Origin of the sequence: Phytohabitans flavus, assembly GCF_011764545.1 — a bacterium.
GTDB classification, from domain to species: domain Bacteria; phylum Actinomycetota; class Actinomycetes; order Mycobacteriales; family Micromonosporaceae; genus Phytohabitans; species Phytohabitans flavus.
Map to the genome: position 1 here is coordinate 2625330 of NZ_AP022870.1, position 55087 is coordinate 2680416.

Consider the following 55087-nt stretch of genomic DNA (forward strand, 5'->3'; position numbering starts at 1 on the left):
GTCCGTGCCTGGTTCGTCACCCGGGTTTGCGTGCTCGGTGCGGAGTCCACCGGTACCACCACGCTCGCCCGGGACCTGGCCGACCACTACCGCTGCGAGTGGGTGCCGGAGTACGGCCGGGCGTACAGCGAGCGCCGTCCCGCCGTCGGCTGGCGGCGCGAGGAGTTCGTCCACATCGCACGGTGCCAGCAGTCCGATGAGGACGCCGCCGCACGGCGGAGCGGACCGTTGCTGATCTGCGACACCGACGCGCTGGCCACGTCCGTATGGCACGAGCGGTACGTCGGCACGGTCTCGCCCGAGGTGGAGCGGTTGGCCGCCGCCCGCACGTACGCGCTGTACATCCTCACCGCCGACGACATCCCGTTCGTACAGGACGGCACCCGCGACGGTGAGCACGTGCGGGGCTGGATGACCCACCGCTTCCGCCGGCTGCTCGAAGCCCGGCCGGAGCCCTGGATCGAGGTGCGTGGCGACCGCCCCGCCCGGCTCGCCGCCGCGACCGCCCGCATCGACGCCCTCCGGAAAGGAACCTCATGACACCGAAAGAACGCCTCACCGCCCTGCGTGACGCCGAGCTGGACGGCAAGCCCATCACGTTGACCCCGTTCTGGGGCCACCGGCCGACCGCGAGCGGCGCGGTCGGTCTCAGCTGCATGAGCCAGTGGTGGCCGGTCGAGTTCACTGTGGACGGCGTGACGTACCCGACCGCCGAGCACTGGATGATGGCCGGCAAGGCACGCCTGTTCGGCGACGACGAGGGTCTCGCCGCGGTGCTCGCCGCGAAGAGCCCCGCCGCGGCGAAGGCGGCCGGCCGCAAGGTACGCGACTTCCACGAACCGAAATGGGTCGACGCCCGGTACGACATCGTTGTGGAGGGCAATCTTGCGAAGTTCGGACAGCACGACGACCTGCGCGAGTTCCTGCTCGCCACCGGTGACGGGGTGCTCGTGGAGGCCAGCCCGTACGACCGGATCTGGGGGATCGGAATGGGGCCTAACAACCCTGACGTCGCGAGCCCGCTGAAGTGGCGCGGGCTCAACCTGCTCGGCTTCGCGCTGATGGACGTGCGGGAGCGGCTGTGACAAACCAGCGACTGCGAGCCGTCGCGGCGGACACCGTCGCGATCTCGCAGGCCGGCGGCTACCGCGCGCGGACCGGAAAGTGGGTGGACATCCGGGACGCGGTGCGGGCGGCGGTCGCCGGCACCCGGCTGTACGCGCCAGGGGATCCGCTACCGGCCGGCGCCGGCCGTACCGACGGCGGGGTGGTCGTGGAGGTCACCAACGAGTCCACACTGGCGGCCGCGCGGCGGCTCGGCGACGGCACGGCCGCGCTCGTGTTCGCGTCCGCCCGCAACCCCGGCGGCGGCTTCCTCTCCGGTGCCCGCGCGCAGGAGGAGGACGTCGCCCGAGCCTCCGCGCTGCACGCCTGCCTCAGCGCGGTGCCCGCGTTCTACCTGCACCACCGGACGAACGCCGACCTGCGTTACAGCGACAGGGTCATCTACTCGCCGAGTGTGCCGGTCTTCCGCGACGACTCCCTCCGTCTGCTGGACCGTCCATACCGGACGGCGATGCTCACCTCGGCCGCGCCGAACCTGCGGGCCATACTCGCCAACCAGCCGGACCTCGCCGACTCCGTCCCCGCGGTGCTACTCGAGCGCGCGCTCCGGGTGGTCGAGGTGGCGGCCGCGCACGGGCACCGGCGCCTCGTGCTGGGTGCGTGGGGCTGCGGCGTCTTCGGCAACGACCCGGCGACGGTCGCGGCCGCGTTCGCGGTGGTGCTGGACCGCGTCCACGCGTTCGACCACGTGGTTTTCGCGGTGCTCGACCGGGCGCCCGGGACCCCGACGTACAACGCGTTCGTCGCCGCAGCATCGTCCACTGTGTAGACCCGCGGACTAGGCATCCAATGTTCTTGAGACGGATATTTGCCCCGGTCCGCGTCAGCTGCTGACCGTATGCTCCCGCGGGCACCGCGCAGGTCGGCGGCTCGCTGGCGCTCGCTTGGTCAAGGTTCGGTCGGAGCGCGGAGCCGGCAGTGAAGGTCGTGGTCGGCCGACCGCGACCCCGGGGGTGAGCTTGCCAACCGCGGAGGGTGAGGCTGCGGGAGCGACGGTCTGGACCACGACGAACGTCGCGGTAGCTCGATTCCTTTGGTTTTGGATCTTTATCCGCCGCGTGTCGCCGAGGCCTCCCTGACTCCAATGGCCTTCTAGGCTAGGCGGGGTGGCGGCGGGCGAGCGCGTCGACCCGGCGCAGCGCGTCGGGAGTCCGGTGCGGGCCGGCCATCGCGGTGACGAGCGCCGCGGCCCGCTCGACCGGGAGGCCGGCCGCGGTGATGTACAGCGGGCGTGCCGCACCACCCCGGCGGACCGCGACCGCGTGGGTGGCGCTCTGGAAGGCGGTCTTGGCCACGCCGACCACCGGGATCCGGATCTCGGCGTACAGGTGCGCGCCGAGCCCGGGCCGGCCGGCCGCGTCCAGGTCCACGTACCCGTCGACGACCACCAGGTCCAGGTCGTCGAGGCCGGCCAGGACCGCGCGTAACGCGGGCAGCTCGCGGGCGAAGAACCGGCCCGGTTCGTAGGGCGCGACCTCCGGCAGCCACCGCGTGCGTTCGTCCACGATGGACGCGAACCGCTCGTCGGCCGCGACCACCGCCGCCGCGTGGGCGCCGCCGGACACTGGATAGTGCACGTCGACGGCGGCGTAGCGCCCGGTCATCCGATTTGTTACCCCGGCGGCCCTGGCGAGGGCCGCTGCTCCGATGGGCGGCGGCCCCGCGGGATTCAGTCGTTGATGGAGCCGGTCACCTTGCCGGTGCTGGACATCGCGACGCAGGTGACGCCCTGGTCGCCGAGGCGCCACGAGCTCCGGGTCGGGTGCAGGAAGTAGATCTCCACGGTGGGGTCCTCGGCGGCCTTGGGCGCGTTCGACTGGAGGCGGTCGACGCAGCCGTCCTCCGCCTGCTTGGCCACCTCCTCGTCACCCGGGAAGCCGCCACCGGGCAGCTCGAAGACCGCGAACACCTCGCCCTCGTGCGGCTGGGTACACGGCACGACCGGCAGGTCGCGGATCGCGCTGCCCTCCCGCAGGCCGTTGAGGCACTGGCCGGGCGCGAGCTGCTGCACGTTGACATCATTGCCGTCCGCGAGCGACGTCGACGGGTCGTCGGTGTCGTTGGCGGTGTTGATGGTCGCGATGACGGCGAAGGAGACGATGGCCAGCAGCCACACCCCGGACAGGGCGAGGCCGCCGATCGCCAGTCCCTTGCCGCCCTGGTTTTTGCGCTTGACCTGGGACAGCGCCACGATGCCGAAGATGACGCTCAGCAGGATGCCGCCGAGCACGCCGAAGATGAGCGACGCGATCGCGAACCCGTTGGTGCCCTGGCGCGGCGGCGGGTACGCCGCCGGCTGCTGGCCCCACTGGCCAGGCGCCTGCTGCCCCCACGGGTCGGGCTGCTGCCCCCACTGTCCAGGCGGCGGCTGCTGTCCATACGGATCCGCCTGCGGCGGCTGCTGCCCATACGGGTCCGTCGCCGGCTGCCCCCACTGGCCCGGCTGCTGCTGCTGGCCGTACGGGTCCGCCTGCGGCTGCCCCCACTGCCCGGGTGGCGGCTGCTGCCCCACGAGGAGGGCTGCTGCTCGCCCCACGCGGGAGGCTGCTGCTGACCCCAGGCGTCGGGCTGCTGCGGCGCGCCGGAGGTGGGGGGCGGTGTGGGCGGCTGGTATCCGTACGGAGGGGGCTCTGTCACGCGGGGGACCATAGCAGGGCCGGGAGGCCCTCACCTGCCCGTTCACCTGTCGTCCTTCGTACAACGAAGATCACGATTCCGACATTTGCCGACGCATGGTCGCCCGGGTCCGGCACCTGACAGGCCCGCCACGAAGCGAGGACCGGCCGGTGTCAGCGAAGGTAAGGTAGCCTGACTATCATGGTAACCGAGATCACCGAGGACGCGGACGGGGCCTTACCGCGCACCGGGCGCCGGCTCGGGCTGCTCCGCGTCGCCCTCGACCAGGCGCTCGACGCGGTGCTCGCCGACGTCGGCCCGGCCCACCCCGCGTTGCGGCGGGCGCATCTGCTGATCTTCCGGTTCGACGGGATCGAGGGCTCGACCTCGGCGGAGCTGGCCGCTCACGCGGGCATGACCAAGCAGTCCATGCACGAGCTGGTCACCCACCTGGAGCGGCACGGGTACCTGCGCCGCGGCCCCGACCCGGGCGACACCCGCAGCCGCCCGCTGCACCTCACGCCGGCCGGCCGCGCGCTCGAGCGGGAGGTCCACGCCGCGATCGCAGGCGTGCTGGAGTCGTGGCGGGACCAGGTCGGCGAGGCACGGTTCGACGCCCTGTGGGAGACGCTTCAGGAGATCACCGGCGAGTGCGCACCCCTTGTCGACCTGGCGGAGCTGCGCTCGCGCCGGCGCCGCTGACGCGAAGGCCGGCTGCCCTGACGCGAGGACTGGCGCCGCTGACGCGAAGGCCGGGGACCGGCGGCCGGGGCGGCCGCCGGTCCCGATGCGAACTCAGGTCTCGTCGGAGGCGTCGTAGTCCGCCGGTACCTTGTACGGCGCGGTGAAGGAACGGGCCCTCGCCGCCGAGACCGTCGGGTCCGGCGGGCGGCGCAGGTGGTGGTCGGTCACGGCCTGGTAGGCGGCGATGACCGCGAGCAGCCGCTCCTCGCCGAACGGCGGCGCCCCCAGCGTCGTGCCGCGCGGCACCGGCAGGCCGGTGGTGGTGTCCACGCCCATGCCGTACGGGAAGGCGATCAGCGGCAGCCCGATCCCGTCGAAGACCGTGCCGGTGAGGAACACGTCGCACTTGTCGAAGACCTGGTCCAGCACCAGCCGCAGGAACTGGTACCGGGCCTGGAGCATCTTCATGTAGTTGTCCGAGCTGCGGAACATCCCGTTGAGGAAGCCGGGCAGCCGGTCGGCGAAGAGGCTCACGTCCTTGCGCAGGAACGGCAGGAACATGTTCGTCGCCTCGCCGGCGGTGCTGGACAGGCCGGAGAGCAGGTCCCAGTCGGCCGGGTACGGGACCTCCTCGACCCGGCAGCCCACCTTCACGAGAGTGTCCAGAAGGGACTGCCGCATCGGCAGGGTCTCCGCGTTGGCACCGCTCAGGAAGTCCGGCGGGTAGCCGACCGTGGTGGCCCACCGCACCTTCGGCTTGCCGCGCTGGGTGTACACAGTGGCCGCCTTGACCAGGTTGGGCACCGGCGGCATGCCCAGCGTGCGCGGGTCGTTCTTGTCCGGCCCGGCGAACGACTGGAGCATGATGGCGGCGTCCATCGCGTCCCGGGCGAGCGGGCCTGGGTGGTCGCGGGTGAACGTGAGCGGCACGATGCCGAAGAGCGAGGCCCGGCCGAAGGTCGGCTTGAGGCCGGTGAGGTTCTGCGCCTGGGACGGGCTGGTGATCGAGCCGCCCGTCTGTGTACCGGTGCCCGATGTGGACAGTCGCCCCGCGACCGCGGTTGCCGTGCCGCCGCTGGAACCGCTGGGACTGTAGCGGATGTCGTCCGGCGTCCACGCGTTCACCGTCGTGGCCGTGCCGTCGGCGAGCCGGGCCCGGCCAGACGCGAGCGGGCCCATGGCCGCCTTGCCCATCATGATGGCCCCGGCCGCCTTGAGTCGCGCGTGGACGGTCGAGTCGTACTCGGGCACGAAGTCCGCGTACACAGGGGACATCGCGGTGGTCGGGATGCCCTTGGTGTAGTAGTTGTCCTTCTCCGCGGTCAGGATGCCGGCCAGCGGCGTGGAACGGGAGTCGAGGCGCACCTTCCGCGCGGCGGCGAGCAGCTCCGCGTCGGTGGGGCGCCACAGGAACGCCTTGTAGATCTCCTCGAACTTTCCGAGCCGCTCCAGGTACGCCTCCATCAGGTCGACGGGGCGCAGGAGCCGGCGGCGGAAGGCGGCGGCCGCCTCGCTGATGGTCAGCTCGGTGGGGTCGTCGAGGGCGGCGCGGCGGATCGTCTTGGCGTACGCGCCCTCCCACACGCTTCCGCCGCCGGAGCCGCCGCCGTGCGCGAGCGCCGGTGCGGCCAGCGCGCCGCCGCCGAGGAGCGTGCCGGCACCGGCCGCGGCCCACACGGCCGCCATCCGGGACAGGAACCAGCGGCGGTCGATGGCCATGTCCTGGGGTGCGTCCACCGCCATGTCCTGGCGTGCTTCCACGGTCATGGCTTGTACTCTCCCGTCCACACGGCGAACGGGGCCGGGTAGAGCACCGCCGCGTGCGCCTGCTGGTCGGGCACGTAGTTGGAGTAGTCCACTTCCTGGCGGATGGTGCTGCGCGCGTTCGCCATGACGCGCGCCTGGTCCATCGGGGCGGCGGGGTCGTTCTCCGGCAAAGTGGACAGGTCAATGCCGATCAGGGCATAACGGGTCTTGATGTAGGTGTCAAGCTCAGCGTCGGTGGGTGGCGGGGGAGCAGCCATGGCCATTCCTTCCTCGCGATGCGCGCGATCGTCCGGATCACGCGACCGAGTGGAGTGAATGGCCGTCCTGTTACCGCCGATGATCATCGAATGTTACGGCGGTGTGGCTGATTGTTACGAGGTTGCTGCCCGTTATGAGAGGTCGGCCTTGCCGCCCTGGGTCGGCACCATCATGGTCGCCTCTTCGAGCGCGGGGTGCGGCTCGTTCTCGCACTCCTCGACGCCGTCGATCGCCTCGTTTTCGACCCGGGGCTCGTCGACCCAGAGCGACCGGAGCTGGTGCTGCATGAACGAGGTGAGCCGGGCCCGGTAGTCGTGGTCGAACCGCTCGAGCGCCTCGATCTGCCGCTGGAGCCCCTCGCGCCGGGCGGCAAGGCTGCCGACCACGTCCTCGAACCGCTGCTGCGCCTGGTGCTTGAGCTCGTCGGCGTTGGCCGACGCGGCCTTGACCAGCTCGTCCGCGCGGTTGCGGGCGTCGTTCAGGATGTCTTCCGCGTTGCGCTGCGCGGCGTCCGAGTGGGCCTGCGCCGACTCGGTGATCTGGGCGGCCGAGGCGTGCGCGTCGGCGAGCGCCTTCTCCGCGTCCTTCTGGAGGACCTGGGCGTGCGACTGGGCGTCGCGCATCACCTGCTCGGCCTGTGCGCGGGCCTCGGCGATGATCCGGTCCGACTCGCGCCGGGCGCTGGCGATGTGCTCCTCGCCCGTGCGCTGGGCGAGAGTGAGCACCTGAAGGGCGTGGTGCTGAGCGTTGGCGTCGTTGGGAGACACGTCCATTGGCTCCAGGGTGTCGTTGACGAAGGGCGTGGGCCCGCCGAGTAGTCCTTTCACACGACCTCTCATCCCGCTGTCAGTCACTGGTAAGACCTCCTGGATCCCAGCCGTGAGAGCGGCAGACTACCAAGGTCTGGCGTCGCCCGGGAGGGGGACGCGGATTGTAGCCAGGACACCACGGCGCGTCCAGATCTACCGTCCACTATGGTCGGTATTCCTGCTACGCCCGAGTCGTAGCCGCCGGTGCCGCGGCGTGGTCAGCGCGGCGTGCGCCGCCAGCCCTTCGGCCGTGTCCGTACGCCAGGACGGCTCGAGCACCGCCGTGCCGCCCAGGATCGCGTCGGCCACCCGCTGCACGTCGACCGCCCGGTACTCGTACCAGCTGAACTCCCGGCCGCCCGCGCCGGTGGAGCGGCGCCGCTTGGCGCGCACCCCGTTCGCCTCGACGGCCCGCGCCACGTCCCACACCGCCGGCCAGGCCACGCGGACCTCTTCCCACGAGAGGTATCCGGGCATCGGCGCCGACCGGTCGGGCAGCCGCCGCGCGATCACGGCGAGCACGATGCCCTCGCGGGGGAGGATGTCGTCGGCGACCTCCGGGTCGTAGACGGTCGTCTGCGTGGTCTCCACCGCCACCGGTACGCCCGAGGGCCGGACGAGCGCGCGCAGCCGGTCGGCCAGCGCGGGCACGTCGAAGCCGCCGGCCAGCGACTCCCGGACCGTCCGGCCGTCGAACTCCAGGCGCAGCTCCACCCGACCCGTCGGGCGCAGCGTGAACGGGTAGCGGCTGGACTGCCGGACCTTGTGCCGCAGCAGCACGCGGCGCAGATGGGCGACCGGGTACTCCGCGGCCCACACGCCGCCCACGACGCGGACCAGGCCGGGCTCGTCGACCGGCCGGAACTCGATCCGCCGGGTGCCGGACAGCACCTGCCAGGCCATGACGGCGGCCGCGACCGTGAAGACGCCGACGGTCGTGCCGAGCACGGGCGTCCACGAGAACAGCTCGAGCACCAGCGTCATCGCCACGACAAGCGCGCCGCCGACCAGGGCCGCGACGGCGGCGATGGCCGCGCTGATGGCGAGCTCCCCGCGCAGGCCCAGGCTGCCTATCTCGGCGATCACGAGGTCGACGGAGCTCGGTCCGGTACGCAGCGGGAGGCCGGCGCGGTCCATGAAGCGACGGTACCCACTCCGCTCAAGGTCCGTCCTCCTCCCGACCGGCCCGGATCGCCAGCCGGTCCAGGTATCCAACCTGGAGCGCGACGCACGCCGCCGCGAAGAACAGCAGCAGCGGCAACGGCAGCACCAGCGCCATCGCGCCCCCGCCGCCGCCCAGCGTGGCCAACGACGTGGCCAGCACGACCAGCGCGAGCGGCCCGGTGCGCAGGTCGGGGGACTGCGCGACGAGGTACGGCCACAGGGTGTCCTGCGCGCTCAACAGCCACACCAGCAGCAGCGCCAGCGCGGCCAGGGGAAGCGCGGTGACCACAGTGGAGCGCCGGGCCCGGAAGAAGAGCGTGAAGAGCACCAGCGCCGGTATCGACAGCCAGGTCGGCGGGATCAGGCCGAGGAACGAGTCGAACTGGCCGAGTTCGCGGGCGCGCAGGAACCCGGCGATCGCCAGCGGGCCGGTGCCGACGAAGAGCCACGGCGCGAACGGCAGCAGGATCACCTCGCTGTACCGGCCCAGTGGCCGGAGCGCGCCGATCCCGTACCCGCCGAGCGCCGCGAAGCCCACACCGACGACCGCGGAGATGAGCGGCGGCAGCCAGGTGTTCACGACGATCCGCCCGACGGAGAAGCCGCGGGGCAGGTCGCCGCCGAGATCGCCCACGTCGCGCAGCCAGGGAAACAGGGCGTACCCGACGATCGCGAGCAGCGCCACGCCACCCACCGCGACGGCCGCGACCGCCGCCGGGTTGGCCGTGGGCGCGGGGTTTTCGGGCTCGACCTCGATCCGGGTGCGGGTGAACACCAGCAGCGCCACCGCGCCCAGCCCCATCGCGCCGAGCACGAGCAGCAGGATGACGGAGGCGGCCGCGCCGGCCCCGAAGTCGCCGATGCTGAGGCTGTGCACCACCGCGTACACGACGGGCGGCTGCGCCCTCGTCCCCAGCAGCAGCGGTACGGTCGCCGCCTGCAACGCGGTGGCGAGGACGCCGAGCGCGAGGACCCCACCCACCGCGAGCAGGGCGGTGCCCGACCCGCCACCAGGGCGGCGGCCGCGCAGCGCGGCGAGGAACGCGGTCGCGGCGATCGCGACGACAAGCCCGAACGAGATCCACGCGTACACCGACACGGTCGGCCAGCGGGTGCTGAAGTCCGCGTCTCCGTCACCGAGCCGGCCGGTGAACCAACCGACCGTGACGGCGGCCGGCGCGTACAGGGCGAGCGGCAGCGCCAGCAGCACGCGGGTGGCGATCCGCATCGCCCGGCCGGCCCGGTCCGCGGCCAGCGCGAGCAGCGGCGCGGCCACCAGCGCGGCGAGCAGCGGCACCAGGGCCAGCAGCAGCGCGGTGCCGAGGCCGCCGGCGAAACCGTCGGTGAGGGCCTGGTCGTAGTTGTCGAAGCCGGCACTCTCCGCGCCCGGCCCGCCGGCCTCCAGAAAGGAGCCGTGCCGGAAGCTCTCCACCACTGTGGACAGTGTCGGTAGGACATACGACCACAGCAGCGCCAGGAACGCCGGCACCAGCAGGAACGCGCCGACTAGCCGGTGTACTGGTGATTGCTCGGTCACCCGGTGCACATTAACGACAGGCGTCAACCTGTGGGATGCCGCGCGGCGCCCTCGGCCGGGCCGATAGGGTGTGCGGTGTGGACGCGAGAGAGGTGCTCGCCGAGGCGTTCGACCGCCTTCCCGAGCTGGTCCGATCCGCCGTCGACGGCCTGACCCCGGAGGAGCTGCACTGGGTGCCGGCACCCGGCGCCAACTCGGTGGGCTGGCTGGTCTGGCATCTCTCCCGGATCCAGGACGACCATCTCGCCGACATCATGGGCGTGGAGCAGGTGTGGGTCCGCGACGGTTGGGCGAGCCGCTTCGGGCTCACCGACGCGACCGGTGACACCGGGTATGGGCACAGCGCCGCCCAGGTCGACCAGGTCCGCCCGGACAGCGGCGAGGCCCTGATCGGGTACTTCGACGCGGTCGCCGCCCGCACCAGCGAGTTCGTGCGCGGGCTGAGCGCCAAGGACCTCGACCGGGTGGTCGACGAGCGGTTGGACCCGCCGGTGACGCTCGGCGTGCGGCTGATCAGCGTGCTCAACGACGACGACCAGCACGTCGGGCAGGCGGCCTACGTGCGCGGGCTGGTCAAAGCCCGCTAGCCCCGCAGGCCGCGCGCACCACCGCGCGGTGGTCGCGGTCGCACCCGATTGATCTTGGGTATGTTCTTCGCGTAGCCCCAAGATCTTGGAGGAGTGGATGGCAGCGCGTGACCCGATCGCCCGCTTGGCTGACCTCGACGTGGCGACCGTGCACGAGGCGGCCGGGCGCACCGGCGACCTCGACCCGGGGATCCGGCCGATCCAGACCGGCGGCACCCTCGCCGGCCGGGCGGTCACCGCGGCCTGTCATCCCGGCGACAACCTGGCGGTACACCGCGCGGTGCTGGCCGCCGGCCCGGGCGACGTGCTCGTGGTCGCCGCCGGCGGCCACCTGGCCGGCTACTGGGGCGAGATCCTCGCGGTCGCCGCGCGGTACCGGGGCGTGGCCGGCCTGGTGATCGACGGTGGCTGCCGGGACACCGCGGCCCTGCGCGGCATGGGTTTCCCGGTCTGGTCCGCGGGCGTCTCGGTGCACGGCACGGTGAAGCAGACCGCCCAGTCGGTCAACGAGCCGGTCGTCGCCGGCGGGGTGCTCGTCTCGCCCGGCGACTACGTGCTCGCCGACGACGACGGCGTGGTGGTCGTACCGGCCAGCCGGATCGACGCGGTGCTCGACGCCGCCGAGGCCCGGCGGGACAAGGAGGAGGCCGGCTTCGCGCGGCTGCGGGAGGGCGCGACGACGTTCGAGGTGCTCGGCATGGAGGGCGCGGGCGCGGGTGACTGAGGGTGCCGGCCGGCCCGGCGAGGCGGAGCGGCTGGCGGCCATCCACGCGGCCCGCAGCCAGGCGGTGATCGACGGTATCGAGAGCATCGCCCCCGACTTCGTCGCGCACCTGGCCAGCAGCACGCTCGGCGTCGTCCTCGACCACTTCATCAGCGGGCCGGGCGCGCGGGTCGGGCGGACGGTCTTCGCGATGCCGCGCGAGGAGGAGGGCGTCGCGATCACGTCCGGGCTGGAGCTCGCCGGCCGCCGGCCCGTCATGGTCTTCCAGGACAACGGGGTGGGCAACCTGCTGACCGTGCTGCTCACCTTCCCCAGCCGTACCACGTGCCGCTCTACGGCGTGGTGGCCCGGCGGGGCGGGCTGGGGGAGTACAACTCGATGATCCACACGGTCAGCGAGCGGGTCGAGGCGATCCTCGACGCGGCCGGCGTGCGGTGGTTCCAGCTCGACGCGCGTACCCCGGTGGAGGCGTGGGCACCCGAGATCAAGCGGGCCTGGACATACTCGCGGACCACCCACCGGCCGGTGTTCACCCTCGTCAACCTCATGGGCGGCTGACCGTGACCCTCACCCGCGCGGACGTGTTGCGGCGGATCGACGCGGCGTTCCCGGCCGACCCGGTGGTCCTCACGCTCGGCGGCACCGCGCGCGAGATGATCGCCGTCGCCGGCCGCCGCCCCAACCACCTCGTCAACCTCGACGCGATGGGCCAGACCGTCGGCGTCGCGCTCGGGCTGGCCCTGGGCCTGGCGGCGTCCGATCCGAGGAGCGAAGCGACGAGGCCGGACGGCGCCGGGAGCCAGGGCCAAGCCCGCGCGGAGCGCGGGCCAGAAGACGCAGCCCTCGGCCTGGGCGGTAGCCGGGGCGGCAAGGTCGTCGCGGTCGAGGGCGACGGGTCGCTGCTGATGGGGCTGAGCGTGCTCAGCACCGCGGGCCACCTCAAGCCGGACAACCTCGCCGTCCTGCTGCTGGACAACGGGGTGTACCTCGCCACCGGCGGCCAGCCCACCGCGTCCGCCGGCGTCGACCTCGTCGCCGTGGCGCTGGCCTGCGGCTGGGCGGGCGGTCGTGAGGTACGCACCGACGAGGAGCTGTCGAGCGCGCTCGACTGGGTCCGCGAGACGCCCGGCCCGCTGCTCGTGCGGGTGTACGTGAGCACCGCTCAGATCAAGACCGAGTACTTCCTCGAGGACCCGGCGATCCTGGCGGAGGACTTCCGCAGGTGGCTGCGCGCGTAGCATGATCACGGAGCGGGCCGCGGTCCCAGGTGTCGCGGGCTTCCTGCCGGGAAAGAACGCTGAGCACCGCTCGACTTCGAGTGGACACCGTCCACAATGGAAGGAGGTGTGCGATGAGCGTCGACGAGAGCGAGCTCCTCGCCTCCGTACCCGATGGGCTTTTTATCGGGGGTGAATGGCGGCCCGCCGCCGGCGGTGAGTGGGTCGACGTGGTCGACCCCGCGACCACGCGGTCCCTCGCCCGGGTGGCCGACGCCACCGCGGACGACGCGGTGGCCGCGCTCGACGCCGCCGCCGGCGCCCAGGCCGCGTGGGCCGGCACACCGCCCCGCCAGCGCGGCGAGGTCCTGCACCGCTGCTTCGAGCTGATGAACGAGCGGGTGGACGAGCTCGCGCTGCTCGTCACGATGGAGATGGGCAAGCCGCTGGCCGAGGCCGCGGCCGAGGTGAAGTACGCGGCCGAGTTCTTCCGGTGGTTCGCCGAGGAGGCGGTGCGGATCAGCGGCCGCTGGTCCGACGAGCCGAACGGCGCCGGCCGCCTGCTCACCATGAAGCAGCCGGTCGGGCCGTGCCTGCTGATCACCCCGTGGAACTTCCCGCTCGCGATGGGCGCCCGCAAGATCGGCCCCGCCGTCGCGGCCGGCTGCACGATGGTGGTCAAGCCCGCTCAGCTCACCCCGCTCTCCAACAACATGATGGTCAAGCTGCTGGCCGAGGCGGGCCTCCCGGCCGGCGTGGTCAACGTGATCACCGCCTCCTCGGCCAGCCGCGTGATCAAGCCGATCATCGGCGACCGCCGGCTGCGCAAGCTCTCCTTCACCGGCTCCACCGAGGTGGGCCAGATGCTCGTCGCGCAGTCCGCCGGCAACCTGCTGCGGCTCTCGATGGAGCTGGGCGGCAACGCGCCGTTCCTGGTCTTCGAGGACGCCGACCTGGAGCTCGCCGTCGAGCAGGCGGTCGTCGCCAAGATGCGGAACATGGGCGAGTCGTGCGTGGCGGCCAACCGCTTCTACGCGCACGAGTCGGTGGCCGAGGAGTTCGCCCAGCGGCTCGCGGCCGCGCTCGCCGGGCTGTCGGTCGGCCGAGGCACCGAGCCGGGCGTCAAGGTCGGCCCGCTCATCGACGACAAGCAGCGCGGCAAGGTGGTCGAGCTTGTCGACGACGCGGTACGGCGCGGCGCCGACGTGCTCACCGGCGGCGGCGCGCCCGACCGCGAGGGGTACTTCTTCACCCCGACCGTGCTCACCGGCGTGCCGACCGACGCCGACATGCACCGCGAGGAGATCTTCGGCCCGGTCGCGCCGATCTACACGTTTCGCACCGACGAGGAGGCACTGCGCCTGGCCAACGACACGGAGTACGGCCTGGTGGCGTACGCCTTCTCCCGCGACCTCAACCGCTCCCTCCGCATCGTCGAGGGGCTGGAGAGCGGCATGGTGGGCCTCAACAAGGGCCTGGTCTCCAACCCGGCCGCGCCGTTCGGCGGCGTCAAGTGGTCCGGGATGGGCCGCGAGGGCGGGCCGGAGGGCATCGAGGAGTACCTGAACACCAAGTACGCCGGCATCGCGGTGTAACCGGCGGGCCGTACCGGTTCGGATGCGGACTGCGCGTGCGACGCGAAGGCGGGCTGGGCACGGACCGTTGGTTCATGAACAACTACCCGGTACGTGGGCACACGGGGGACCACCGGCTCACGCTCGACCTCGTGACCGACGTGCGCGCGGTGCTGGTCGAGCACGGCTATCCCGAGCTGACCTACGACGACCTCAACCTGCTGCGGGCGATGCTGGCCCGGTTCATCTACGCGCCGTACACCGCCGCCGGCGCCCGGTCCGGCGGCGGTGTCCAGGAGGGGGAGGCGACGTCAGGCGACGGTGCAGGCGACCCCGTTGAGGGTGAACGAGGCGGGCCGTCCGGTGTTGCCCGTGTGGGTGGCCTGGAAGCCGATACCCGTCGACGCGTTCGGCGCCAGCGTGCCGTTGTACGAGGCGTTGCGGGCGGTCACCGCCCCACTGTTCGGTGAGTACGACGCGTTCCAGCCGGACGTGATGGTCTGTCCACCCGGGAGGGTGAAGGCCAGCGCCCAGCCGTTGACCGTGGTGCTGCTCGTGTTCGTGATGGTGATGGACGAGGTCAGGCCGGTGTTCCACGCGTTGACCGTGTAGCCGACCCGGCATGCCCCACCGGTGGGCGGCGGCGTCGTCGTGGGCGGCACGCTGGTCGGCGGGGTCGAGGTCGGCGGCCCTGAGGTCGGCGGCGTCGAGGTGGGCGGCGTGCTGGTGTTGAGGCCGAAGAAGCGGATCGCCTCAGCCGCGTTCACCGGGAGGTTGTGCGGTACGCCCTGCATGCTGATCGCCTCGACCGGCGCCTGGCCGCCGCTGCTCCCGTACCGCGTCCGGGTCTGCCCCGAAGCCGGCGTGTCGGTGGAGGTCGGCGTCTGGCTCAAGCCGTGCAGGTTGGTCCACTGCTTGATCTCTTCGTTGAAGTTGGGGTAGCGCAGCGTCTCGTCGTTCGTGCCGTGCCACAGCTGCATCCTCGGCCGCGCGCCGGTGTACCCGGGGTACGCGTTGCGGACCAGGTCGCCCCACTGCTGCGCGGTACGGGTGATCTGGCCGTTGGCGCACTGGCTGTTCCAGGTGGAGCCGTCGGTGGTGGCGAAGCAGCCGAACGGCACGCCGGCAAACGCGGCCCCGGCCTTGAACACGTCCGGGTAGAGGCCGAGCAGCACGTTCGTCATCATCGCGCCGGACGAGACGCCGGTGGCGAAGATGCGGTTGGGGTCGGCGTTGTACCGCTGCTGCACGTAGCTGACCATCGACCGGATCGAGACCGGGTCGCTGCCGCCGTCGCGGCGCAGGGCCTGCGGCGAGTACACGTCGAAGCACTGGCCGCTGCGGGTGGCCGACGGGTAGATGACGATGAAGCCGTACTGGTCGGCCTGCTGCGCGAACTGGGTGCCGGAGTAGAACGCCGGCCCGGTGCCGGTGCAGTAGTGCACGGCTACCAGGATGCCGGGACGGGCCTGCACCCGGTCCGGCACGTACAGGTGCATGCGCAGGTTGCTCGGGTTGGTGCCGAAGCCGGTCACCTCGGTGAGCGTCGCGGCGGACGCGGGCTGCGCGAGCGTGAGGGTGGCGGCGATGAGCGCGGTCGCGAGGCCCGCGGCGCCGATCGCGATGCTTCTGAGTCTCATTGCGGGGTGGTCCTCCCGAACCGTTGGGTGCCCTGGGCGCTGAAACATTCCGTAGTATGTACCGGAACACATCAAGACGCAAACGTTCGTCTATATACTCTGCTCAGGGTGCGGCTTCCGGCCGCCGACGGGACTCGGGACGGAGCGGAGGAGAGCGACGATTTCGGAGAGTTCCGGAAAGACGGTCGCAAGGCCCGCAACGTAGAATGCCGGGCGTGACCGGGATGGGAGCCCCCGCATCCCTCGGCGACGGCCGTCGCCGAGGCAAGGTCACCGTGGCCACCATCGCCCGGCTCGCCGGCGTCTCCGCGCCCACCGTGTCCCGCGTGCTCAACGGCCAGGCCGGCGTCGCGCTCAGCACCCGGCGCCGGGTCGAGGCGGTGCTGCACGAGCACGGCTACCAGCGCGGCGACGCGGCCACCCCGGCGCCGCTGGTCGAGCTTGTCTTCCACGCGCTGGACAGCCTGTGGGCCCTCGAGATCATCCAGGGCGTGGAGGAGGTCGCCCGCGACCAGAAGCTCGGCGTCGTGCTCACCACCATGCAGGGCCGGCTCACCCCCGGCGCCGGCTGGACCGAGCAGGTGCTCTCCCGCCGGCCGATGGGCGTGATCGCGGTGCTCTCCGACCTCACCGCACACCAGCAGGCGCAGCTCGCCACGGGTTCGATCCCGCTCGTCACGCTCGACCCGACCGGCGAGCCGCTGCACGGCACGCCCTCGGTCGGCGCGGCCAACTACAGCGGCGCGCTCGTCGCCACCCGCCACCTGCTGGAGCTGGGCCACCGCCGGATCGGCATGCTCTGCGGCAACCTCAAGTGGCCCTTCTGCCGGGCCCGGCTCGACGGCTTCCGCGCCGCGATGGACCAGGCCGGCGTGCCGGTCGACCCCGACCTGGTCCGGGTCGGCCCGCTCTACGTCGAGAGCGCGGCCCGGGAGACCACCGCGCTACTGCGCCTGCCCGAGCCGCCGACCGCGCTCTTCGCCACCAACGACCTACAGGCGCACGGCGTCTACGAGGCGGCCCGCCTGGCCGGCCTGCGGATCCCGGACGACATCAGCGTGGTCGGCTTCGACGACCTGCCCTTCACCCGGTGGGCCGGCCCGCCGATGACCACGGTGCGGCAGCCGCTGCGGCGCATGGGCAGCACCGCCGCCGCCATGCTCGTGGCGCTCGCCTCAGGGCAGACGCCGCGTGAGCACCGGGTCGAGCTGACGACCGACCTCGTGGTCCGCGAGAGCACGGCGCCACCGCGCACAATCAGAGAGATTTGAGCTGCCGCGATGTCCGCGGTGGTCCGGACCGCTGCTCCCGCGGCCTCACCCTCCGTCGCTTCCGCGGCTTCACCCTTCGCTGCTTCCGCAGCTTGACCCCTTCGTTGCTTCCGCGGCTTCACCCTCTGCTGCTCCCGCAGCTTGACCCTTCGCGTAAGTTCAGCGTCCATGCCCCTGCTCTTCTCGTACGGCACTCTCCGGGACCCCGAGGTCCAGCGGGCCAGCTTCGGCCGTGAGCTCTCCGGGCGGGAGGACCACCTCGTCGGGTACCGGCTGGAGCTGCTCGAGATCACCGACGAGCACGTGCTCGACCTCAGCGGCCTCGCCCAGCACCCGATCGTGGTGGCGACCGGCGACGCGCGGGACACCGTGCCGGGCGTGGTGTTCGAGGTGACCGACGAGGAGCTGGCCGCCGCCGACGAGTACGAAGTGGACGACTACGAGCGGGTGCTCGCCACGCTCGGCTCGGGTGCGCGGGCGTGGGTGTACGTGAGCGGTCAGGTGGCGGCGAGCCCCTCGTAGTACGGCTTCTGCGCGGGGTAGTAGTCCTCGAACCGCACCGGCGCCGCGCCCTCGCGCGAGCCGACGAGCAGGTCCAGGTAGTACTCCCAGCCGGGCCCGACGTCGCCCACGCCCTCGGTGCTTTCCAGGTGGTGGACGAAGCGCAGCTCCGTGCCGCCGTCCACGTCGGACAGCCGCAGCTCGGTACGCCAGGTGCCGGACTCGTCCACAGAGGACAGGTCCAGCAGCCGGGGCGGCTCGCAGGACTCGATGCGGATGTCCATCCAGGGCGCCCCGTCCTCGAAGGCCAGCTGCACCTTGACCGAGCGCCCGGGCGCGGCCTGGCCCTCCCACGGCCCGAACCACCGGGCCGTGCGCTCCGGCTCGGTGAGGCTCGCCCAGACGTCCTCGGCGGGCGCCCGGAACATGCGGGTCAGGACCAGGTCGACTCCGGTGTCGGTACGGAACAACCGCCCGGTGGGTACGGGACTCATGCGCTTCGTTCCTCTCTCTCATTGGTAGCGGGCCTGCGGCCTTCGGCAGCGGCGGGCTCGATGGGCTTGGTCTGCTGGCGGTGCTCGCGGCGTGTCGCGGTGGCGGGTTCGCCGGGCTTGGCTTGCTGGCGGTGCTCGCGGCGGGTGCGGTACACCTCGGTCTCCAGCGCGTCGAAGCGGCCCTCCCAGGTGGCGGCCGGGTCTTCGTGGTGGACGAAGGGGCTCAGCCACTGCGCCAGCCGGGCGAGCGGCGCCGGGTCGAGGCGGTAGAAGCGCTGCCGGCCGGTGAGGTCGTCGTGGACCAGCCCGCTCTCCCGGAGCACGCGCAGGTGGCGGCTCACCGCCGGCCGGCTGATCGCGAACCGGTCGGCGATCTGCCCGGCCGACATCCGGCGCTCGCGGAGCATCGCCAGGATCTCCCGCCGCACCGGGTCGGCGATCGCGCCAGCCACCTCGTCCACACCGGAAGCGTAACCCATCGGTTACGCGTTCGGCTACCGGCGGATACTGGCCGGTTTGGCGATCGCGGCTGTCATGCCGCGCTCGGCGCGCAACGTAGGAGACGCCGTAGACGTCTGATAAGACAGACCGGCACGCTGGCAACGGGGAAGGAGTGCCAGGATGATGGCCCAGGTACGCGCGTTCGTGATCGTCGGTGTCCTGGTCGTCGGGGCGGCGGCGGGGATCGCCGTCGTGCTCGGCAAGGACAGCCAGCGCGACGCCGTGGTCGCCGGCTGCCCGTCGGAGTGGCCGCGCGCGGACATGACGTTGCCCGCGGTCCGCGACATCACCCTCGCGGTCTTCAACGGCACCCGGGCCGCGGGCACGGCCGCCACGGTCGCCGCGGAGTTCAGCAACCGCGGCTTCCAGGTGCGGCCGACGCGCAAGGCGCCGAAGCCGGAGCGGGTGGCCGAAGTCGCCGTGCTCCGCCACGGGCCGGACGCGGTCGGCGCGGCCCACGTGGTGGACGCCTACTTCCTCGGCAAGGCCACAAGGGAGTACCAGCCCGACCGGCGCGGCACCCAGATCGACGTGGTCATCGGCGAGAAGTTCCAGGCGCTGGCCCAGCCCACCGACGTGAACATCGCCCTCGCCGACATGGGCCACCCGAAGGTGCCGCCCCAGACCTGCGTGCGCGAGGTGTGACGACGGTGCCCGCCCGGGATGGGCGGGCACCGTCTCGGGTCACCGCCAGGTGATCGTCACGGTGGCGTTCCCGGCCGGCGTCAGCGTCCGGTTGGCGCCCGCCTCCCAGGTCACCGTGCCGTCGGGGTTCTTCTTGATCAGCTTGTACTCGACGGCCTGTCCGGCCGGCAGCGAAGCCGTGCCCGTCCACACCGGATACTGGCTGGGCGAGAGGGCGATCGCGTTGGCCGGGTTCCACGCGCCGAGCGGTGGGGTGGAGCCGACCACGAAGACGTTCTGCCCCCAGGTCGTGGTGGCCGTGGCGTTGAAGGTGATGTTCGACGTACCGCCGCCGGCCTGGTTCCACGTCGCGGTGTGCGCTCCGCCGCCGGTGCCGGTGCGGTTCGGTGTGCTCTCCCAGGTGACCTGGCCGTTGCTGATCCGCACCAGCTTCCACTCGAACGCGGTGCCGGCCGGGATGGAGATACCGCCGCTGAACGAGCCGGCCGTCGCGCCCGGCGTGAGGCGGAGCCCGCTGGCCGGCGTCCACGAGCCGAGCTGCGCGACCGATCCGACGACGTACACGTCCTGCCCGGTCGGTGCGGTGACCTGGAAGGTGGTGTTTCCGGCCGGTGGCGGCGTGGTCGGCGGCGGCGTGCCGGTCGTCCGCGCGTTGACGTGCAGCGCGACGCCCCGGTTGGCCGGGATGCTCGCCGTGAACGCGCCGCCGGCCACCGTGACGGTGCCGCCCGTGCACACGCCGGTCGTCGCGTTGTACGTGCCGCGCGCGACGTTGCAGTAGGTCCCGTCCGGCAGGCTCGTGGCGAACGTGCGGCTCCACGCGTCACCGGTGGCGTTGAACGCGGCGTACCCGCGGCTGCCCCGGGCGAACGCGAGCCGCCCGTTGCCGTCGGTCACCGTGCTGGAGATGCCGGTGCCCTCGGTGGCGTTGCGGAAGCTGGGCATGCCGGCAACTTGCTCGTTGCGGTGCTCGCAGATCCACTGCCCGTTGGCGCAGTCGGTGGCGCTGGTGGTGCCGTTCGACGAGCTCGGCGGGCCCTGCGCCTGGTTGGCGCCGAAGGCGTAGCTCGACATCAGCTGCACCGTGCCGTACGGGTGGGCCATCATGAACGCGTCCGCGAGGTAGTACCGGTCGCCGTTCTTGTACGTGAGCGTCGGTGTGGCCCGCTGGGTGTCGTGGTTGTCGACGAACACGACCGCCTGGGTGGCGGTGAGCCCGCCGTAGTTCGGCAGGTTGGCGAACTGGGCGATGTTGCCGCTCTGGAAGCCGCTGGAGACGGCCCGCTGGTAGTCGAAGTTGGTCACCTTGCCCAGCGGCGCGTACGCGGTGTACGGGATCGTCGCGTCCCCGTACACCTCGTGGAAGATGTCCGGCCGGCCGCCGAAGCCGGGCACGTCGCGCAGGCGGGAGATGACGTCGGCCAGGTGCGCCTCCTGCACGTGCTTGGCCGCGTCCACGCGGAAGCCGGCCACGCCGAGGTCGATCACCGAGTTCATGTACTTGGCTATCTTGCGGCGTACCTCAGGATCGCCGGTGTTGAGGTCGGCGAGCGCGAGCAGCTCGCAGTCCTGCACCTCGGCCTTGTTGTTCCAGTTGCCGATCGTCGTGTAGCAGGGGCCGAAGTCCGGGTACGTGTACGCGTCGCCGGAGCCGTCGTCGAACAGGTTCGGGTACTCGTACTTGCTGTAGACCGTCCCCGCGCTGCCCGGGCCGCTGCCCGCCGAGCCGGTACCGGTCATGTGGTTCAGCACGACGTCGACGTAGATCTTGACGCCGGCGTCCCGGCAGCGGTTGACCATGTCGACGAACTCGGCGCGGGTGCCACGGCGGGTCTGGTCGAGGCGGTAGGAGACCGGCTGGTAGTCCTGCCACCACGGGTAGGTGGCGCCCTCGGCGCTGGGCAGCACGACGTGCTCCTGCGGCGGCGAGACCTGTACGCCGCCCCAGCCGTTGGGGCCGAGCGTGGTCTCGCACTCCCGCGCGATGGAGCTCCACCGCCACTGGAACAGGTGCACGATCGACGACCCGTTGGCGACGGCGGCGTGGGCGGCAGGTGCGGTGGCGACCGTGACGGCGACGGTGGTGAGCAGGAGCAATGGGGCGGTCGCGGCCGCTGCCCAGGCGGCCGCGGCCCTTCTTCGAAGTTTCACTGCGCACTCCCGGGGTCCGTTCGTTGGAAGATCTTGCGATGACCGCAAGAACTTTCACGACAGTGCGCAAGGTAGCAACATCGATGGTCGTTTGTGAACCCCCGCGGCTTCGCCATGCTGCGCGCGGCGGCCGTGGTGATGAACGGTTGATCAGGGAGTTGGTGGGCGTGTCGGCCGGCGCGCCGCTCCACCAACTCCCTGATCAAGCGCCGGCCCGCCGACCGCCCGCCGCGCGGCGGCTGCGGGTCGTGGGTGCCGATCGTGCCGGACTATGACCGGTCGAGCGCGCCTGACTCGGACAGCAGTTTCCACAGGCCGGCGCCGTCCGGTGCGGAGAACCACCGCTTGCCCGCCTGGTCGGAGGTGGTCAGCTGCTTGCCGGCCGGCGACGGGAGGTTGCCCGCCAGCACGGCCTGGGTGGGGAGAGCGCCCGGATCGCGACGGCGGCCACCTGGTCGGGGTGGGTCTCCGCGAAGGTGCGGTAGATCTCAGGATCGTGCTGCCCGTCGTCGCCGATCAGCAGCCACCGGATCCACGGGAACTCCTCGGCGAGCCGGTTGAGCGCGGCGATCTTGTGCGCGCGGCCGCTGCGGAAGAACCGGTCCCGCTGCGGGCCCCAATCGGTGAGCAGCAGCGGGCCCGGCGGGTACAGGTGGCGGGAGAGGAAGCGGGTGAGGGCGGGCGCGACCTTCCACGAGCCGGTCGACAGGTAGAAGACCGGCGCGCCGGGGTGGGCGCCGGTCAGCCGCTCGTAGAGCACGGCCATCCCCGGCACGGCGGCGCGGGCGTGCTCGTCCAGCACGAACGTGTTCCACGCGGCGAGCATCGGCCGCGGCAGGATCGTGACCATCACGGTGTCGTCGACGTCGGAGACCACGCCGAAGCGGGCCGCCGGGTCGACGACGCGCACCGGGGCCTCGACCGGCTCGGTGTCACCGCTGCTGATGAGGACGGTGCGCCAGCCCGGTTCGAGGTCGACCTTGACCACGGTGTCGATGAACCCGCTACGGTCCGCGACCGTCTCGTGGCGCCGCCCGGCCACCTCGACGGTGACCGGCGCGTCCTTGGCGGAGACGGTGGTGAAGCTGCGCCAGCCCCGGACCTTGCCCGCCTTGCGGGGGCGGCCGTGGTCGGGGCGGCTCACCATGACCCGGCCCATCACCCGGACCCAGCCCGGCGCGCCATATCCCGTATACGGAACGACGGTCGCGAACCAGCCACGCTTGCGCAGCCAGCCCTCGAGGACCTCGTGCACCGCGTCTTCGATGCGCGCCGCGCGGTGCACCTCAGTCACCCCGCCAGCCTCGCATACGATCATCCCAGGCGCAGCACGGCGGCCGAGTGCGCCAGGGACTAGCTGGCACACCGCCAGGTTCGCCATCACAGACGACCGAACGCCTGTCGATGAATGTCACCCCGCCAGTTCCGCCACCGCGGGCAGACGCGAAAGCCGCGACGGGCGCCGGGCGCACCGCCGACTAGTTGACGCCCCCGCCAACTTCGTCGTCGCGGGTGGCCGGGCCCGCTGTCGATCAGCTGAGACGGCGGCCAACTTCTCGACGCCTCCGCCAACTTCGCCTTGGCCGGGGCCGGACGCGCAGCCGGCCAGCTGAGACGGCCGCCAACTTCGCCGTCAACAGGGAGGGCGACGCGGAAGGTCGCGCCGCCGCCGGGCGTGGCCGTCGCGGAAACCTGGCCGCGATGCGCGGCGACGACGGATGCGACGATCGCGAGGCCGCCGCCACCGGCCCGGCTGCGCGAGTCGCCGGCCTGGTAGAAACGGAGCCGGACCTCGTCGCCGGAGATCCAGCACCGGTCCCGGCGGGCCTTCATCCCGGCGATGGTGGCGGGTCGGGATGGCCCGTTCCGCAGAGATTTGAGAGCGACGCCCAGGCATGGGGCAGCACCCGAGATCACAGAAATGTCTCACCATTACATTGACATCTGTCGTTGGATTGTGGATGGTGTTAACGCTAACCATGCTCGCGGGAGGGTGCTGGTCATGGCTGGGAACAGGTGGCGTGGTGCGGTCGCCGTACTGGCGGCGGTGGTCGTGATGCTCGGCGGGGCGAGTCCGGTGAGCGCGGCGGCGTACCCCAACCCGGGCCGGGTCACCGGTGACACGGGTACCCACGACCCGGCGGTGGTGCGTGCGCCGGACGGGCGGTACATCCTTGCGGCGACCGGTAACAACCTGTCGCTCAAGACCTCCACCGACCGCATCGCGTGGCGCAACGCCGGTGCCGTGTGGCCGGGCGGGGCGCCGTGGACCACCCCGTACACCGGCGGGGGTCGCAACCTCTGGGCGCCCGACATCTCGTACCACAATGGACAGTACTATCTGTACTACTCCGCCTCCACGTTCGGTTCGCAGCGTTCGGCCATCTTCCTGGCCACCAGCCCCACCGCCGCGTCCGGCTCCTGGACCCACCAGGGCCTCGTCATCGAGAGCAGCAACGCGGTCAACTACAACGCCATCGACCCCAACCTGGTCGTCGACGCGAGCGGGCAGTGGTGGCTGAGCTTCGGCTCGTTCTGGAGCGGCATCAAGCTGATCCGCCTCGACCCGTCGACCGGTCGCCGCTCCACATCGGACACGTCGGTGCGCTCGCTGGCCAGCCGCCCGAACGCCGGTGGCGCCGTCGAGGCCCCGTTCATCCAGCGCCGAGGCGGCTACTACTACCTGTGGGTGTCGTTCGACCGCTGCTGCCAGGGCGCGTCCAGCACGTACCGGGTGATGGTCGGCCGCTCGACGTCGGTGACCGGCCCGTACACCGACCGCAACGGCACGCCCCTCACCTCGGGCGGCGGCACCGAGGTCCTCGCCGGTCACGACGCGATCCACGGCCCGGGGCACCAGGCGGTGCTCACCGACGGCGGCGGCGATGTGCTGTTCTACCACTACTACGCGAACAGCGGCGCGTCGTTCCTGGGCATCAACCTGATCGCCTACGACGCCGCCGGATGGCCGTACGTTTACTGACAACCCCTCCGCCCTCCCACGTCCATGCGGTGTCGGCCGGCCAGCGGGAGGCCGCGCGGGCAGGGGCTCGTCGGGCCTTTGTGAACGTTTTCCGCTGCCAGGGCAACGGTAGGCGTTCACAAACTCGCGGCGCATGCGCCGCGGGTCGAGGCGTGGGTGTCGATCATGGCGTTGGTCGCGGGTCTTCCCTTGATCGACGCATACGGATGCCCGCGTCGGGTGGGTCGCCGTGGTGGCGACACCGCGCGTCGCACGGGCGAGCCCGTCGGACGCCGGGTCGATGCCGGCCGTGGCCACCATCCGCAGGGACGCGTCCGGCTACCGGACGGGACGCTTCCTCGGGAAGCAGAGCAAGCGTGATCCCGGCTCGTGGGGCCGCTGAGCGGCGGGTTTCCACCAGCGACGCCGCTCTGCTTTCCTGCCGGACGCGGTCGGCGTGCGGTTATCGGACACGTGCTTCCTGACGGGAAACCGCAGGTTTCACGCCCAGCGTGAGCAACGTCAGTTTGTCTGGACTCTGGGGAAGCGGCCAGCACACCCACCCACCCAGCCGTGCCGCTCGTCCGGAGCTGGTTAGACGACGAGCATCGCGGGGTGGGGGTGGCGGAGGTAGTCGTGGTGGGAGATGTCCCAGCCGTACGCGCCGGCGTTGGCGAAGACGAGTACGTCGCCGACGCGTAGGCGGTCGACGTGTTGGGCGCGGGTCAGTACGTCGCGGGGGGTGCACAGCTCGCCCACGGCGTCGACCTCGGTGTCGCGGATCTCTGGTCGCGGGAAGTCGTACCGCCACTCGTCGCGGGGCAGCACCGTGAACGGGTGGCTGTACCCCCACGCGGCCGGCAGCCGGAAGTGGTGGGTGCCGCCGCGCAGGACGGCGAACCAGCGGCCGTGGGTGTGTTTGAGGTCGAGGACCTCGGCGGCGTACCAGCCGGCGTCCGCGGCCAGGAAGCGGCCGGGCTCGAAGGCGAGGCGGACGCCGGGGGGCGGTGCCTGGGCGCGGAGGCGTTCCAGGTCGAAGGGTGGGCCGCCGGTGTAGTCGATGCCCAGGCCGCCGCCGACGTTCACATAGGACAGCGGTATGCCGAGTCGTGCGGCCGTGTCGACGGACCAGCGGACCGCCTCGTCGACGAACGTCGTGTGGGCTTCGGCGTCGAGGTTGTTGGAGACGGCGTGCAGGTGGAAGCCGACTACCCGCAGGTGGGGCAGGGCCGCGGCGAGCGCGGCGGCCGCGGGCAGTTGGGCTTCCTCGATGCCGAACGGTGTGGGCGTGCCCGTCATGCGGTGCGTCCCGCCGAGCGTGCCGCCGGCGCGGTTGACCCGCAGCGCGATCTCCAGCGGGCCGGAATGCGGCCCAGAAGGCGGACCGGAATGCGGGCCTGAGTGCGGACCCAAAGGCGGGCCCGAAGAAAGAGCGGCGAGGCGGCGCAGTTCGAGGACGCTCTCCACGTGGATCAGGGCGCCGGCGGCGACCGCCGCGCGGAGTTCGTCGTCGGTCTTGGCCGGGCCGCCGAACGCGACGAGGCGAGCGCCGCACTCCACCGCGAGCGACAGCTCGCCGCCGGACGCCACCTCCAAGCCGTCGCATACGTCCGCGAGCGCCTGGACCACCGAGGGGTGGCCGTTGGCCTTGACCGCGTACAGCAGGGTGGCGCCGGCCGGCAGTGCCGCGCGCAGGGTGGCGGCGGTGGCGCGCAGGACGGCGGTGTCGTAGACGTACGCGCAGGCGGGCGACGGGAGGCCGGCCAGGGCGGCGCGGACGGGCTCAGGGAGCATGGAGCGGGTTCCGGACTGTGTGCAGCGGGTTCTGGACGGCATGTAGCGGGTTCTGGACGGGGAGGTACACGTCGCCGCCGCCGGTCAGCCGCATCCGGACGAGTGCCTTGTGCGGTACCCGCGGGGCGGTGAACGCGGCGTGGTCGGCGTCCGCGGCGCGGGCGGTGGTGGGGTCGGCGCGGAGCGGGTCGTACGCCTCGTCGACCACCTCGCGTACCGCCCGCCAGGCGGTCGCCTCGTCCAGCCCGTGGGAGCCGAGCGCGATGACCAGCTCGCCGAGGTGGGCCTGGAAGGCGGTGTAGCCGAGCTTGGCGCGCATCGTGTACAGGTCGTCGGTGCCGATCACCGAACCGGGCCAGAGCGCGGGCTCGATGCCGGCTGCGGCGAGGCGGGGGCGGTGCAGCCGCATGCCGGCCAGGTCGCGGAGCACGAGCCGGTGCGGGGTACCGGCGATGAACGTGGGCAGGCAGTTTTGCAGGTGGGCTTCGAGCGCGATGCCGTACCGGGTGGCGAGGCGCAGCAGCGGCGGCAGTACCAGGCGGGCGTAGTCGGTGAGGAAGTCGAGTGGGCTGCCACCGTACTCGCGGAGCAGGTCGCCGACCACGAGCGGGAGCGCGCCGCCGGGGATGACGCGTTCGCCGGGTGTGAGGTGGCCGGCGAGGCCGTCGCGGAGGATGGCGGAGGCGTCGCGGCTGCCGCCGAGGGCGGCGCCGGCGGTCTCGGCGAGCAGCACGACGCGTTCCTCGCCGGCGAGCAGGCGGGTGAGCAGCGCCGACAGGACAGGACCGTTGCGGGTACTGGCCACGGAGATGCTGCGGCGGGTGGAGGTGACCTGGATGTCGAGGGAGAGCTTGAGGTAGTCGCCGCCCGGCAGCAGCAGCGTGCGGAGCGCGGCGGTGGGTACGGCCGGGAGCGTGCCGTCGAGGATCCGCAGGGTGCCGTCGCGGAGCAGGTCGGGGTAGCGGCGGGCGAGGACCGCGTCGCGTTGCCAGGCGTGTACGGGCTGCACGACGTAGCCAGGCGGTGCCGGCGGCGCGCCGTCCAGGAAGCCCAGGTCGTCGCCGACGTGGGCGTCGCGGCGTACGGCGACGAAGCCGATCCGGGTGGCGCCGGCCTCCAGGTCGTGGGCGAGCACGTCGTCGACGTCCCAGCCGATCCGGGTACGGCCGCAGGGGTGCAGGTTGTGGCCGTCGATGGCGAGCCGTTCCAGCGCGACGGCCGCGGCGTCGGGGCCGTCGCCGGGTGCGGGGGCGGTGTCGCGCCGGGCGTACGCGATCGCGAGGTTGGTGACCGCGTTGGCGAGCTCGGCCGCGAGTGTCCACCCTCGACCGTCCACGATGGAGTGCGGCAGGAGTGCGATCGGGTCGTCCGCCGGTACCGTGTCGAAGTCGACCCGGTCGAACGCGTGCGGGTGACCCGTTCCCCCGTACCGGCTGCGGGTGTCGGCGATGTCCTCGCGCCACAGCGCCCCCAGGAGCCGGCGCCCGACGGCGGCCGCGGCCGTTGGCAGTGCGTCCCGGAACGGGGCGCGCAGGTGGGGCGCGAGCACCGCGAGGTGGGTTTCGGCGTGCGCGGCCGCGTCGCGGACGGTCCCGGGCGAGTAAGCGCAGACGCTCAGATCGGTCACCCTTTTAACCTGCCATCGGATTGGGGAGCGAGGCCCACACATCGGTGAGCGGGTCGGACGCCAGTCGCATCGCCGTCGTGGCCTTGACCGGCAGCGGGCCGTCGCGTAGCTCGGGGCGGGCGGCGCGGGACCACAGTAGCGCCGGCATGATCCCGTAGGCGCGGGAGAACGCGGCCACCTGCTCGGCGAGGGTGCCGCTGACTGCGGCGGCGAGGAGCTTGGCGCGCAACGCCTCCGGGTCGTCGGTGGCGACGTCGCCGTACAGGGGTGGCGGCTCGACTCCGTGCCGGCGCAGCATGGCCGGGCTGACCCGGACGCCGCCGAAGTCCCGGTACAGCAGGCGGGTCGGGCGGCCGTCGCGCAGCACGACGAGCGTGTTCTGGCCGTGGGCTTCGAGGGCGATGCCGCGGTGCAGCAGATGCAGCAGCGGGGTGAGCAGCACGCCGGCGAGCGCGGTGAAGAAGCCGATCGGGTCGGGCAGCCGGTGGCCGGCGCGGACCGCGGCGGCGAGCGAGGCGAGCGGGACGGCGACCTCACCGGCGTCCAGGCGGGGCAGGCGGCGGCGCAGGTAGGCGAGGCTGCGGGACGGCTCGCCGTCGACGAGCACGGCGCCGCCGCGGTCCTCGGCCATCACCTCGAGCCCAGGTGGGGCGAGGGCGGCGAGCAGCGCGCCCACCGCCGGTCCGTTGTGGATCGCGGCGGGCGAGACGGTACGCACGGCGGAGGTCATCTGCACGTCGACCGCGGTCTTGACGTGGTGGGTACCGCCCGCGGGCGCCATCGTGCGCAGGGACATCAGGGGCCGCGCCGGCACGCGTCCCACGGGCGTGAGCCAGCGGTACGTGTCCAGCACGTGCTCGCGCTGCCACGGGTGGACCAGGAGCAGGGGCGGACCGTCGCCGTACCACCGGGCGGGCGGGACCCGGACCACGTGCAGGCGCACGATCGGGCGGTGCTCGGGGGCGTACCGGAGCACGTCAAGTGTGGACATGCCGAGGCGGGTGCGGCAGCAGGGGTGCAGGGGGTGTCCGTCCACGACGGACTGTTCCAGCTCCGGGAGGGTGCCGGTGAGGGTCGGCTGGCGGTCCGGTGCGGCGGCGCGGGCGAGGGCGAGGTTGGCCGCGCTGTTGTCGACCTCGACGGCGAACCCCTCGTGGCCGAGGGCGCGGGCGAGGGCGGCCGGGTCGGTGTACGGGACGGTGTCGAGGTGGATGGTGAGCCCATCGGCCGCCACCGCGTACGGCTCGGCCGCGTCCGCGGGCCCGGTCAGCTGGCCGGCGCTGGTGTGCACGGTGAGGTGGTTGCCGGCCTGCGAGCGGCGCAGGAGGCCGGGGACGGGCTCGCGGGCGTACGCGCCCCAGAGCCGGGCGAGCACCGCACTCCGCGCGCCGGGCAGCGCCTTCTCGAACGGCGTGACGAGGTCCGGCCGGTCGCGGTCGAGCGCGGACAGGGTCGCGGCCGGGTCGGGTGCGTGCACACCCCAATTCTTCGTGATCTCCGGGCAAGCCGGGCGCCGGGACCCTCCAAACTAGCTTCCTAGGATGCCCTACGGGTTGTGCCTGGGGTCACGGTCGGCGAACAGCCTGATCACCGGCACCCGGAGCGGCGCGGGTAACATCCGGCGGCGGCGCGCTCGCGGGGCAGACGGCGTGCCAATCCACGGCGCGACAGGGGAGGGGCGTCGGCGTGGACGGATCGGTACGCCTCGCGGTGGACCTGGGGACGACGCACACCGTGGCGGTGGTACGCCGCGGCGGTCAGGAGCCGAGGGCTCTGCTGTTCGACGGTACGCCGCTGCTGTCGTCGGGTGTGTTCGTCGACGCCACGGGCGGGCTGCACACCGGGCGGGACGGTACCCGGCTGGGCGGTTCGTCGCCGGAGCGGTTCGAGCCGCACCCCAAGCGCCGGGTCGACGAGGGCACGGTGCTGCTCGGCGAGTACGAGGTGCCGGTGGAGCAGCTGCTCGCGGCGAGCCTGCGGCGGGTGGCGGACGAGGCCCGTACGGCCGGGGTGTCGGCGGACGGCGCGACGGTGCTCACCTGCCCGGCGGACTGGGGCCAGCCGCGGCGCAACGTGCTCCGCGCGGCGGCGTGGCGGGCCGGGCTGGGCCAGGTGACGCTGCTGGACGAGCCGATCGCGGCGGCCACGTACTGCGTGCAGGTGCTCGGCCAGCAGGTGCCGCCGGGCGGCTGCCTGGGTGTGTTCGACTTCGGCGGGGGCACCTTCGACGTGGCGGTGGTGCGGCGGGAGCCGGCCGGGCTGCGGGTGCTGGCCACCGGGGGCCTGGACGACCTGGGTGGGCTGGACGTGGACAGCGCGCTCGTCGCGCACCTCGGGCAGCTTGTCGCGGTCCGCGATCCGGAGCTGTGGCGGCGCCTGGAGCAGCCGGCGGACGTGGAGCAGCGGCGGGAGCGGCAGGCGTTCTGGACGGAGGTGCGGGCGGCCAAGGAGATGCTGTCCCGCTCGTCGACGGCGCCGGTACATGTGCCGGGCCGGATGGAGCCGATGCACCTGACCCGGGACGAGCTGGATCGGGTGGGTGGCCCGCTGGTCGCGCGGGCGGTGGACGAGACGCGGCGGGTGTTGCAGCGCGCGGGTGTGGAGCCGGGGCAGTTGGCGGGGCTGTTGCTGGTGGGTGGTTCGAGCCGGATGCCGCTTGTCGCGAGCCGGCTGCACGCGCGGCTGGGTGTGGCGCCGTCGGTGCCGGAGCAGCCGGAGCTGCCGGTGGCGTACGGGGCGCTGGTGCACGCGATGGCGGCCGCTCCGGCCACAGCGCCGGGTACCGGGACTGTGGGTGGTCCGGCGTACCCGGTGTCGGGCCCGTTCGGTTCGCCGGCGGGGCCGTATCCGGTCTCGTCCGCGTTCGCGGCGGGTGTGGTGTCGGCGCCGATTCCGGCGTCGCCGGCGCCCGGGTTTGCGCCGCCTCCGCAGGGTGCGGGCCCGGCGATCCCGCCGCCGCGCCCGCCGATGGGTCCGCAGGGTCCGTTTGGACCGGGCGCGCCCGGTCCGCTGGCGACGCCTGCGCCGCGCAAGCGGCGGCCGGTGCGCCGGGCGGTGTTCGCGGGTGTGGTGTTCGTGCTGGTGGGCGCGCTTGTCGCGGGTGTGGTGCAGGGGAGTAGGTGGCTGGGCCGCACGATCGACGATGCGGGCGCCGGGCTGGGCAGCGGCCCGTTCCAGTTCGGGCAGCCGGGCGGCCAGACGGTCGGCGGCGCGGGGGAGTTGGCGGTCGCGGAGGACCAGCCGCTGTCGCAGCCGGACGCGAGCGTGGCCGCGGTGACGGTGGCTGGGCAGAACGTCGTCGTGGCGGCGGTCGGCAGTGGGTTCACCGAGGTGAAGGCGCTGCCGGGCGCCGGGGGAGGGGCGCCGGCGATCTGGACGGCGAAGGTGCCGATCGAGCCGGCGGGCCTGCGTCTGACCACGGTCGGTGACCTGATCGTGGTGGACGGGGACCGCTCGGCGACCGACGACGGCGCCAACGTGCGGGCGGTGCTGTCGGCCAGCAACGGGACGGTGCTCTGGCGTAACAAGTGGGAGAGCCGAACCGACGTCGCGTACCTGGGCACGGACGTGGTGGTGGATATCAACGACTCGTTCGACGGGCATCAGCTGCTGCGGGTGGACCTGCGTACCGGGAAGCAGAAGTGGAAGCGGGATCCCGGCACCGACGAGACGCTGACGATCGACGAGCATCGGATCGAGCCGGTACGGCAGTGGGTGGGCGTCCCGGGTGGTGTGCTGCCGGCGCTCAACGGGGTGCTGAACGACGCGCTGACCGCGGGTGAGGCCACGGTGGTGGAGCTGGACGCGGAAGAGGCCAGGGGAGTGGTGGTGGACGCCACGACCGGTCGGCAGAAGTCGGCCGGCGCGCTGCCGCTGGAGAACTCGTTCTGGACGGTGTTCGGCGGCCAGGTGATCGGTGTGCAGAACGACGAGGTGGGCAAGGGCCGGGAGGTCCTGGCGGGGTACAAGCTGGCGGGTTTCGGCAAGGCGTGGACGTTCGGGCTGCCGGCGGGGCAGACGATCGAGCGGGTGAAGCCGTGCGGGGAGTTCCTTGTGTGCGCGGCGGTCGACGCGGACGACCAGAGCCGCGTGGTCGCGGTGGACGTGCGCACCGGCGAGGAGGCGTGGAAGGCGCCGATGGACTGGAGTGACGACGCCGGCTGGTACGTGACGCCGGCGGGGCTGGTGCTCGGCGACGCGACGTTCGGCCCGGTCGGTGACGGGCGGGTGTTGGGGCCGGACGGTGCGGAGCTGGGCAGGCTGCCGAACGGCGCCTCGGTCGAGGCTGTCCAGGGTGGACGGTTCGTGGTGCGGACGGCGGGTGTGAACGGCACGACCCTGGCGTGGCGGGTGTACGTGGCGGAGGCCGGCGGCAAGGCGACGAAGGCGGTGGACGTGGGTGCGGAACAGCCGGTGCAGGTGGCGTTGGCCGGTGATCTGGTGGGTGTGGTGACGAAGTCCGGCCGGGTGATGGTGCTACGGGTCGTGAGCGTCGCGTAGCGGCGGATGACCGTTCCGTGTGGCTTGTGGTGATTGGTCCGTGGGTTTTCTTGCCTGTTAGTTGCCTGGGGTCACCGGCGTTTGGATGATGCGAGTACTCTTCCGGAACGTTGCCTGACCCCTCGGCATTCGTGCCGGCTCTGGGGGCAACGCGGCGACGGGGTCGGCCCGTCGTACGTGCAGCAGAAAGACTGTCCACGGGAGGAAAGGACCCCTTCGTGAGCACCCCTGTCTCGGCCCGTCCCCATCCGGGCACCGCAATGACCGACGAGCAGCGCGCCAACTTCGAGCGGGACGGTTTCATCGTCGTGCCCGGCGTGCTCTCCGAGGACGAGGTCGCCCACTACGCGGCCGCCGTTGACCGGGTCTACGAGGAGCACGCCGCCGCCGGCAAGCTCGCCGCCGACCGGTCGCTGCACAAGCTCAACGCTGTCGACAGCTGCCACGACCTGGCGCCGCTGCTGGACCACCCGAAGGTGTTCGGCCTGGTGTGGTCGATGCTGGGCTGGAACGTGCACGTGTACCACTCGCACCTGGACGTGCACCCGCCGCTGACCGAGCAGAAGCCGTTCCGGTTCGAGTGGCACCAGGACGGCGGCCGGCAAAACCGCGAGATCGAGTCGGACCCGCGTCCGCGCCTGTCGGTGAAGGTCGCGTACTGGCTGTCGGACGTGTCGCAGACCGGCCGCGGCAACTTCCAGGTCGTGCCGGGCAGCCACGTCACCAACTGGATCGACGGGCCGCCGCGCCGTGACATGGAGTGGCCGAACCCGGAGGGCGCGATCGAGGTGACCGCCAACGCTGGTGACGCGGTCTTCTTCGACCGGCGCATCTGGCACGCCCGGTCGAACAACTACTCGCAGGTGACCCGCAAGGGCGTCTTCTTCGGGTACACGTACCGGTGGGTGCACACCCGCGAGACGATGGCCGTGGATCTGCCGGGGCTGACGCCGGTGCAGCGGCAGCTTGTCGGGCTTCAGGACGGTGACGGTGACCACGCGTGGGGTCACTACCCGAGCGAGGTCCCGCTGTACGGGCTGCTGAAGGAGAACGATCTGCTCGACCCGAAGCACCCGCCGCTCAAGCCGTAGCCTTCCGGTTTGTCGCTGTTGGCCCGGCCCCCGAGGGGCCGGGCCTTTTGCGTAGGCTGGGCTGCCGTGGCTGACATCGAGGTACGTTTCCGTCCGGTGGTGGAGGCGGACCTGGCGATGTTCCGCCGGTTCGCGGTGGAGCCGGGGTTGATCGGCCTGGACTGGGTGGGCTACAAGGACCCGGGCGCGGTCAGTCGCCGTTTCGCTACGGACAGTTATCTCAGTGCTGAGGACGGCCGGTTGATGGTCGAGGCCGGGCCGGACTTCGACGCGGCGGGTCTCGTCAGCTGGCGCGTCGTCGGGTACGGCGTGGCGAAGGGCTGGGAGATCGGTATCGCGTTGCTGCCGGAGTGGCGGGGCCGTGGGATCGGGTGGCGGGCGCAGGCGATGCTGTGCGACTACCTGTTCGAGCACACGCCGGCGCAGCGGATCCAGGCGGGGACGCACCCGGAGAACCTGGCGGAGCAGCGTTCGCTGGAGAAGGCCGGCTTCCGGCTGGAGGGTGTGATCCGGGCGGCGGAGTGGCGGGCCGGCCGGTGGCGGGACGGCCACCTCTACAGCCGCCTCCGCGACGACCCGTCGCCTCTTTGAGAAGGCCGCTCCGAAAGAGCGGCGCACGCTCAGGTTGACATAATGTGCATTATCGAACAACGAGGTGGCCCACGCCCACCCGCGTGTCGGTGGACGTTGTCGGACCGGGCTGGTAGGAAGCTGTCATCAAACACGTGTACGGAAGAGGTAGGTAGTGATGGCCGCCGCGCGCTCCGCCGTTCGAGGACTGTCGACCGACGACCTGCAGTCGATCCGCGACACGTTGGCCGCGGGTCGTAAGCCGCGGGTGATGTTCACCGAGACGGCCGGGCAGATCGCCGGTCAGATCGGGCAGGTGGTGGAGCTCAACGACCCGGACCTGTCGGACGAGTGGGTCGTGGTGCGGTTCGGCAAGGACGAGCTGCCGTTCTCCCCCACCGATCTGGTCATCCCGCCCAAGGGTGCCAAGGCCGCGCCGGCGAAGAAGGCGGCGCCGGAGCCGGAGGTGCCCGCCGCTCCCCAGCCAGAGTTCTTGATCACCAGGTCGCCGGTGCCGGCGCCGCGCGAGGAGGCGAAAGTGACCACTGTGGACGACGCAGCCGTGGAGGATTCGGGGGCGGCGGAGAAGCCGGCGGCCCGGAAGGCGGCCAAGGCCGTGAAGGCGAAGGCGCCGGCCGGTCTGACCGTCACGCTGTCGTACACCGAGGGAGAGTGGACGGTCGCGGCGAACCAGGGGGCGAAGTCCCTGGCAAAGCCGTATGTGATCCGCCCGGCCGAGGCGTTGAAGATGGTGGCGCTGGTGGACGTGCCGGGTGTGCAGGAGGCGGTCGAGCAGATCCTGTCGGCGGAGCGCAACGAGGCCGAGCAGCAGGCGGAGAAGCTGCGTGCCGAGCTGGCCGAGATCGAGGCGCGGCTGGCCGAGTTGCGCGACGTGGGCTGAGGCGCCGTGGCGAGGTGGGCGGAGTTCGAGGGCGAGGCGCCGGAGCTGGCGTCGGTGGTGCGGCGCCTGTTCGAGGCGCACAAGCACAAGACCCTCGCGACGCTGCGCCGCGACGGCGGTCCGCGGATCAGTGGTACGGAGACCGAGTTCCGCGACGGTGACCTGTGGTTCGGCAGCATGTGGATGGCGCGTAAGGCGGTCGATCTGCGGCGGGATCCGCGGTTCGCGCTGCACGGCCCGACGGTGGATCCGCCGGAGGGCGACCCGTCCACGTGGTCCGGCGAGGCGAAGCTGTCCGGCCGGGCGGTGGAGGTCGCCCAGCCGGAGCAGGGTGAGGAGCCGACGCACCTGTTCCGCGCCGATGTCGAGGAGGTGGTCTGGACGCGGGTGGGTAGCCCGGCGGACCACCTCCTGATCGACCTGTGGCGGGCCGGCGAGGGGTTGCGCCGCTTCAGGCGCTGACGGGCCGGGTCAGTGGTAGCCGTCGTCGGCGGTGACGCGTTTGCGGAAGACCCAGTACGTCCAGCCCTGGTAGAGCAGGACGAGCGGGGTGAAGATGGCGGCCACCCAGGTCATCAGGCGCAGCGTGTAGGGCGACGAGGCGGCGTTGTGGACGGTCAGGTCGCCGGTGGGCAGCGTGGACGGGAGTACGGCCGGGTAGAGGGCGGCGAACAGGGCCACCACGAGCAGGCCGATCGTCACGGCGGTACCGAGGAAGGCCCAGCCTTCGCGGCGCCGGCGGTTGGCGGCCAGCGCCCCCACCAGGGCGGCCGCCGCCACGACGCCGGCCACCACAGCGGCGGGTGACGAGCGCAGGGACAGCGTCCACGTGACGAAGGCGGCCAGGGCGAGCAGCGCCACCGGGCCGACCCGGCCGGCGACGGTGAGGGCGCGTTCGCGGATCGGGGTCACGGTCTTGAGGGCGAGGAAGACCGCGCCGTGGGTGACGAAGAGCGTGAGCGTGACGAGGCCGCCGAGCAGGGCGTACGGGTGCAGCAGGTCGAGCAGTCCCCCGGTGTACTCGCCGTCCGCGGCAAGGGGCAGCCCGCGGGCGATGTTGGCGAACGCGACGCCCCACAGGAAGGCGGGTGCCACGGAGCCGAAGACGGTGGCGGCGTCCCAGCGGGCCCGCCATTTCGGGTCGTCGCGCATGCCGCGGTACTCGAACGCCACGCCGCGCAGGATGAGGGCGACGAGGATGAGCAGCAGCGGCAGGTAGAGGGCGGAGAAGAGCGTGGCGTACCAGGCGGGAAACGCGGCGAACATCGCCCCGCCGGCGGTGATGACCCACACCTCGTTGCCGTCCCAGACGGGGCCGATGGTGGCCAGCAGGGTGCGGCGTTCGCGTTCGTCGCGGCCCAGGACGGGCAGCAGCGCCCCTACCCCGAAGTCGAAGCCCTCCAGGACGAAGTAGCCGGTGAACAGGGCGGCGATGAGCACGAACCAGACGGTGGTGAGCTCCATCAGACCTCCACGGGCACGCGAGCAGGGTCAGGGGCGGGAGTGGTGGGCAGGCCGGCCTTCGCGTACCGGACCAGGAGCCGCACCTCGACGAGGGCGAGCGCCCCGTACAGGAGGGTGAACGTGGTGAACGAGGTGAGGACCTCGGTGAGTGAGACGCTGCGGGATACGCCGTCGCGGGTGAGCATCTCGCCGAAGACGAGCCAGGGTTGGCGGCCCATCTCGGTGAAGATCCAGCCGAAGATGTTCGCGGCCATGGGTAGCAGCGGCAGGACGAGGCAGGCGCGGGCCAGCCACTTGGAGGTCGGGGTGCGGCCGCGGCGCTGCGACCAGAGGGCGATCAGGGCCATGAGGGCGGCGAGCATGCCGAGGCCGATCATGAGGCGGAAGCTCCAGTACGTGACCGGGATGACCGGGTTGTAGGTGCCGGGGCCGAACTGGGCGGCGTACTGGGTCTGTAGGTCGTTGATGCCTTCGACGCGGCCGTGGGTGTCCCCCGTACCGAGCCAGGACAGCAGGTACGGGATCTTGATGGCGAACACTTCCTGCCCGCCGTCGAGGCTGCCGATGGTGAGGACGGAGAACGCGGCCGGCTGTTCGGTCTGGTAGAGGGCTTCGGCGGCGGCCATCTTCATCGGCTGTACCTCGGTCATGATCTTGCCTTGGGTGTCGCCGGTGATGGCGACGGCGGCCGCGGCGGCGAGGGTGACCCAGGCGCCGAGCCGCAGCGCGGGCCGGAACGCCTCGGTGCGGTGTTTGACCAGGTGCCAGAGGGCGACCGCGGTCATCAGGGCGCCGGCGACGAGGAAGCAGCCGGCGATGGTGTGCGGGAACGTGACGAGCGTGACCTTGTTGGTGAGCACGGCCCCGAAGTCGGTGAGCCGGGCCCGGCCGGTGTCGGGGTCGACCTCGTACCCGACCGGGTTCTGCATCCAGGAGTTGGCGGCGAGGATGAAGTAGGCGCTGGCGGTGGAGCCGGCCGCGGCGATCCAGATGCAGGCGAGGTGTATCCGCTGGGGCAGCCGTTCCCAGCCGAAGATCCAGAGGCCGAGGAAGGTGGACTCGAGGAAGAACGCGAAGAGCGCCTCGATGGCGAGCGGTACGCCGAAGACGTCGCCGACGAAGCGGGAGTAGTCGCTCCAGTTCATGCCGAACTGGAACTCCTGCACGATGCCGGTGACCACGCCCATGGCGAAGTTGACCAGGAAGAGCTTGCCGTAGAACTTGGTCAGGCGCAGGTAGCGTTCGTCACCGGTGCGTACCCAGATGGTCTGGAGCACCGCGACGAGCACGGACAGGCCGATCGTGAGGGGAACGAAGAGGAAGTGGTAGACGGTGGTGACACCGAACTGCCAGCGGGCGACGTCGAGCGCGTCCATACGGGACCTCCATCCTTACTACGTCCCGTAGTAGATCGTAGTTCGGCACGGCCCCTCCTCCCGGGTACGGCGAGAGTGGCCCTCGTCCCATTCGCGCTCCGCCGGCCCTTGAACAGCGGAGGGTGAGGCCGCGGGAGCGACGGTCCGGACCACCGCGGACATCGCGGTAGCCCTCTTCGAAAAGGGTTAGTTGGGCTGGCTGCGCTGGCGGACGTAGGCGAGCACGGCCTCGCGCGTCGTGCGGACGCCGAGCAGCTCGCGGGCCTGGGCGATGCGGCGGTTGGCGGTGCGCAGCGACAGGAACTCGGCGGCCGCCGCGGCGGCGATCGTCTCCCCGTTGGCCAGGCGCTCCAGCAGTGCCCGCTGCTCCGGTATCAGCTGGCCGACCACGTCGTCGCTGTCCGGTTCGGGTTCGGCGTCCGGGTCCGCGTACACCGGGCCGAGCCGGCCCAGGTCGGCGACGAGCGCCCGGCCCAGGTCCCCGGCCGGGTCGGTGATCGCCACGATGCCGGTGCCGCGGGCGGCGGCCAGGACGGCCAGGTGGGCGGTCTCCGCGTCCGGCACCCGGCCGAACAGCACCAGCCGCGCCTCCGCCATGTCCCACGCGACCTCGGTGAGCGCGAACCCCTCGCGGGTCTGCCAGCCGCCGCGGGCCAGCCGGCGCAGCACGCTCGTCGCGTCCGTCGACGTCGACACCACGTAGCGGGGCGCGTCACTCATGTCGCCTGGCCCAGCCGCGCGGCCGCCTCGGTGCGGGTGCGGGCGCCGAGCTTGCGCATGCCGGAGCGGATGTGGGTCTCCACGGTCTCGCCGGAGATGCCGAGCTGCCCGGCGATGCGGCGGGTCGGTTCGCCGGCGGCGACGAGGCGGAGAACGTCGCGTTCGCGGTCGGTGAGATCGGTGCCGGCGCGGGGGCCGCGCTGGTCCCGGCGTACCGCGTGGCGGCGCAGCGCCCGCCTGGCCCGGCCGAGCAGCACCACCAGGCCGGCTTCCTCGGCGAGGCGTTCGGCGGCCAGCAGCGGCGGCACGGCCAGCGCGGGGTCGGTCTCGTGGATGCCCTGGGCGAGCAGGCAGCGGACCTCTTCGCGGACGGCGAGGTCGTGCCAGGCGGCCGCGGCCCGGTCGAAGCCGCCGGCTGCGGTCCACGCCTCCAGGGTGGCGGCGACCGCGGCGGCCCGGTCGACGGCGGCCTTGCCGGGTGGCGGTGCCAGGCCCAGGTCGGACGACGCCCAGCGGGCGGTGATCTCGTGCAGGCCGGCGACCAGCGCGCCGGCCCGGGCCAGGTCGGCGTGCGCGGGCCGCAGCGCCAGGTCGGGCTGCCCGTCCAGCCAGGCCGCCTCGCGCCCCACCCAGTCCAGCAGCGCGCTCGGCGCCGCCACCCCGGCCAGCCGGGACCGGGCCGGGGCGAGCAGCCCGCCGTCGGCCTCGACGAGGCTGGCGGCGGCGGTCGCGTACCCGCGGGCGAGGGCCGGCAGGGTGCGGTCGGTGAGGTCGCCGGCGCGGCGTACCACGTCGTCGGTGGCGGCGCCGCGCAGCGCCACGCACCACAGCTCGGCGGCGAGGAAGCGGGTCTGCCAGCTGTACGCCAGGTCGGCCGCGCACGCCTGGGCGGCGCTGCCCGCGGCCTGCGCCGCCTCGGCCAGCCGGCCGTCGGCGGCGAGGGTCTCCACCAGCAGCCAGGCGCTCCACCGGGCGGCGAGCAGGTCACCGGCGGCGCCCGCGGCGGCGGTGGCGGACGCCAGCCCGTACTCCCAGCCGTCGGCGCGCGCGTGTGCCCGTACCGCGGCGAGGGCGGCGCGCAGGCCGGCGTGCGGGGGTGGGTCGCCGTGGCGTTCGGCGATGCGGGCGGCCGCGGCGGTGGCCTCGGCCGGGTCTTCGGCGAGGCGGGCCAGCAGCAGGATCCGGTCGCGGGCGGCGACGATGTCGCGGGCCGCGCCGTCGGGTACCGGCGCGGCGGCCTCCCGGGCGGCGGCGACCTCGCCGACCTGTAGCAGCGCCTCGGCGCGCAGCACCGCCGCGTCGACGCCGAGCGGCGGCCCGCCGGTGACGGTGAGGGCGCGCACCGCGGCGCGGGGCCGTCCACATGCGAGGGCGGCGGAGGCGGCGGCCACCCGCACCTGCGGCTCGGGGTCGACGCCGGGCAGGTCGCAGGCGAGCAGGAGCAGCTCGGCGCGTTCGCCGGCGGTCGCCATCCGGCCGGCGGCGGCGACGGCCACCTGGTACGCGGCGGGGCCGTCCCCGGCGGCGGCGAGGTGTCGGGCCGCCTCGCGCGGCGGCACGAGGCTGGCCAGGCGCTGGTGCAGCGCCTGCCGCCCGGGCGGGTCCAGCAGGCCGGCGGCGACCTCGGCCAGGTACGGCGAGACCGGGGCGAGCTCGTCGCCGGAGTCCGGGGCGGCGACCACGAGTCCCGCCTCGAGCAGCTCGTCCACACCGGCGCCGAGGACCGCCGCGGTGGCGGGGCGGCCGAGCAGGCCGAGCGCGGCCATCGCGGTACGCGCCGGGCGGGTCAGGTCGGCGAGCGCGGCCGCCACCGCGTACTCCACCTGGGCGGCGTCCTCGGCCACGTCGGCGGTACCTCGGGAGGCGGTGTGGCGGGCGAGCGTCTCGACGGCGAGCGGCACCCCGCCGGCCCGGGTCACGACAGCCGTGACCGCGGCCGGGTCCAGGCCGGGCGCGACGCGGCGGGCGAGGTCGGCGGCGTCCTCAGCGGACAGTGGCGGTACCGCCAACCACCCGGTCGCGGCCGTACGCAGCGCCGCCACGCTCGCGGCCGGAAGCCGGTGCGGTGTACGCAGAGCGACCACTACCCGGCAGTGCGCGGCGATCGCTGGGAGGGCGGACAGGGTGGCGGGATCGGCCCACTGGAGGTCGTCGAGCAGCAGCAGCCCGTTGCGTACGCGGGAACGGACCGCCTCGGCGAGCAGCGCCGGGTCGGTGGCCGGCAGCCGCACCCGCACCGCGCGGGCCAGCGCGAACGCCGGCACGGCCTGGAGCATCGCGAGCCCGCCGCCGGCGAAGACCGGCCCGCGGAAGGCTTCGCCCAGCTTGGCGAGCACGGTGGACCGTCCGCTGCCCGGCCCGCCGGCGACGACGACCAGCGCGGGCGCGGCCAGCAGCGCGGTCGCCTCCTCGACGAGGGCGCCGGGCCGGGAGTCGGGGGGCGCGTGACGCAACTGGAGCCTCCCGCGTCAGACCGTGGCACGAACATGGGATCCTGCGCCGGCAGGATATTCATAGTGTGGATCCGGCAGGAGGGACACCGACACGATGAGCGAGCACGACCACAGGAACCACGCCATTGTCGCCGACCGTACCGCCGGCTGACGAGTCATGGGACCAGGTCCGCTCAGCGCCCGGGTGGCAGCGCTCTGTGACGACGTCGGCCCGCGGGTGGGTCCGGCGGCCCAGACGCAGGTACTCGGCGTGCGCAGACGGCTTGACGAGCCCCTCCGGGTGGCCATCGCCGGACGTCTAAAAGCCGGAAAGTCGACACTTGTGAACGCCCTCATCGGCCGGCGTGTCGCGCCGACCGAGGTGGGAGAATGCACGCGAATCGTGACGCAGTTCCGGTACGGGACCGCGGACCGGGTCGACGTGATCCGGCGCGACGGCTCCCGCTCCAGCCTGCCGCTCGACGAGTCCGGCATGATTCCGCAGCGGCTCGGTGTGCCCCGCCACGACATCTCGTACGTGGACGTGACCCTCACCAGCGACCACCTGCGTGAGCTGACCGTCGTCGACACCCCGGGCCTCTCCTCCACCAACACGTCGGTGAGCGCGGGGGCACGTCGCTTCCTGTTCAACGAGGCACCCATCGACGACGACATCGACGACGACTCGGTCGGCGCGATCTCCGGCGCCGAGGCCATCATCTACGTGTTCACGCAGTCGGTCCGCGACGACGACCTCCAGGCGCTGGAGGCGTTCCGGTCCATCTCGGCCCGGCTGGCCAGCAACCCGATCAACTCGCTCGGCCTGTTCAACAAGGTGGACAAGCTCGTCGGCGGCGTCGCCGACCCGTGGCCGGTCGCCGGGCCGCTCGCCGCCGACCAGACCAAGGTGCTGCGCCGGGTCGTCTCCGACGTCGTACCCGTGGTCGGGCTGCTCGCCGAGACCACCGAGGCCGGCCGGCTCACCGCCGCCGACTGCGAGGCGCTGCGCGTGCTGGCCCAGCTGCCGGAGACCGAGCGGCTGGTACTCATGGCCTCGGTCGACCTGTTCACCTCCCGCGAGTGCAAGGTGCCCCGCGAGCAGCGGGAGCGGCTGCTGCGGCTGCTCGACCTGTACGGCATCGGGTTCGCCATGGCCCAGCTCGCCGCCCGCCCCCAGCTGGCCAGCGGCGACCTGGTCCGGATGCTGTTCCAGGCGTCCGGCTTCCCGCGGCTGCGGCACACCCTCGACCAGGCGTTCCGGTGGCGCACCGACGCCATCAAGGCCGGGTGGGCACTGTCCAGCCTGGAGAAGGTCGCCAGCCACACCGAGCGCCCCAACGACCGCGAGCTGCTGCGCGACGCGATCGAACGGGTGCTCCAGCAGCCCGACTACCACCGCCTGCGGCTGCTCGAGGTCGCCCAGCTGGTCTCCACCGGGTCGGTCGAGCTGCCTGAGACGATGGAGCAGGAGCTGACCCGCCTCGCGCTCTCCAACGATCCACAGTGGATCCTCAACCTGCCGACCGCCGGCACCGAGCAGCTGGTCAAGGCCGCTCTCGACGCGGCCACCCGGTGGCGGGTGTACGCGGTCGCCGGGGCCAGCCCGTCCCAGTCGCGGGTCGCCCTCGTCGCGCACCGCGGCTTCTACCTGCTCAGCCAGAAGGTCCGGGGTACGGCATGAGCTCACCGAGTCCGAATCCGAGTCCCAAGCCCGAGGCGCTCCAGAAGCTGCTCACCGGCGCGGTCGACACCTCGTTGGCGTTCCTGCGCAAGACCGACCCGGACGCGGCCGCCGACCTCGACGCGGTCCGCCGCCGCGACGTCGCCCGCCCCGCCATCGTGGTCGTCGGCGAGACCAAGCGCGGCAAGAGCTCGCTGGTCAACGCCCTCATCGGGGTACCCGGACTGTCCCCGGTGGACGCGGCCGTGGCCACCGCCGCGTACCTGGAGTTCACCCACGGCGCCCAGCACGGCGCGCGGGCCTGGCTGCCCGGCCGCGAGGACCCGGTCCCGTTCGACCAGGCCGACCTGCGCGACTGGGCGACACCGTTCGGGCGGCTGCCCGAGGGTGGCCGGCCGCCGCGGCGGGTCGAGGTGACCCACTCGGCGCCGCTGCTCCAGTACCTGTCCCTCGTGGACACCCCCGGCACCGGTGGCCTCGACCCCGCCCACGTGGAGGTGGCGCTGGACGCGGTGGAGAAGGCGACCGCGCTGCTGTTCGTGGTCGACGCGGCCGCCCCGTTCGCCAAGCCGGAGCTGGAGTTCCTCATCGAGGCCAGCAAGCGGGTCAACTTCGTGGTGTTCGCGCTGACCAAGACCGACGCGTACCCCGGCTGGCGCACCATCTGGGAGGACGACCGCGCCCAGCTTCAGGCGCACGCCCCGCGGTTCGGCTCCGCACCCTGGTACCCGGTCTCCGCCCGCCTCGCCGAGCTGGCCATGACGCTGCCCCGCGAGACCGCGCCGGAGCTCATCAAGGAGTCCCGGATCGCCGAGCTTCAGCACGCGCTCATCGAGCTGGCCGGCAAGGGCCACCTGCTGTCCCAGGCCAACGTGCTGCGCGCGGTACGCAGCGAGTACATCCGCCTCGACCTCCAGGTCGGCGACAAGATAAAGGCGACCGACCCGGACCCGCAGGACATGGCCAAGGCCAAGGCCGACCGGACCGCGCTGGCCGCCCGCAAGCGCACCGAGTCGCGGCAGTGGAGCCTCGCCCTCAACACCGAGACGCAGCGGGCCCGGGTGGAGGCCACCGGACGGCTGCGCAACTACGTGACCTCGCTCCAGGAGGAGTACCTCAACAAGATCGAGAAGGCGAAGGGCGACGACATCAAGCAGCTGCCGCAGGAGGTCGACCGCGCGCTGCACGCCCTGTCCGTACGCCTCTCGCACGACCTGGAGTTCCGCTTCCGCAAGGTCGCCGAACGCACCCTCACCCAGGTGTTCGGGCCGCACGAGCTCCAGTTCGTGCTCCGCCGCCTCAACGCCACCCTCCGCCACGCCCTGGCCACCAAGCCCCGCCGCGAGGGCGGCGGCGGCGACAACGTGATGATCGCGATGTCCGCGGGTGGCATGGCCTTCATGGCCGGCCGCGGCGCGATCGCGGGCGCCTCCGCGCTGGGCGCCGGCGCCATCATCGGCGGCGGGCTGCTCATCCCGGTCGCCGGCCTCGGCCTGGGCCTGGCCGCGGGCGCGTTCATCCTGTACCGGCGGCGCGTGCAGAACGACCGCCAGCAGGCCCGCATCTGGCTCCGCGAGGTGCTCGGCGAGGCCCGCGCCGCCCTCTCCGACGAGATCATGCACCGGTTCACCGACTTGCAGTACGCGCTGACACTGGCACTCGATGACGCGATCGAGCGGCGCCTCCAGCAGCTCGACGCGCACATCGCCGAGATCGACAAGGCGCTGGCCGAAGACAAGGCCAGCCGCGCCCGCCGCAAGGCGGCACTGCAAACCGAACGCGACGGGCTCCGCGCCCGGGTCAAGCAGGTCGACGAGGTACTGGCGAGGGCGCGATCCCTCGCCCCGGCACGGCCCACGGAGGAGTAGCACCATGAGCGAGCGGAGCGAGCGAATCATTGGGCAGAGTGCGGCGGGAGCCTCATGCCCGCCCGCAGCGAAGCGAGGACGGGCATGAGCGACCATGGCTGGGGCGGCGAGTGGCCGGACGACCTCGACCCCGACAGCGGCGGCGACCTGGGCCCGGACGCCCCGGACCTCGGCTCGGACCTGAGCTCGGGCTTCGGTCCGGACTTCGGGGAGGCCGAGACCGCGGACCTGAGCCACCTGGACCCGCTGTCCGACGGCCCGGACGACCCGTCCGGCGACTTCCCGGACCTGCCCGACTCCACATCGGACGCGCCGCTGGACCCGGCCGGGGACTCCACGATGGACATGTCGGGCTTCGACGCCGCCGACGGCTCCCTGGACGCGGGCGACGGTTCCTTGGACGCGAGCGACGGTTCCTTGGACGCCGCTGACGGCGACGCGGGCGGCGACCTGACGCCGGACGGGGCGGCCGAGCTGACGACCGTCGGCGCCGACCCGGACCTCGACGGGCACACCGACACGTTCGCCGAGCAGGCGTTCCCGGAGCCGCTGGACCTGGACGCCCCAGAGCCGGTCGACGGCTTCCCGTGGACCGACCCGACGACGCTGGGCGCCGCCCCGTTGCCCGACCCCGAGGCCGGCTTCCAGGGCGCTCCGGAGGCGAACGAGCTGGCCGCCTACGCCGGCGAGGACGTCCCGGCCGGCGCGGACCCGTGGACGGCGCTGTCCGCCTCCGAGGACCCCGCGACAAGCTCCCTGGCCCGCTGGTGGTCCCCCGACGCCTGAGGCCAGGCCAGCGGGCTGGATCCGACCTTCGGGCAGCTATTCCCCGATCGGAATGACCAGCCCACCCTCGTCGAGGCCGGCGTACAGGCCGGTCTGGCGGGTCAGCACGCCACAGTTGTGGTCGATGGCCGCCAGGACCGCTGATGCCGCGTCGATCCGTCCGACGATGTCGTAGGTGGCCGCGAGGGCCAGCCAGTCAGCGGGCTGGTCGGCCAGCAGCGCCGTAGCGCGGTGGTTGACGAGCAGATCGAGCCGGTCGGTGTCGGCGACCGCATGGTGCGCCTCGACCAAGCAGACCACGGGCAGCGCGGCCACGGCGCCTTCGTCGGCGACCTCGGCCAGCAGCTCACCGACGTGGATCGACTGGCGGGTGAATTCGATGATCGCGGACGCGTCGAGGACGACCCGGGTCGGCCGGCCGTCGTGCTCGTCGCTCACGCGGCCGGAGGCAGGCCGAGCCGCTCACGCAGGGCGGCCAACCGCTCCGGGGTCCGCTTCGCGTCGGCGGCGGCCAGCTTGGCCCGCGCGCGGGCCTTTCCTTCCTCGGTGACCGTAATTCCGGCAGCCGCCAGCATGGCGGCGATGTCCTCGCGGACATCCGGGCCGGGCTGCTGGGTCATACGTCGAGCATACGACAACATAAGTCGAGGGTATGGCAAAGACCCGTCCGCACGGTCACCCTGTGCAAGCGGCATCGCGGCGTCTGCACGATATCGGCCATATCCATGCCCGGGGTCAGGTGGCCAGGGCGACCAGGACGGCGATCGCGATCAGGACCATCGCGCCCAGCGCCACCGTCCACACCAGAGCGGGCTCCTCGTACCAGGCGCGGCGCGGGCTGACCACCGGCGGGCGGGGCGGGGCGACGGGCGCGGGCCGCGGCGGTACGTGCTGCTGGGGTGGGCGTGCCACCGTGCGGGGTGGGGAGACCGGTGTGGCGCTCACCGGTGGCGCCGACGGGCGGGCGATCACCGGGGGGCGGGGCGGCGCTACCGGCGGCCGGGAGACCGGGGCCACCGGCGGTCGGGCGACAGGTGGCGGGCCGGCGGGCATGACAGGCGGGCGGGCCGGCGGTGGGGCCGGCACCCGCGGTGGCGGGGCGACCGGGCGCGGCACCCCGGAGTGGACCGGGCCGGCCGCGCTCGCCGGGCCGCCGAAGAACAGGGCGCCCTCGGCCACCACCGTCTCCGGCTGCTCCAGGGTCGTCGGGGCGACGCCCAGCTCGGTGTGCAGCAGGTGCGCGGCCAGCGGGATCCGGCTGGAGCCGCCGACCAGGAAGATGCCGACCAGGTCGTGCGGGGCCAGGCGGGCGGCGGTGATGGTCTGGGCGAGGCAGTGGACGGTCTGCATCATGTACGGGCGGATCAGCCCGTCGAACTCGTCCCGCGTGATGTGCGCGGAGATGTCCAGCGCGGGCAGGTGCACGTCGGCGCTGGTGGTGCGGGACAGCATCTCCTTCGCGCCGCGTACGTCGTCGTAGAGCAGTGTCCGCTGCCGCCGCTGGCCCGGGTCGGCGGGGCTGACCAGGCTGTTCCACAGCGTGGTACGGGTCTCCGAGTAGCCGCGTCCCAGATGCTCGACGAGCGCCTGGTCGAAGTCGAGGCCGCCCAGGTCGGACAGGCCCGCCTCGGCCAGCACCTCGAACCCGGCCGGCGTACGCCGCACCACCGTCGCGTCGAAGGTGCCGCCGCCCAGGTCGTAGATGGCCAGCGCGCGGCCCACCGGCATCGCGCTGCCCAGCACGGCCGTGTAGTACGAGGCGGCCGCGACCGGCTCCACGACCAGGCGGGGGGTGGGCAGGCCGGCGGCGCGGACCGACTCGACGAGCACGGCGCGGCGGCGTTCACCCCAGCGTGCCGGGTGGGTGGCCCGCACCTCCTCGACCGCGCCGCCGAGGTGGCGGGCGGCCTCGCCGGCGATGCGGCCGAGCACGGCGGCGATCACCCGCGGTACCGGCAGCTCCTGCTCGGCGAGCAGCACCACGCCGTCGTCGATGCGGCGCTTGGGGTTGGGCTCGAAGCGGGCCGGGTCGAGCCGCGCGGTGCGCTCGGCGTCGCGGCCCACCAGCAGCTTGCCGTCCGGGTTGAGGTAGACGGCGGACGGCAGCAGCGGCGAACCGTCGAACAGCAACGGCCGCGCCCGCCCGTCCGCGCCCCGGACCATGGCGACCGTGTTCGACGTGCCGAAGTCGATGCCGAGCACCCGCATGGCCGTCACCCTACCGTCGCCATCTCGGTGCATACTGCACGCCGTGAGTCGGCCCGGCGCGGGCGGGCCAAAGCGGGGCGAGCAACCAGGAGACGCAGTGACCTACCTCGACCGTCCGGTCCCGCTGGCCTTCGCGCACCGAGGGGGCGCCGCGGAGGGTGACGAGAACACCGCGGAGGCGTTCGCGCGCGCCGTCGAGCTCGGTTACCGGTACGTGGAGACCGATGTGCACGCCACCACCGACGGTGTGGTGGTGGTCTTCCACGACGAGACGCTGGACCGGGTCGCTGGGCGGCCGGGGCGGATCGACCAGCTGGCCTGGGCGGACCTTTCGACCGTGCGGGTGGGCGGCGCGGCGGCGGTACCGCGGCTGGACGAGATCCTGGCGGCGTGGCCGCAGGTCCGGTTCAACATCGACGTGAAGGCGGACAGCGGCGTCGAGGCCACGGTCGACACGGTGAGCCGCGCGGGCGCCGGTGACCGGGTGTTGCTGGCCTCGTTCAGCGACTCGCGGCTGGCCCGGCTGCGTACCCTCGCCGGCCCTAAGGTGGCCACGTCGCTGGGGATGCGCGGGGTGGCCAGGCTGCGGGTGGCGTCGCTGACCGGGCAGCGGCTGGTGCTGCCGACGTCGGTGGTGGCCGCGCAGGTGCCGGTGCGGTACGGGCGGCTGCCGGTGGTCGACCGGCGGTTCGTGCGGTACGTGCACAAGCTGGGACTCCAGGTGCACGTGTGGACGATCGACGAACCCGCCGAGATGCACGACTTACTTGATCTTGGTGTTGATGGCATCATGACGGATCGCGTCGACGTGCTACGCGACGTCTATGTCAGCCGCGGCGTCTGGCACGGCGAAGGGACCGAGTGACAACCACCGACACCACCAGCGTCAGCAGCGCCCCCAGCGCCAACCGCCGCGAGCGCACCGGCTGGTACTTCTACGACTGGGCCAACTCCGCCTTCCAGACCACGGTCATCGCGGTCTTCCTCGGCCCCTTCCTCACCGCGGTCGCCGAGCAGGCGGCCGGCTGCCAGCTCGGCGCGGACAAGTGCGACGCCGACGTGTACCCGTTCGGCATCACGGTCGCGGCCGGCTCCTACTACCCGTACGTGGTGTCGCTGTCGGTACTGCTCACCGTCTTCGTGCTCCCCGTGATGGGCGCGGTCGCCGACCGCTCGGCGCACAAGAAGCGGCTGCTGGCCGGCGCGGCGTTCATCGGCGCCGCCGCCACCTGCGGGTTCGCGTTCGTGACCGGCGAACGGTACCTGCTCGGCGGCCTGCTCTTCCTGATCGCGAACATCTCGTTCGGCGCCAGCATCGTCGTCTACCACTCGTACCTGCCGCAGCTGTCCGGCCCCGACGAGCGCGACAACATCTCCAGCCGCGGGTGGGCGCTGGGCTACCTGGGCGGGTTCATCCTGCTCGCGCTCAACCTCGTCGCCGTGCAGCTGTTCAGCATCGAGGGCGACGACCAGCGCACCCTCGACATCGCCCGGTGGTCGATCGTGTCCGCCGGCGTGTGGTGGGCGCTGTTCACGCTCGTGCCCCTGCGGTGGATGCGCGAGTACCCGGCGCTGCACGTCAGCACCGGCGCCAACGTGGTCACCGACGGCTTCCGCCAGCTCGCCCGCACCGTGCGCGGCATGCGCGCGTACCCGCTCACGCTCTTCTTCCTGCTCGCCTTCCTGGTCTACAACGACGGCATCCAGACGGTGATCAACCTGGCCAGCCAGTTCGGCAGCGAGGAGCTGGGGCTGGAGACCGGCACGCTCATCATCACGATCCTGGTGGTGCAGCTGACCGCGTTCTTCGGCGCGCTCGGGCTCGGCCGCCTCGCCGGACGGATCGGCGCCCGCAAGACGATCCTGCTCAGCCTCGTGCTGTGGACCGCGGTCGTGGTCGCCGCGTACTGGCTGCCCGGCGAGGCCCCGATGCCGTTCATCGCCCTCGGCGCCGCGATCGGCATCGTGCTCGGCGGCAGCCAGGCGCTGAGCCGGTCGCTGTTCAGCCAGCTCATCCCGAAGGGCAAGGAAGGCGAGTACTACGGCTTCTACGAGATCAGCGACAAGGGCACCAGTTGGCTCGGCCCGCTCGCGTTCGGCCTGGTGTTCCAGCTGACCGACAGCTACCGGGTCGGCATCGTGGCGCTCGTCGCGTTCTTCGTGGTCGGCTTCGTGCTGCTCATGCTCGTACCGCTGCGCCGCGCGATCCTCGCCGCCGGCAACCAGCCGCCGCACGTGCTATAGGTTCGGCATGGACCGTTTCGTACAGGCCGTGCCGGCCCCCGCCGACCCGTACGCCAGCGACCCCTTCCTGCGCTCCTGGTTGGACCGTGTGCTCGGCCCCGCCGGGCACGCCGCCGCCAAAGACCGCCTCACGGCGCTCGCGGCCGACGTCGTGGGCAGCCTCCGCGCGGCGCACAGCGACGCCGAGACACACCCGCCAAAGCTCATCCGGTACGACGCGTGGGGCGCGAGGGTCGATCGGATCGAGACCAGCGCCGGTTGGCAGGAGCAGCGCGCGGCCGCCGCCCGCCACGCCGTCGTCGCCCTGCCGTACCTGCCCGACGCCCGGGGCACCTGGGGCGCGGCCGCGCGGGTGGTGCAGCACGCGCTCCTGCACCTGTACGGTCCCGAGTCCGCCACCTTCTCCTGCCCGGTCGCGATGGCCGACGGCGCCGCCGCGCTGCTGTGCCACCCCGAGGTCGACCCCGCCGTACGCGACGCGTGGCTGCCCCGCCTCGTCGCCACCGACCCGTCCGTCACGGTTACCAGCGGGCAGTGGATGACCGAGTCACAGGGCGGCTCCGACCTGTCCCGCTCGTCCACAGTGGCCTCCCTTATGGATGGTGGAGGGTGGACACTGACCGGCGAGAAGTGGTTCTGCTCCGCCGCCGACTCCGCAATGGCCGTGGCACTGGCCCGCCCTGACGGCGCCGGCCCGGGCAGCCGGGTGCTGGCCCCGTTCCTGATCCCCCGCTACGACAGCGACGGCTTCTCGCCCGCGCCCGGCGTGCGCGTACACCGGCTCAAGGACAAGCTCGGCACCCGCGCGCTGCCCACCGCCGAGATCGGCCTGGACGGCGCGGCGGCCCTGCCGCTCGGTGACCCGACCAGCCCCGGCGGCCTCACCCGCGCGATGACGCTGGTCGTGGTCACCCGCCTGCACAACGCCGCGGCAGCCGCCGGTGGCATGCGCCGCGGCCTGGCGTACGCGCTCGCGTTCGCCGCCCAGCGCACCGTCGCCGGCGGCCCGCTGGCCGGCTCACCCCTGCACCGCGCCACGCTCGGCACGCTCGCCGTCGACGCGGCCGGGGCGTTCGCGCTGGCCGCGCACGCGTTCGCGCTGCTGGGCCGGGTCGAGGTCGGCGCCGACCCGGCCGCGGCCGCCGAGCTGCGCATCGTCGCCCCGCTCGCCAAGCTCACCACCGGCAAGCTGGCGGTCGCGTCGGCCAGCGAGTACGTGGAAAGCTTCGGCGGCGCCGGTTACGTCGAGGACACCGGCGTACCCCGCCTGCTCCGCGACGCCCAGGTCCTCCCGATCTGGGAAGGCACCACCAACGTGCTCGCCCTGGACGCCCTCCGCGCGGTGGTCCGGGAGGACGCGGCCGGCCCGCTGCTGGCCCGCCTGGACGCCGCCCAGGACACGGCCCGAGGCATCGCACCGGCCCTGGCCGACCAGCTCGCCGCCGCCACCGCCGCGCTCCGCGCCGACCTGAGCGAGGTCACGACCGACCCGACCGCCGCCGCCGTGGTGGCCGGCGCGCGCGGGCTGGCGCTGCGGATGGGGTACGCGCTGACCGCGGCCCTGCTTGTCGAACACGCCGCAACCGGCGACGAGCAGGCCGAGGTCGCCGCCCGCCTGTGGGCGCGGCGCTGGCTGCGGCACGACGAGATCGCGGTCGACGCCCACCACAACCTGGACGTCCTCACCTAGCCGCTGGTGCCTTTTCCGGCGGCGGCCAGGGCGGCCGGGAGCGAGTCGTAGCGGATCACGGCGGTCAGGCGGCCGGCTCGGGTGCGGAAGAGCGTGGCGATCTCGTGGGTCGCGTCGTCGCCGGGCCACGTCGCCCGCTGGGCGACCACCAGCACGTCGGGGTCGGCGGTCGGGTGGGCGGCCGTCGGGGTCAGCCGGATGCCGGAGGTGGCCACCCAGTCGCGCAGCAGGTCCACGCCCTGGGCGGAGCCGCGCGGGCCGCCCACCTGTACGTCGTCGGTGGCCAGGGTGGCGGCGCGGTCGGGGTCGGCGGTGTTGACGGCCTCGTGGAACGCGGCGATCACCTCAGGTATTGTGTGCATATTGCACAGGATATCTCGGCCGGGGCGGCGCTCTTCCGGCTCGTTCGCTTCTGGGGCCGGCGGTGGGCAGCCCAGGCCGCCGGCCAGCCGCACGTCGCGCACGTCCAGGTGCTCGAGGCCCTGGACGCCGCCGCCGTGCCCACCATCCCGGCCGTCGGCGAGCAGCTCGGCGTGGACCGGTCCGTCGGCAGCCGCATGGTCTCCGAGGCGGTCGCGGCCGGTTATGTCGAGCGGCGGCCGGACCCGCTCGACGCCCGGCGTGCGGTGCTCGCGGCCACGGACGCCGGCCGGGAGCTGCTGGAGCAGGCGCGGGCGTGGCAGCAGCGGGTGTTCCTGGAGCTGACCGCCGGCTGGAGTGACGCGGACCGGGAGCGGTTCGGCGGCTACCTGCGCCGACTGGACCAGCAAAAGCCGATCACCTAGCGGTACGGCGGGCGCGGGCGGCCCAGATCGCGTACGCCGGATCGCGGTCCAGGTTGTGCCGGTCCCGGTCGTAGCGGCGGGTGGTGCGTGGGTCGGCGTGACCCATCGCGTCCTGCACGTCCTCCAGCGGTACCCCCTCGGCCCGCGCGGTCGTCGCGAACGCGTGCCGCAGCGAGTGCGGGGACAGCTTCGCCCACGCCGGGATTCCGGCCTCCCGGGCCAGCCGCCGTACCAGCCGGAACACCGCGTGCCGGTCCAGGCGGGCGCCGCTCGCGGTCAGGAACACCGCACCCTCGGGCGGGCCGGGGCGGACCGTGAGGTAGGCGTCGAGCGCGGCGGACGTACCCGGGGCAAGGGCCCTGCGACGCGGACGGCCGCCCTTGCCGACGAACCGCACGCTGCGATGCCCCCGCTCGTACCCGATGTCTTCCAGGTCGAGGCTGATCAGCTCGCCGACCCGCAGCCCCAGGTCGGCCAGGAGTGCGACGACGGCCCGGTTGCGGGCCGCGTGCGGCCCGGTGTCGGCGTCCGCGGCCGCGAGCAGCGCGTCCACCTCCTCCGGGGTGAGGCCGACGGTGCTGGAGTGGTCGCGGGCGACCTTGGGGCGGTCGGCGGCGGCGACCGGGTTGGCCTCGACGGCGCGGAGCTTGGTGAGGAAGTCGTACCAGCTGGACAGCGCGGACAGCTTGCGCGCCACGGTGGCCGCGGTGAGCGGGCGGCCGCTGCGCGGGTCGACGGTCGCCTCCAGGTCGCGGCCGTAGGCGTTCACGTCCAGGAACGACGCGCGCAGCGGCTCCAGGTCGCGGCCGGCGCACCAGGCGAGCCAGCCGGCGATGTCCCGGCGGTACGCGGCGCGGGTGTGCTCGGACAGCCGCCGGTTGCGCAGCCACGCCTCGGTGAAATCCGCCCCGCCGGCGGCGGTGACCGGTAGTCCGGAGGGCAGCACGGCCGGGTACATGCCGCGATCATCCCAGTGGCGAAGCGCCCACCGGGTACCTGACACGCGCTGTCAGGGAACCTCCGCTAGTTTCGTGGACGTGCGCGCGAGCCGGCTGCTGTCCCTGCTGCTGCTCCTACAGACGCGGGGCGGATGACCGCGCAGGAGCTGTCCGACGAGCTCGAGGTGTCGGTGCGCACGATCTACCGGGACGTGGAGTCGCTCAGCGGCGCCGGCGTCCCGGTGTACGCGGACCGTGGCCCGGCCGGCGGCTACCAGCTGCTCGACGGCTACCGCACCCGGCTCACCGGCCTGACCGTCGACGAGGCGGAGACACTGTTCCTGTCCGGGGTGCCCGGCCCGGTCGCCGAGCTCGGCCTCGGCGCGGTCCTCACCGCCGCCGAGCTGAAGCTGCGTGCCTCGCTCCCGCCCGAGCTGGGCGCGCGGGCCGGGCGGATCCGCGAGCGGTTCCACCTGGACGCGCCCGGGTGGTTCCGCCGCGACGAGCAGACCCCGCACCTGGCCGCGCTGGCCGGCGCGGTCTGGGACGAGCGCCTGGTCCAGGCCCGCTACCTGCGGTGGAAGGCGCCCCGAGAGGTCACCCGCACGCTCGCGCCGCTCGGGGTGGTGCTCAAGGCCGGCCGCTGGTACCTGGTCGCCGCGCGTGCCGACGACCTGGACCAGCCGATCACGTACCGGGTCAGCAACGTGCTCGGCGTCGACGTGCTGGACGAGACGTTCACCCGGCCGGCCGGCTTCGACCTCGGCGAGTTCTGGCAGGCCTGGGCCAAGCGGTACGAGGAGAGCGTCTACGTCGACGAGGCCGTGGTCCGGATGACCACCGGCGCGCTGGGCCTGATGCCGCACATCTTCCCGCCCGCCATGAGCCGAGGCGCCCTGCTCAACGCCGGCCCGCCCGACGAGGACGGCTGGCTGCACACCACCGTGCCGATCGAGTCGGTCCGGCACGGCCTGATCGAGCTGCTCAAGCTCGGCGCCGACGTCGAGGTGCTCGGCCCGCCCGAGCTACGCGCCCGGTTCGCCGAAACCGTCCGCGGCATGAGCCGCGTCTACCTGGAAGGGACCACGCAGGAGCCATGACGATCCCGAGCGACATGAAGGCGCACAACCGCAGGGTCATCGAGGAGTTCCGGGCGTCCGGCGGCAGCGCGCACGGCCGGTCGATGCTGCTGCTGACCACCACCGGCGCCCGTACCGGCCGCGAGCACACGGCGCCGATGATGTTCATCCCGCACGGCGCGGACCTGCTCGTGGTGGCGTCCAACGCGGGCGCGCCGAACCACCCCGACTGGTACCGCAACCTCGTCGCGCACCCGGAGGTGGTGGTCGAGGTCAACGGCGAGAAGTACGAGGCCACGGCCGTGGTGCCGGGCGACGGCGAGCGGGACCAGATCTTCGCGGGCGTCGTCGAGCGGTACCCGTTCTTCGCCGACCACCAGGCCAAGGTCACCCGCACCATCCCGGTCGTGGTGCTGGCCCGGAAACCGTAGCCCCGTATATGCGACTCGGGTTATGTTTGGTGCGTGCTGTCCACGTTTGACGTGCTCGCCGAGCCGACCCGGCGCCGTATCCTCGACCTGCTGCTGGAGCGGCCCCGCCCGGTCGGCGAGCTTGTCGACCTGCTCGGCCTGACCCAGCCGGGCACCTCCAAGCACCTGCGGGTGCTCCGCGAGGCCGGCCTCGTGCGGGTGCGGCAGGACGCCCAGCGCCGCTGGTACGAGCTGCGCCCCGAGCCGCTCGCCGAGATCGACAACTGGATCGCCCCGTACCGGCGGCTGTGGACCGACAGCCTCGACCGCCTGGAGCGACACCTCGACAGCTAGCCCCGGTCGGCGGCGTAGGCGGCGTCTAGGCGATCGAGGGGTCCCGGGCCGTGGTGCGGCTTCGGCGGGGCGTCGAGGTGGCGTACCCGAAGCTCGTCCATGAGCTCCTCGACGAACGCCGGACCTTCCTCGCGCATGAGCTGCTGCCCGCTGCGGAGCTCGTCGCTGCCGGGGCGCCAGTCGAGGCCCCAGTTGCCGAGCGCGTAGATGATCGGAAGAGTCTGGATACCGGCTTCCGTGAGGCTGTAGCGAGCGCGCTGCCCCCGCCCCGCGGTGCCGCGGACGAGGATCCCCGCCTCGACGAGCCGCACGAGGCGGTCGGCGAGGATGTTCGACGCGATG

General features: G+C 72.8%; 54 protein-coding genes and 1 pseudogene (2 of these 55 only partly in view). 29 read left to right on the forward strand and 26 right to left on the reverse strand.

What is annotated here, in order from left to right; translation table 11 throughout:
* The 3 genes in view from Pflav_RS11390 to Pflav_RS11400 are tightly spaced (each overlapping or abutting the next) and all read left to right on the forward strand, a layout consistent with a single transcriptional unit that may run on beyond the window.
* Positions 1-540 carry the 3' portion of an AAA family ATPase gene (locus Pflav_RS11390; RefSeq protein WP_173036053.1) on the forward strand. 438 nt of this gene lie to the left of the window's left edge, so 540 of the gene's 978 nt are visible here — the last part of the coding sequence; its start codon lies beyond the left edge, outside the window; it ends in the stop codon at positions 538-540.
* Positions 537-1085, forward strand: coding sequence for an NADAR family protein (locus Pflav_RS11395; RefSeq protein ID WP_173036055.1), 549 nt, complete (start codon positions 537-539; stop codon positions 1083-1085). Before Pflav_RS11390 ends, Pflav_RS11395 begins: the two co-directional genes overlap by 4 nt.
* Positions 1082-1894, forward strand: a complete 813-nt coding sequence (locus Pflav_RS11400) for a TIGR02452 family protein (protein WP_173036057.1) — start codon at positions 1082-1084, stop codon at positions 1892-1894. The genes Pflav_RS11395 and Pflav_RS11400 overlap by 4 nt, the downstream gene beginning before the upstream one ends.
* A gap of 328 nt (positions 1895-2222) precedes the next feature.
* On the opposite strand, the gene Pflav_RS11405 is transcribed toward Pflav_RS11400, so the two are convergent.
* Positions 2223-2729 (reverse strand): endonuclease V, encoded by a 507-nt coding sequence (locus Pflav_RS11405; RefSeq protein ID WP_173036058.1) that lies wholly within the window; start codon positions 2727-2729, stop codon positions 2223-2225.
* A 65-nt stretch (positions 2730-2794) separates the two neighbouring features.
* Positions 2795-3661 (reverse strand): DUF4190 domain-containing protein, encoded by an 867-nt coding sequence (locus Pflav_RS11410; RefSeq protein ID WP_173036060.1) that lies wholly within the window; start codon positions 3659-3661, stop codon positions 2795-2797.
* 281 nt (positions 3662-3942) lie between these two features.
* Here Pflav_RS11410 and Pflav_RS42880 point away from each other — a divergent pair, with 281 nt between their 5' ends.
* A complete protein-coding gene (locus tag Pflav_RS42880) occupies positions 3943-4443 on the forward strand; it encodes a MarR family winged helix-turn-helix transcriptional regulator (protein WP_180201264.1) in 501 nt (166 codons plus the stop codon).
* Positions 4444-4536: 93 nt separating this feature from the next.
* Here Pflav_RS42880 and Pflav_RS11420 read toward each other — a convergent pair whose 3' ends face one another.
* The 5 genes from Pflav_RS11420 to Pflav_RS11440 all read right to left on the reverse strand — a co-directional run bounded on the left by Pflav_RS11420 (position 4537) and on the right by Pflav_RS11440 (position 9960).
* Positions 4537-6192, reverse strand: coding sequence for an amidase (locus tag Pflav_RS11420; RefSeq protein ID WP_232071255.1), 1656 nt, complete (start codon positions 6190-6192; stop codon positions 4537-4539).
* The gene (locus Pflav_RS11425; RefSeq protein ID WP_173036062.1) at positions 6189-6449 is read right to left on the reverse strand and encodes a hypothetical protein; all 261 of its coding nucleotides are present in this window, start codon (positions 6447-6449) and stop codon (positions 6189-6191) included. The genes Pflav_RS11420 and Pflav_RS11425 overlap by 4 nt, the downstream gene beginning before the upstream one ends.
* Positions 6450-6581: 132 nt before the next feature.
* Positions 6582-7223 (reverse strand): DivIVA domain-containing protein, encoded by a 642-nt coding sequence (locus Pflav_RS11430; protein WP_173036064.1) that lies wholly within the window; start codon positions 7221-7223, stop codon positions 6582-6584.
* A gap of 189 nt (positions 7224-7412) precedes the next feature.
* On the reverse strand, positions 7413-8396 hold the full coding sequence (locus tag Pflav_RS11435) for a hypothetical protein (protein WP_173036066.1): 984 nt from the start codon (positions 8394-8396) through the stop codon (positions 7413-7415).
* 22 nt (positions 8397-8418) lie between these two features.
* Positions 8419-9960 (reverse strand): sugar ABC transporter permease, encoded by a 1542-nt coding sequence (locus tag Pflav_RS11440; RefSeq protein WP_173036068.1) that lies wholly within the window; start codon positions 9958-9960, stop codon positions 8419-8421.
* Positions 9961-10037: 77 nt separating this feature from the next.
* On the opposite strand from Pflav_RS11440, the gene Pflav_RS11445 reads away from it, so the two are divergent.
* The 6 genes from Pflav_RS11445 (at position 10038) to Pflav_RS11470 (ending at position 14083) form a co-directional block, all read left to right on the forward strand.
* The gene (locus Pflav_RS11445; RefSeq protein WP_173036070.1) at positions 10038-10547 is read left to right on the forward strand and encodes a mycothiol transferase; all 510 of its coding nucleotides are present in this window, start codon (positions 10038-10040) and stop codon (positions 10545-10547) included.
* 97 nt (positions 10548-10644) lie between these two features.
* Positions 10645-11271, forward strand: a complete 627-nt coding sequence (locus Pflav_RS11450; protein WP_173036072.1) for a 4-carboxy-4-hydroxy-2-oxoadipate aldolase/oxaloacetate decarboxylase — start codon at positions 10645-10647, stop codon at positions 11269-11271.
* Positions 11264-11653, forward strand: a complete 390-nt coding sequence (locus tag Pflav_RS11455) for a hypothetical protein (protein WP_173036074.1) — start codon at positions 11264-11266, stop codon at positions 11651-11653. The genes Pflav_RS11450 and Pflav_RS11455 overlap by 8 nt, the downstream gene beginning before the upstream one ends.
* Complete coding sequence (locus tag Pflav_RS11460) at positions 11650-11829, forward strand: hypothetical protein (RefSeq protein WP_173036076.1); 180 nt, start codon at positions 11650-11652, stop codon at positions 11827-11829. Before Pflav_RS11455 ends, Pflav_RS11460 begins: the two co-directional genes overlap by 4 nt.
* A gap of 2 nt (positions 11830-11831) precedes the next feature.
* Positions 11832-12509, forward strand: a complete 678-nt coding sequence (locus tag Pflav_RS11465) for a thiamine pyrophosphate-dependent enzyme (RefSeq protein ID WP_173036078.1) — start codon at positions 11832-11834, stop codon at positions 12507-12509.
* Positions 12510-12622: 113 nt separating this feature from the next.
* A complete protein-coding gene (locus Pflav_RS11470; protein WP_173036080.1) occupies positions 12623-14083 on the forward strand; it encodes an NAD-dependent succinate-semialdehyde dehydrogenase in 1461 nt (486 codons plus the stop codon).
* 290 nt (positions 14084-14373) lie between these two features.
* On the opposite strand, the gene Pflav_RS11475 is transcribed toward Pflav_RS11470, so the two are convergent.
* Positions 14374-15702: an extracellular catalytic domain type 1 short-chain-length polyhydroxyalkanoate depolymerase gene (locus tag Pflav_RS11475; protein WP_173036081.1), complete on the reverse strand. Its 1329-nt coding sequence runs from the start codon at positions 15700-15702 to the stop codon at positions 14374-14376.
* Between the two features lie 224 nt (positions 15703-15926).
* Here Pflav_RS11475 and Pflav_RS11480 point away from each other — a divergent pair, with 224 nt between their 5' ends.
* The gene (locus Pflav_RS11480; protein ID WP_173042368.1) at positions 15927-16973 is read left to right on the forward strand and encodes a LacI family DNA-binding transcriptional regulator; all 1047 of its coding nucleotides are present in this window, start codon (positions 15927-15929) and stop codon (positions 16971-16973) included.
* 168 nt (positions 16974-17141) lie between these two features.
* Entirely contained in the window at positions 17142-17495 is a 354-nt protein-coding gene (locus Pflav_RS11485) for a gamma-glutamylcyclotransferase family protein (protein ID WP_173036083.1), read from the forward strand.
* Here Pflav_RS11485 and Pflav_RS11490 read toward each other — a convergent pair.
* Both Pflav_RS11490 and Pflav_RS11495 read right to left on the reverse strand, forming a co-directional pair.
* A complete protein-coding gene (locus Pflav_RS11490; RefSeq protein WP_173036085.1) occupies positions 17471-17968 on the reverse strand; it encodes an SRPBCC family protein in 498 nt (165 codons plus the stop codon). The two genes, Pflav_RS11485 and Pflav_RS11490, sit on opposite strands and share 25 nt — an antisense overlap.
* On the reverse strand, positions 17965-18429 hold the full coding sequence (locus tag Pflav_RS11495) for a metalloregulator ArsR/SmtB family transcription factor (RefSeq protein WP_197938341.1): 465 nt from the start codon (positions 18427-18429) through the stop codon (positions 17965-17967). Before Pflav_RS11495 ends, Pflav_RS11490 begins: the two co-directional genes overlap by 4 nt.
* A 160-nt stretch (positions 18430-18589) precedes the next feature.
* Between Pflav_RS11495 and Pflav_RS11500 the strand changes: the two genes are divergently transcribed.
* On the forward strand, positions 18590-19114 hold the full coding sequence (locus Pflav_RS11500) for a LytR C-terminal domain-containing protein (protein WP_173036089.1): 525 nt from the start codon (positions 18590-18592) through the stop codon (positions 19112-19114).
* Between the two features lie 39 nt (positions 19115-19153).
* Here Pflav_RS11500 and Pflav_RS11505 read toward each other — a convergent pair whose 3' ends face one another.
* The 3 genes and pseudogenes from Pflav_RS11505 to Pflav_RS48630 form a co-directional block, all read right to left on the reverse strand.
* A complete protein-coding gene (locus tag Pflav_RS11505) occupies positions 19154-21265 on the reverse strand; it encodes a carbohydrate-binding module family 20 domain-containing protein (protein WP_173036091.1) in 2112 nt (703 codons plus the stop codon).
* A gap of 269 nt (positions 21266-21534) precedes the next feature.
* Positions 21535-22583 (reverse strand): annotated as a pseudogene (locus tag Pflav_RS11510) (App1 family protein).
* A gap of 62 nt (positions 22584-22645) precedes the next feature.
* Positions 22646-23098, reverse strand: coding sequence for a sensor histidine kinase (locus Pflav_RS48630; protein ID WP_173036093.1), 453 nt, complete (start codon positions 23096-23098; stop codon positions 22646-22648).
* A 169-nt stretch (positions 23099-23267) separates the two neighbouring features.
* Between Pflav_RS48630 and Pflav_RS11520 the strand changes: the two genes are divergently transcribed.
* The gene (locus tag Pflav_RS11520; RefSeq protein WP_173036095.1) at positions 23268-24248 is read left to right on the forward strand and encodes an arabinan endo-1,5-alpha-L-arabinosidase; all 981 of its coding nucleotides are present in this window, start codon (positions 23268-23270) and stop codon (positions 24246-24248) included.
* Positions 24249-24821: 573 nt separating this feature from the next.
* Here Pflav_RS11520 and Pflav_RS11525 read toward each other — a convergent pair.
* The 3 genes from Pflav_RS11525 to Pflav_RS11535 are packed head-to-tail and all read right to left on the reverse strand — an operon-like array spanning position 24822 to position 29125.
* The gene (locus Pflav_RS11525) at positions 24822-26021 is read right to left on the reverse strand and encodes a type III PLP-dependent enzyme domain-containing protein (protein ID WP_173036097.1); all 1200 of its coding nucleotides are present in this window, start codon (positions 26019-26021) and stop codon (positions 24822-24824) included.
* The gene (locus Pflav_RS11530; protein WP_232071257.1) at positions 26011-27648 is read right to left on the reverse strand and encodes an IucA/IucC family protein; all 1638 of its coding nucleotides are present in this window, start codon (positions 27646-27648) and stop codon (positions 26011-26013) included. The genes Pflav_RS11525 and Pflav_RS11530 overlap by 11 nt, the downstream gene beginning before the upstream one ends.
* Positions 27649-27652: 4 nt before the next feature.
* Positions 27653-29125 carry an IucA/IucC family protein gene (locus tag Pflav_RS11535; RefSeq protein WP_197938345.1) on the reverse strand — a complete coding sequence of 491 codons (1473 nt, stop codon included), beginning with the start codon at positions 29123-29125 and terminating at the stop codon, positions 27653-27655.
* 209 nt (positions 29126-29334) lie between these two features.
* On the opposite strand from Pflav_RS11535, the gene Pflav_RS11540 reads away from it, so the two are divergent.
* The 5 genes from Pflav_RS11540 to Pflav_RS11560 all read left to right on the forward strand — a co-directional run bounded on the left by Pflav_RS11540 (position 29335) and on the right by Pflav_RS11560 (position 35172).
* On the forward strand, positions 29335-32148 hold the full coding sequence (locus Pflav_RS11540; RefSeq protein WP_173036101.1) for an Hsp70 family protein: 2814 nt from the start codon (positions 29335-29337) through the stop codon (positions 32146-32148).
* Between the two features lie 218 nt (positions 32149-32366).
* Positions 32367-33239 carry a phytanoyl-CoA dioxygenase family protein gene (locus Pflav_RS11545; protein ID WP_232071259.1) on the forward strand — a complete coding sequence of 291 codons (873 nt, stop codon included), beginning with the start codon at positions 32367-32369 and terminating at the stop codon, positions 33237-33239.
* 66 nt (positions 33240-33305) lie between these two features.
* Entirely contained in the window at positions 33306-33830 is a 525-nt protein-coding gene (locus Pflav_RS11550; protein WP_173036102.1) for a GNAT family N-acetyltransferase, read from the forward strand.
* Positions 33831-33987: 157 nt separating this feature from the next.
* Entirely contained in the window at positions 33988-34710 is a 723-nt protein-coding gene (locus Pflav_RS11555; protein WP_173036104.1) for a hypothetical protein, read from the forward strand.
* Between the two features lie 6 nt (positions 34711-34716).
* Positions 34717-35172: a pyridoxamine 5'-phosphate oxidase family protein gene (locus tag Pflav_RS11560; RefSeq protein WP_173036106.1), complete on the forward strand. Its 456-nt coding sequence runs from the start codon at positions 34717-34719 to the stop codon at positions 35170-35172.
* Between the two features lie 9 nt (positions 35173-35181).
* Here the strand turns inward: Pflav_RS11560 and cydB are convergent, their stop codons facing one another.
* From cydB to Pflav_RS11580, 4 genes are all read right to left on the reverse strand, one after another.
* Positions 35182-36174 carry a cytochrome d ubiquinol oxidase subunit II gene (gene cydB / locus Pflav_RS11565; protein ID WP_173036108.1) on the reverse strand — a complete coding sequence of 331 codons (993 nt, stop codon included), beginning with the start codon at positions 36172-36174 and terminating at the stop codon, positions 35182-35184.
* Complete coding sequence (locus Pflav_RS11570) at positions 36174-37550, reverse strand: cytochrome ubiquinol oxidase subunit I (RefSeq protein WP_173036110.1); 1377 nt, start codon at positions 37548-37550, stop codon at positions 36174-36176. Before Pflav_RS11570 ends, cydB begins: the two co-directional genes overlap by 1 nt.
* 186 nt (positions 37551-37736) lie before the next feature.
* Positions 37737-38270: a LuxR family transcriptional regulator gene (locus tag Pflav_RS11575; RefSeq protein ID WP_173036112.1), complete on the reverse strand. Its 534-nt coding sequence runs from the start codon at positions 38268-38270 to the stop codon at positions 37737-37739.
* A complete protein-coding gene (locus Pflav_RS11580; RefSeq protein WP_173036114.1) occupies positions 38267-40723 on the reverse strand; it encodes a helix-turn-helix transcriptional regulator in 2457 nt (818 codons plus the stop codon). The genes Pflav_RS11575 and Pflav_RS11580 overlap by 4 nt, the downstream gene beginning before the upstream one ends.
* Before the next feature lie 157 nt (positions 40724-40880).
* Here Pflav_RS11580 and Pflav_RS11585 point away from each other — a divergent pair, with 157 nt between their 5' ends.
* From Pflav_RS11585 to Pflav_RS11595, 3 genes are all read left to right on the forward strand, one after another.
* Positions 40881-42383 (forward strand): dynamin family protein, encoded by a 1503-nt coding sequence (locus Pflav_RS11585; RefSeq protein WP_173036116.1) that lies wholly within the window; start codon positions 40881-40883, stop codon positions 42381-42383.
* On the forward strand, positions 42380-44251 hold the full coding sequence (locus tag Pflav_RS11590; RefSeq protein WP_173036118.1) for a dynamin family protein: 1872 nt from the start codon (positions 42380-42382) through the stop codon (positions 44249-44251). The genes Pflav_RS11585 and Pflav_RS11590 overlap by 4 nt, the downstream gene beginning before the upstream one ends.
* Positions 44252-44335: 84 nt before the next feature.
* The gene (locus Pflav_RS11595) at positions 44336-45037 is read left to right on the forward strand and encodes a hypothetical protein (protein ID WP_173036120.1); all 702 of its coding nucleotides are present in this window, start codon (positions 44336-44338) and stop codon (positions 45035-45037) included.
* 36 nt (positions 45038-45073) lie between these two features.
* On the opposite strand, the gene Pflav_RS11600 is transcribed toward Pflav_RS11595, so the two are convergent.
* The 3 genes from Pflav_RS11600 to Pflav_RS11610 form a co-directional block, all read right to left on the reverse strand.
* Positions 45074-45475 (reverse strand): hypothetical protein, encoded by a 402-nt coding sequence (locus tag Pflav_RS11600; protein WP_173036122.1) that lies wholly within the window; start codon positions 45473-45475, stop codon positions 45074-45076.
* A complete protein-coding gene (locus Pflav_RS11605) occupies positions 45472-45657 on the reverse strand; it encodes a hypothetical protein (protein WP_173032625.1) in 186 nt (61 codons plus the stop codon). The genes Pflav_RS11600 and Pflav_RS11605 overlap by 4 nt, the downstream gene beginning before the upstream one ends.
* A 115-nt stretch (positions 45658-45772) precedes the next feature.
* Positions 45773-47245 (reverse strand): Hsp70 family protein, encoded by a 1473-nt coding sequence (locus tag Pflav_RS11610; RefSeq protein WP_173036124.1) that lies wholly within the window; start codon positions 47243-47245, stop codon positions 45773-45775.
* Positions 47246-47342: 97 nt separating this feature from the next.
* Here Pflav_RS11610 and Pflav_RS11615 point away from each other — a divergent pair, with 97 nt between their 5' ends.
* The 3 genes from Pflav_RS11615 to Pflav_RS11625 are packed head-to-tail and all read left to right on the forward strand — an operon-like array spanning position 47343 to position 51179.
* Positions 47343-48110, forward strand: coding sequence for a glycerophosphodiester phosphodiesterase (locus tag Pflav_RS11615; protein ID WP_232071260.1), 768 nt, complete (start codon positions 47343-47345; stop codon positions 48108-48110).
* Positions 48107-49489, forward strand: a complete 1383-nt coding sequence (locus Pflav_RS11620; RefSeq protein WP_173036126.1) for an MFS transporter — start codon at positions 48107-48109, stop codon at positions 49487-49489. The genes Pflav_RS11615 and Pflav_RS11620 overlap by 4 nt, the downstream gene beginning before the upstream one ends.
* 7 nt (positions 49490-49496) lie before the next feature.
* Positions 49497-51179: an acyl-CoA dehydrogenase family protein gene (locus Pflav_RS11625; RefSeq protein ID WP_173036128.1), complete on the forward strand. Its 1683-nt coding sequence runs from the start codon at positions 49497-49499 to the stop codon at positions 51177-51179.
* On the opposite strand, the gene Pflav_RS11630 is transcribed toward Pflav_RS11625, so the two are convergent.
* A complete protein-coding gene (locus tag Pflav_RS11630; protein WP_173036130.1) occupies positions 51176-51541 on the reverse strand; it encodes a nuclear transport factor 2 family protein in 366 nt (121 codons plus the stop codon). The two genes, Pflav_RS11625 and Pflav_RS11630, sit on opposite strands and share 4 nt — an antisense overlap.
* Between Pflav_RS11630 and Pflav_RS11635 the strand changes: the two genes are divergently transcribed.
* Positions 51536-51964, forward strand: a complete 429-nt coding sequence (locus tag Pflav_RS11635; protein ID WP_197938347.1) for a MarR family winged helix-turn-helix transcriptional regulator — start codon at positions 51536-51538, stop codon at positions 51962-51964. The two genes, Pflav_RS11630 and Pflav_RS11635, sit on opposite strands and share 6 nt — an antisense overlap.
* On the opposite strand, the gene Pflav_RS11640 is transcribed toward Pflav_RS11635, so the two are convergent.
* A complete protein-coding gene (locus Pflav_RS11640; RefSeq protein WP_173036133.1) occupies positions 51957-52922 on the reverse strand; it encodes a tyrosine-type recombinase/integrase in 966 nt (321 codons plus the stop codon). The genes Pflav_RS11635 and Pflav_RS11640 overlap by 8 nt on opposite strands.
* Positions 52923-53054: 132 nt before the next feature.
* Here Pflav_RS11640 and Pflav_RS11645 point away from each other — a divergent pair, with 132 nt between their 5' ends.
* Genes Pflav_RS11645 through Pflav_RS11655 form a run of 3 tightly spaced genes read left to right on the forward strand, consistent with a single transcriptional unit; the run spans position 53055 to position 54745 of the window.
* The gene (locus Pflav_RS11645; RefSeq protein ID WP_332107748.1) at positions 53055-54002 is read left to right on the forward strand and encodes a helix-turn-helix transcriptional regulator; all 948 of its coding nucleotides are present in this window, start codon (positions 53055-53057) and stop codon (positions 54000-54002) included.
* Positions 53999-54412: a nitroreductase family deazaflavin-dependent oxidoreductase gene (locus Pflav_RS11650; RefSeq protein ID WP_173036135.1), complete on the forward strand. Its 414-nt coding sequence runs from the start codon at positions 53999-54001 to the stop codon at positions 54410-54412. Before Pflav_RS11645 ends, Pflav_RS11650 begins: the two co-directional genes overlap by 4 nt.
* 33 nt (positions 54413-54445) lie before the next feature.
* The gene (locus Pflav_RS11655) at positions 54446-54745 is read left to right on the forward strand and encodes an ArsR/SmtB family transcription factor (RefSeq protein ID WP_173036137.1); all 300 of its coding nucleotides are present in this window, start codon (positions 54446-54448) and stop codon (positions 54743-54745) included.
* Here the strand turns inward: Pflav_RS11655 and Pflav_RS11660 are convergent.
* Positions 54742-55087: the 3' portion of a winged helix-turn-helix transcriptional regulator gene (locus Pflav_RS11660; protein WP_232071262.1), read on the reverse strand. Its footprint extends 137 nt past the window's final position; 346 of the gene's 483 nt are visible here — the last part of the coding sequence; the start codon falls outside the window, past its right edge; it ends in the stop codon at positions 54742-54744. The two genes, Pflav_RS11655 and Pflav_RS11660, sit on opposite strands and share 4 nt — an antisense overlap.

Bases quoted from the DNA above. Each gene is read 5' to 3' on its own strand.
- Pflav_RS48630 (WP_173036093.1), bottom strand. From the start codon at position 23,098: ATGAAGGCCCGCCGGGACCGGTGCTGGATCTCCGGCGACGAGGTCCGG.
- Pflav_RS11475 (WP_173036081.1), bottom strand. From the start codon at position 15,702: ATGAGACTCAGAAGCATCGCGATCGGCGCCGCGGGCCTCGCGACCGCG.
- Pflav_RS11405 (WP_173036058.1), bottom strand. From the start codon at position 2,729: ATGACCGGGCGCTACGCCGCCGTCGACGTGCACTATCCAGTGTCCGGC.
- Pflav_RS11480 (WP_173042368.1), top strand. From the start codon at position 15,927: ATGGGAGCCCCCGCATCCCTCGGCGACGGCCGTCGCCGAGGCAAGGTC.
- Pflav_RS11555 (WP_173036104.1), top strand. From the start codon at position 33,988: ATGGCCGCCGCGCGCTCCGCCGTTCGAGGACTGTCGACCGACGACCTG.
- Pflav_RS11650 (WP_173036135.1), top strand. From the start codon at position 53,999: ATGACGATCCCGAGCGACATGAAGGCGCACAACCGCAGGGTCATCGAG.
- Pflav_RS11485 (WP_173036083.1), top strand. From the start codon at position 17,142: ATGCCCCTGCTCTTCTCGTACGGCACTCTCCGGGACCCCGAGGTCCAG.
- Pflav_RS11435 (WP_173036066.1), bottom strand. From the start codon at position 8,396: ATGGACCGCGCCGGCCTCCCGCTGCGTACCGGACCGAGCTCCGTCGAC.
- Pflav_RS11425 (WP_173036062.1), bottom strand. From the start codon at position 6,449: ATGGCTGCTCCCCCGCCACCCACCGACGCTGAGCTTGACACCTACATC.
- Pflav_RS11520 (WP_173036095.1), top strand. From the start codon at position 23,268: ATGGCTGGGAACAGGTGGCGTGGTGCGGTCGCCGTACTGGCGGCGGTG.
- Pflav_RS11450 (WP_173036072.1), top strand. From the start codon at position 10,645: ATGGCAGCGCGTGACCCGATCGCCCGCTTGGCTGACCTCGACGTGGCG.
- Pflav_RS11645 (WP_332107748.1), top strand. From the start codon at position 53,055: ATGACCGCGCAGGAGCTGTCCGACGAGCTCGAGGTGTCGGTGCGCACG.
- Pflav_RS11430 (WP_173036064.1), bottom strand. From the start codon at position 7,223: ATGGACGTGTCTCCCAACGACGCCAACGCTCAGCACCACGCCCTTCAG.
- Pflav_RS11625 (WP_173036128.1), top strand. From the start codon at position 49,497: ATGGACCGTTTCGTACAGGCCGTGCCGGCCCCCGCCGACCCGTACGCC.
- Pflav_RS11605 (WP_173032625.1), bottom strand. From the start codon at position 45,657: ATGACCCAGCAGCCCGGCCCGGATGTCCGCGAGGACATCGCCGCCATG.
- Pflav_RS11395 (WP_173036055.1), top strand. From the start codon at position 537: ATGACACCGAAAGAACGCCTCACCGCCCTGCGTGACGCCGAGCTGGAC.
- Pflav_RS11420 (WP_232071255.1), bottom strand. From the start codon at position 6,192: ATGACCGTGGAAGCACGCCAGGACATGGCGGTGGACGCACCCCAGGAC.
- Pflav_RS11490 (WP_173036085.1), bottom strand. From the start codon at position 17,968: ATGAGTCCCGTACCCACCGGGCGGTTGTTCCGTACCGACACCGGAGTC.
- Pflav_RS11470 (WP_173036080.1), top strand. From the start codon at position 12,623: ATGAGCGTCGACGAGAGCGAGCTCCTCGCCTCCGTACCCGATGGGCTT.
- Pflav_RS11570 (WP_173036110.1), bottom strand. From the start codon at position 37,550: ATGGACGCGCTCGACGTCGCCCGCTGGCAGTTCGGTGTCACCACCGTC.
- Pflav_RS11610 (WP_173036124.1), bottom strand. From the start codon at position 47,245: ATGCGGGTGCTCGGCATCGACTTCGGCACGTCGAACACGGTCGCCATG.
- Pflav_RS11590 (WP_173036118.1), top strand. From the start codon at position 42,380: ATGAGCTCACCGAGTCCGAATCCGAGTCCCAAGCCCGAGGCGCTCCAG.
- Pflav_RS42880 (WP_180201264.1), top strand. From the start codon at position 3,943: ATGGTAACCGAGATCACCGAGGACGCGGACGGGGCCTTACCGCGCACC.
- Pflav_RS11630 (WP_173036130.1), bottom strand. From the start codon at position 51,541: ATGCACACAATACCTGAGGTGATCGCCGCGTTCCACGAGGCCGTCAAC.
- Pflav_RS11575 (WP_173036112.1), bottom strand. From the start codon at position 38,270: ATGAGTGACGCGCCCCGCTACGTGGTGTCGACGTCGACGGACGCGACG.
- Pflav_RS11525 (WP_173036097.1), bottom strand. From the start codon at position 26,021: ATGCTCCCTGAGCCCGTCCGCGCCGCCCTGGCCGGCCTCCCGTCGCCC.
- Pflav_RS11500 (WP_173036089.1), top strand. From the start codon at position 18,590: ATGATGGCCCAGGTACGCGCGTTCGTGATCGTCGGTGTCCTGGTCGTC.
- Pflav_RS11595 (WP_173036120.1), top strand. From the start codon at position 44,336: ATGAGCGACCATGGCTGGGGCGGCGAGTGGCCGGACGACCTCGACCCC.
- cydB (WP_173036108.1), bottom strand. From the start codon at position 36,174: ATGGAGCTCACCACCGTCTGGTTCGTGCTCATCGCCGCCCTGTTCACC.
- Pflav_RS11460 (WP_173036076.1), top strand. From the start codon at position 11,650: ATGATCCACACGGTCAGCGAGCGGGTCGAGGCGATCCTCGACGCGGCC.
- Pflav_RS11585 (WP_173036116.1), top strand. From the start codon at position 40,881: ATGGGACCAGGTCCGCTCAGCGCCCGGGTGGCAGCGCTCTGTGACGAC.
- Pflav_RS11640 (WP_173036133.1), bottom strand. From the start codon at position 52,922: ATGTACCCGGCCGTGCTGCCCTCCGGACTACCGGTCACCGCCGCCGGC.